Annotated in this window: 53 protein-coding genes and 1 riboswitch (2 of these 54 cut by a window edge); of the genes, 40 read left to right on the plus strand and 13 right to left on the minus strand. The window is 59.9% G+C overall.

The window, feature by feature from the left end:
• A protein-coding gene (locus tag AB4N85_RS03165) for a DUF808 domain-containing protein (protein ID WP_236169682.1) crosses the window boundary here: on the plus strand, positions 1 to 129 show its 3' portion. It extends 786 nt beyond the left edge of the window; 129 of the gene's 915 nt are visible here — the last part of the coding sequence; the start codon falls outside the window, past its left edge; it ends in the stop codon at positions 127 to 129.
• A 127-nt stretch (positions 130 to 256) separates the two neighbouring features.
• On the opposite strand, the gene AB4N85_RS03170 is transcribed toward AB4N85_RS03165, so the two are convergent.
• Both AB4N85_RS03170 and AB4N85_RS03175 read right to left on the minus strand, forming a co-directional pair.
• Positions 257 to 1,045 carry an MlaA family lipoprotein gene (locus tag AB4N85_RS03170; protein ID WP_041479602.1) on the minus strand — a complete coding sequence of 263 codons (789 nt, stop codon included), beginning with the start codon at positions 1,043 to 1,045 and terminating at the stop codon, positions 257 to 259.
• The gene (locus tag AB4N85_RS03175; RefSeq protein WP_024012145.1) at positions 1,038 to 2,336 is read right to left on the minus strand and encodes a serine protein kinase PrkA; all 1,299 of its coding nucleotides are present in this window, start codon (positions 2,334 to 2,336) and stop codon (positions 1,038 to 1,040) included. The genes AB4N85_RS03170 and AB4N85_RS03175 overlap by 8 nt, the downstream gene beginning before the upstream one ends.
• Before the next feature lie 224 nt (positions 2,337 to 2,560).
• Between AB4N85_RS03175 and AB4N85_RS03180 the strand changes: the two genes are divergently transcribed.
• Complete coding sequence (locus AB4N85_RS03180; RefSeq protein ID WP_236169683.1) at positions 2,561 to 2,929, plus strand: hypothetical protein; 369 nt, start codon at positions 2,561 to 2,563, stop codon at positions 2,927 to 2,929.
• Between the two features lie 120 nt (positions 2,930 to 3,049).
• Here the strand turns inward: AB4N85_RS03180 and AB4N85_RS03185 are convergent, their stop codons facing one another.
• On the minus strand, positions 3,050 to 4,645 hold the full coding sequence (locus AB4N85_RS03185) for a glycoside hydrolase family 17 protein (RefSeq protein WP_236169684.1): 1,596 nt from the start codon (positions 4,643 to 4,645) through the stop codon (positions 3,050 to 3,052).
• A 297-nt stretch (positions 4,646 to 4,942) separates the two neighbouring features.
• Between AB4N85_RS03185 and AB4N85_RS03190 the strand changes: the two genes are divergently transcribed.
• From AB4N85_RS03190 to AB4N85_RS03200, 3 genes are all read left to right on the plus strand, one after another.
• Entirely contained in the window at positions 4,943 to 5,794 is an 852-nt protein-coding gene (locus tag AB4N85_RS03190; RefSeq protein WP_056783890.1) for a glycine betaine ABC transporter substrate-binding protein, read from the plus strand.
• 240 nt (positions 5,795 to 6,034) lie between these two features.
• On the plus strand, positions 6,035 to 6,346 hold the full coding sequence (locus tag AB4N85_RS03195; RefSeq protein WP_016771016.1) for a DUF485 domain-containing protein: 312 nt from the start codon (positions 6,035 to 6,037) through the stop codon (positions 6,344 to 6,346).
• Positions 6,343 to 8,001 (plus strand): cation acetate symporter, encoded by a 1,659-nt coding sequence (locus AB4N85_RS03200; RefSeq protein WP_016771015.1) that lies wholly within the window; start codon positions 6,343 to 6,345, stop codon positions 7,999 to 8,001. Before AB4N85_RS03195 ends, AB4N85_RS03200 begins: the two co-directional genes overlap by 4 nt.
• 919 nt (positions 8,002 to 8,920) lie before the next feature.
• On the opposite strand, the gene gltA is transcribed toward AB4N85_RS03200, so the two are convergent.
• A complete protein-coding gene (gene gltA, locus AB4N85_RS03205; protein ID WP_003222994.1) occupies positions 8,921 to 10,210 on the minus strand; it encodes a citrate synthase in 1,290 nt (429 codons plus the stop codon).
• A gap of 363 nt (positions 10,211 to 10,573) precedes the next feature.
• On the opposite strand from gltA, the gene sdhC reads away from it, so the two are divergent.
• The 10 genes from sdhC to brnQ all read left to right on the plus strand — a co-directional run bounded on the left by sdhC (position 10,574) and on the right by brnQ (position 23,730).
• Positions 10,574 to 10,948 (plus strand): succinate dehydrogenase, cytochrome b556 subunit, encoded by a 375-nt coding sequence (gene sdhC / locus AB4N85_RS03210; RefSeq protein ID WP_016773673.1) that lies wholly within the window; start codon positions 10,574 to 10,576, stop codon positions 10,946 to 10,948.
• Positions 10,942 to 11,310 carry a succinate dehydrogenase, hydrophobic membrane anchor protein gene (sdhD, locus tag AB4N85_RS03215; protein ID WP_008049683.1) on the plus strand — a complete coding sequence of 123 codons (369 nt, stop codon included), beginning with the start codon at positions 10,942 to 10,944 and terminating at the stop codon, positions 11,308 to 11,310. The genes sdhC and sdhD overlap by 7 nt, the downstream gene beginning before the upstream one ends.
• 3 nt (positions 11,311 to 11,313) lie before the next feature.
• Positions 11,314 to 13,086 carry a succinate dehydrogenase flavoprotein subunit gene (sdhA, locus tag AB4N85_RS03220; RefSeq protein WP_024012149.1) on the plus strand — a complete coding sequence of 591 codons (1,773 nt, stop codon included), beginning with the start codon at positions 11,314 to 11,316 and terminating at the stop codon, positions 13,084 to 13,086.
• An 11-nt stretch (positions 13,087 to 13,097) separates the two neighbouring features.
• Complete coding sequence (locus AB4N85_RS03225; RefSeq protein WP_016773675.1) at positions 13,098 to 13,802, plus strand: succinate dehydrogenase iron-sulfur subunit; 705 nt, start codon at positions 13,098 to 13,100, stop codon at positions 13,800 to 13,802.
• A 251-nt stretch (positions 13,803 to 14,053) separates the two neighbouring features.
• Complete coding sequence (locus AB4N85_RS03230; RefSeq protein WP_041479560.1) at positions 14,054 to 16,885, plus strand: 2-oxoglutarate dehydrogenase E1 component; 2,832 nt, start codon at positions 14,054 to 14,056, stop codon at positions 16,883 to 16,885.
• Between the two features lie 44 nt (positions 16,886 to 16,929).
• The gene (odhB, locus tag AB4N85_RS03235) at positions 16,930 to 18,156 is read left to right on the plus strand and encodes a 2-oxoglutarate dehydrogenase complex dihydrolipoyllysine-residue succinyltransferase (RefSeq protein ID WP_024012151.1); all 1,227 of its coding nucleotides are present in this window, start codon (positions 16,930 to 16,932) and stop codon (positions 18,154 to 18,156) included.
• 108 nt (positions 18,157 to 18,264) lie between these two features.
• On the plus strand, positions 18,265 to 19,701 hold the full coding sequence (gene lpdA, locus AB4N85_RS03240) for a dihydrolipoyl dehydrogenase (protein WP_016773678.1): 1,437 nt from the start codon (positions 18,265 to 18,267) through the stop codon (positions 19,699 to 19,701).
• Positions 19,702 to 19,883: 182 nt separating this feature from the next.
• Positions 19,884 to 21,050: an ADP-forming succinate--CoA ligase subunit beta gene (sucC, locus tag AB4N85_RS03245; protein WP_016773679.1), complete on the plus strand. Its 1,167-nt coding sequence runs from the start codon at positions 19,884 to 19,886 to the stop codon at positions 21,048 to 21,050.
• The gene (gene sucD, locus AB4N85_RS03250; RefSeq protein ID WP_016773680.1) at positions 21,050 to 21,934 is read left to right on the plus strand and encodes a succinate--CoA ligase subunit alpha; all 885 of its coding nucleotides are present in this window, start codon (positions 21,050 to 21,052) and stop codon (positions 21,932 to 21,934) included. The genes sucC and sucD overlap by 1 nt, the downstream gene beginning before the upstream one ends.
• A gap of 482 nt (positions 21,935 to 22,416) precedes the next feature.
• Positions 22,417 to 23,730, plus strand: a complete 1,314-nt coding sequence (gene brnQ, locus AB4N85_RS03255) for a branched-chain amino acid transport system II carrier protein (protein WP_016773681.1) — start codon at positions 22,417 to 22,419, stop codon at positions 23,728 to 23,730.
• Positions 23,731 to 23,825: 95 nt separating this feature from the next.
• Here the strand turns inward: brnQ and AB4N85_RS03260 are convergent, their stop codons facing one another.
• Positions 23,826 to 25,055 carry an NHL repeat-containing protein gene (locus AB4N85_RS03260; protein ID WP_236169133.1) on the minus strand — a complete coding sequence of 410 codons (1,230 nt, stop codon included), beginning with the start codon at positions 25,053 to 25,055 and terminating at the stop codon, positions 23,826 to 23,828.
• A gap of 232 nt (positions 25,056 to 25,287) precedes the next feature.
• Here AB4N85_RS03260 and AB4N85_RS03265 point away from each other — a divergent pair, with 232 nt between their 5' ends.
• Together AB4N85_RS03265 and AB4N85_RS03270 are read left to right on the plus strand one after the other, a co-directional pair.
• The gene (locus tag AB4N85_RS03265) at positions 25,288 to 26,025 is read left to right on the plus strand and encodes a DUF599 domain-containing protein (protein WP_016773682.1); all 738 of its coding nucleotides are present in this window, start codon (positions 25,288 to 25,290) and stop codon (positions 26,023 to 26,025) included.
• Positions 26,025 to 26,426 carry an MAPEG family protein gene (locus AB4N85_RS03270; protein ID WP_252869026.1) on the plus strand — a complete coding sequence of 134 codons (402 nt, stop codon included), beginning with the start codon at positions 26,025 to 26,027 and terminating at the stop codon, positions 26,424 to 26,426. The genes AB4N85_RS03265 and AB4N85_RS03270 overlap by 1 nt, the downstream gene beginning before the upstream one ends.
• A gap of 62 nt (positions 26,427 to 26,488) precedes the next feature.
• Here AB4N85_RS03270 and AB4N85_RS03275 read toward each other — a convergent pair whose 3' ends face one another.
• The gene (locus AB4N85_RS03275; RefSeq protein ID WP_007959016.1) at positions 26,489 to 26,725 is read right to left on the minus strand and encodes a hypothetical protein; all 237 of its coding nucleotides are present in this window, start codon (positions 26,723 to 26,725) and stop codon (positions 26,489 to 26,491) included.
• Between the two features lie 158 nt (positions 26,726 to 26,883).
• On the opposite strand from AB4N85_RS03275, the gene AB4N85_RS03280 reads away from it, so the two are divergent.
• The 4 genes from AB4N85_RS03280 to AB4N85_RS03295 all read left to right on the plus strand — a co-directional run bounded on the left by AB4N85_RS03280 (position 26,884) and on the right by AB4N85_RS03295 (position 30,594).
• On the plus strand, positions 26,884 to 27,360 hold the full coding sequence (locus tag AB4N85_RS03280; RefSeq protein ID WP_024012154.1) for a PaaI family thioesterase: 477 nt from the start codon (positions 26,884 to 26,886) through the stop codon (positions 27,358 to 27,360).
• Complete coding sequence (locus AB4N85_RS03285) at positions 27,357 to 27,809, plus strand: PaaI family thioesterase (RefSeq protein ID WP_236169132.1); 453 nt, start codon at positions 27,357 to 27,359, stop codon at positions 27,807 to 27,809. Before AB4N85_RS03280 ends, AB4N85_RS03285 begins: the two co-directional genes overlap by 4 nt.
• A gap of 82 nt (positions 27,810 to 27,891) precedes the next feature.
• On the plus strand, positions 27,892 to 29,796 hold the full coding sequence (htpG, locus tag AB4N85_RS03290; RefSeq protein WP_460066985.1) for a molecular chaperone HtpG: 1,905 nt from the start codon (positions 27,892 to 27,894) through the stop codon (positions 29,794 to 29,796).
• Between the two features lie 69 nt (positions 29,797 to 29,865).
• Positions 29,866 to 30,594, plus strand: coding sequence for a dienelactone hydrolase family protein (locus tag AB4N85_RS03295; protein ID WP_095180749.1), 729 nt, complete (start codon positions 29,866 to 29,868; stop codon positions 30,592 to 30,594).
• A gap of 457 nt (positions 30,595 to 31,051) precedes the next feature.
• Here AB4N85_RS03295 and AB4N85_RS03300 read toward each other — a convergent pair whose 3' ends face one another.
• Entirely contained in the window at positions 31,052 to 31,918 is an 867-nt protein-coding gene (locus AB4N85_RS03300; protein ID WP_095180750.1) for a pirin family protein, read from the minus strand.
• Between the two features lie 61 nt (positions 31,919 to 31,979).
• On the minus strand, positions 31,980 to 32,396 hold the full coding sequence (locus AB4N85_RS03305) for an OsmC family protein (RefSeq protein ID WP_056783910.1): 417 nt from the start codon (positions 32,394 to 32,396) through the stop codon (positions 31,980 to 31,982).
• Between the two features lie 129 nt (positions 32,397 to 32,525).
• Here AB4N85_RS03305 and AB4N85_RS03310 point away from each other — a divergent pair, with 129 nt between their 5' ends.
• Together AB4N85_RS03310 and AB4N85_RS03315 are read left to right on the plus strand one after the other, a co-directional pair.
• Positions 32,526 to 33,572, plus strand: coding sequence for an amidohydrolase family protein (locus AB4N85_RS03310; RefSeq protein WP_375709715.1), 1,047 nt, complete (start codon positions 32,526 to 32,528; stop codon positions 33,570 to 33,572).
• 138 nt (positions 33,573 to 33,710) lie between these two features.
• Positions 33,711 to 35,336 (plus strand): methyl-accepting chemotaxis protein, encoded by a 1,626-nt coding sequence (locus AB4N85_RS03315; protein ID WP_460066989.1) that lies wholly within the window; start codon positions 33,711 to 33,713, stop codon positions 35,334 to 35,336.
• A 240-nt stretch (positions 35,337 to 35,576) separates the two neighbouring features.
• Here AB4N85_RS03315 and AB4N85_RS03320 read toward each other — a convergent pair whose 3' ends face one another.
• Genes AB4N85_RS03320 through purM form a run of 3 tightly spaced genes read right to left on the minus strand, consistent with a single transcriptional unit; the run spans position 35,577 to position 38,007 of the window.
• Complete coding sequence (locus AB4N85_RS03320; RefSeq protein WP_056783915.1) at positions 35,577 to 36,290, minus strand: DUF3108 domain-containing protein; 714 nt, start codon at positions 36,288 to 36,290, stop codon at positions 35,577 to 35,579.
• Positions 36,291 to 36,298: 8 nt separating this feature from the next.
• On the minus strand, positions 36,299 to 36,949 hold the full coding sequence (purN, locus tag AB4N85_RS03325) for a phosphoribosylglycinamide formyltransferase (RefSeq protein WP_041479550.1): 651 nt from the start codon (positions 36,947 to 36,949) through the stop codon (positions 36,299 to 36,301).
• Complete coding sequence (purM, locus tag AB4N85_RS03330) at positions 36,949 to 38,007, minus strand: phosphoribosylformylglycinamidine cyclo-ligase (RefSeq protein ID WP_236169128.1); 1,059 nt, start codon at positions 38,005 to 38,007, stop codon at positions 36,949 to 36,951. The genes purN and purM overlap by 1 nt, the downstream gene beginning before the upstream one ends.
• A gap of 373 nt (positions 38,008 to 38,380) precedes the next feature.
• Between purM and AB4N85_RS03335 the strand changes: the two genes are divergently transcribed.
• From AB4N85_RS03335 to AB4N85_RS03355, 5 genes are all read left to right on the plus strand, one after another.
• Complete coding sequence (locus tag AB4N85_RS03335) at positions 38,381 to 39,439, plus strand: DUF2066 domain-containing protein (RefSeq protein WP_236169127.1); 1,059 nt, start codon at positions 38,381 to 38,383, stop codon at positions 39,437 to 39,439.
• A gap of 34 nt (positions 39,440 to 39,473) precedes the next feature.
• Complete coding sequence (locus tag AB4N85_RS03340) at positions 39,474 to 40,547, plus strand: AI-2E family transporter (RefSeq protein ID WP_016773697.1); 1,074 nt, start codon at positions 39,474 to 39,476, stop codon at positions 40,545 to 40,547.
• 206 nt (positions 40,548 to 40,753) lie between these two features.
• Positions 40,754 to 41,458: a DnaA regulatory inactivator Hda gene (gene hda / locus AB4N85_RS03345; protein WP_007919828.1), complete on the plus strand. Its 705-nt coding sequence runs from the start codon at positions 40,754 to 40,756 to the stop codon at positions 41,456 to 41,458.
• 191 nt (positions 41,459 to 41,649) lie between these two features.
• Entirely contained in the window at positions 41,650 to 42,267 is a 618-nt protein-coding gene (locus tag AB4N85_RS03350; RefSeq protein ID WP_236169126.1) for a C40 family peptidase, read from the plus strand.
• Between the two features lie 215 nt (positions 42,268 to 42,482).
• The gene (locus tag AB4N85_RS03355; RefSeq protein ID WP_041479547.1) at positions 42,483 to 43,019 is read left to right on the plus strand and encodes a C40 family peptidase; all 537 of its coding nucleotides are present in this window, start codon (positions 42,483 to 42,485) and stop codon (positions 43,017 to 43,019) included.
• Positions 43,020 to 43,146: 127 nt separating this feature from the next.
• On the opposite strand, the gene AB4N85_RS03360 is transcribed toward AB4N85_RS03355, so the two are convergent.
• Positions 43,147 to 44,460, minus strand: a complete 1,314-nt coding sequence (locus AB4N85_RS03360) for a PQQ-dependent sugar dehydrogenase (protein WP_236169125.1) — start codon at positions 44,458 to 44,460, stop codon at positions 43,147 to 43,149.
• 66 nt (positions 44,461 to 44,526) lie between these two features.
• Positions 44,527 to 45,111 (minus strand): hypothetical protein, encoded by a 585-nt coding sequence (locus tag AB4N85_RS03365; protein ID WP_252869030.1) that lies wholly within the window; start codon positions 45,109 to 45,111, stop codon positions 44,527 to 44,529.
• A gap of 162 nt (positions 45,112 to 45,273) precedes the next feature.
• A riboswitch (cobalamin riboswitch) is annotated at positions 45,274 to 45,503 on the plus strand.
• A gap of 83 nt (positions 45,504 to 45,586) precedes the next feature.
• Here AB4N85_RS03365 and cobO point away from each other — a divergent pair.
• The 12 genes from cobO to AB4N85_RS03425 form a co-directional block, all read left to right on the plus strand.
• Complete coding sequence (gene cobO, locus AB4N85_RS03370) at positions 45,587 to 46,198, plus strand: cob(I)yrinic acid a,c-diamide adenosyltransferase (protein WP_150636720.1); 612 nt, start codon at positions 45,587 to 45,589, stop codon at positions 46,196 to 46,198.
• Entirely contained in the window at positions 46,195 to 47,595 is a 1,401-nt protein-coding gene (locus tag AB4N85_RS03375) for a cobyrinate a,c-diamide synthase (RefSeq protein WP_252869031.1), read from the plus strand. Before cobO ends, AB4N85_RS03375 begins: the two co-directional genes overlap by 4 nt.
• Complete coding sequence (gene bluB, locus AB4N85_RS03380) at positions 47,592 to 48,242, plus strand: 5,6-dimethylbenzimidazole synthase (protein WP_252869032.1); 651 nt, start codon at positions 47,592 to 47,594, stop codon at positions 48,240 to 48,242. The genes AB4N85_RS03375 and bluB overlap by 4 nt, the downstream gene beginning before the upstream one ends.
• Positions 48,239 to 49,147 (plus strand): adenosylcobinamide-phosphate synthase CbiB, encoded by a 909-nt coding sequence (gene cbiB, locus AB4N85_RS03385; RefSeq protein ID WP_252869033.1) that lies wholly within the window; start codon positions 48,239 to 48,241, stop codon positions 49,145 to 49,147. The genes bluB and cbiB overlap by 4 nt, the downstream gene beginning before the upstream one ends.
• Entirely contained in the window at positions 49,140 to 50,132 is a 993-nt protein-coding gene (gene cobD / locus AB4N85_RS03390) for a threonine-phosphate decarboxylase CobD (RefSeq protein ID WP_073472676.1), read from the plus strand. The genes cbiB and cobD overlap by 8 nt, the downstream gene beginning before the upstream one ends.
• Positions 50,129 to 51,580 carry a cobyric acid synthase gene (locus AB4N85_RS03395; RefSeq protein ID WP_252869034.1) on the plus strand — a complete coding sequence of 484 codons (1,452 nt, stop codon included), beginning with the start codon at positions 50,129 to 50,131 and terminating at the stop codon, positions 51,578 to 51,580. Before cobD ends, AB4N85_RS03395 begins: the two co-directional genes overlap by 4 nt.
• A gap of 120 nt (positions 51,581 to 51,700) precedes the next feature.
• Complete coding sequence (gene cobU / locus AB4N85_RS03400) at positions 51,701 to 52,222, plus strand: bifunctional adenosylcobinamide kinase/adenosylcobinamide-phosphate guanylyltransferase (RefSeq protein ID WP_039763697.1); 522 nt, start codon at positions 51,701 to 51,703, stop codon at positions 52,220 to 52,222.
• A complete protein-coding gene (cobT, locus tag AB4N85_RS03405; RefSeq protein WP_236169119.1) occupies positions 52,219 to 53,274 on the plus strand; it encodes a nicotinate-nucleotide--dimethylbenzimidazole phosphoribosyltransferase in 1,056 nt (351 codons plus the stop codon). The genes cobU and cobT overlap by 4 nt, the downstream gene beginning before the upstream one ends.
• Complete coding sequence (cobC, locus tag AB4N85_RS03410) at positions 53,271 to 53,846, plus strand: alpha-ribazole phosphatase family protein (RefSeq protein ID WP_252869035.1); 576 nt, start codon at positions 53,271 to 53,273, stop codon at positions 53,844 to 53,846. Before cobT ends, cobC begins: the two co-directional genes overlap by 4 nt.
• A 1-nt stretch (position 53,847) precedes the next feature.
• Complete coding sequence (locus tag AB4N85_RS03415) at positions 53,848 to 54,570, plus strand: adenosylcobinamide-GDP ribazoletransferase (RefSeq protein WP_252869036.1); 723 nt, start codon at positions 53,848 to 53,850, stop codon at positions 54,568 to 54,570.
• 174 nt (positions 54,571 to 54,744) lie between these two features.
• Complete coding sequence (locus tag AB4N85_RS03420; protein ID WP_016773714.1) at positions 54,745 to 55,149, plus strand: MarR family winged helix-turn-helix transcriptional regulator; 405 nt, start codon at positions 54,745 to 54,747, stop codon at positions 55,147 to 55,149.
• 52 nt (positions 55,150 to 55,201) lie between these two features.
• Positions 55,202 to 55,620 carry the 5' end (the start) of an MFS transporter gene (locus AB4N85_RS03425; protein ID WP_252869037.1) on the plus strand. The gene runs 790 nt beyond the window's last position, so only the first 419 of its 1,209 coding nucleotides appear in the window; it begins with the start codon at positions 55,202 to 55,204; its stop codon lies beyond the right edge, outside the window.

The raw sequence follows: 55,620 nt of genomic DNA on the forward strand, positions 1-55,620 counted from the left end.
GCAGCGGCGGGCAGTGCCGGGTTTGCCGTACCGATGCTGCTCAATGGTGTTGCGGGGATTGTTGCCGGTGCTGTGGTGTTGGCGGTGGTTTCGGTCGTAGGCAAGCTCTGGAAAGCGCTGAAGGGTTAGTCAGCAACACATAACAAATGTGGGAGCGAGCCTGCTTGCGAATGCGGTAGTTCAGTCAATTTCGATGTTGACTGAAACTCCGCGTTCGCGAGCAGGCTCGCTCCCACAGTGTTTTGCGCCAGCCGATTTACTCAGCGATCTGCAACTTGCGCGCTTCGGTGTACACGTACCGCACTTTTTCGTACTCGAACGGCGAGTTCATCTGACCGTAGCGGAAGCTGGTCTGGTAGCGCTTGTCGATCGCACGCAAAGCCCAGACTTCCGGGTGGTTGGAGCTGACTTCGGCGACGTTGAGGAAGTTGATCGCAGTGTCGGCGGTGTAATCCACGGCCAAACCTGCGGTGTCGCGGATGTTCGACGGGCCGAAGATCGGCAGTACGAAGTAGGCGCCGCCCGGTACGCCATAGAAGCCCAGAGTCTGCCCGAAGTCCTCGTTCTGGCGCGGCAGGCCCATGGCGGTTGCCGGATCCCACAGACCGGCGATGCCGATCGTGGTGTTGAGCAGCAGGCGCGCAGTGGTTTCCATCGAGCGCTGGCCCTTGAACTGCAGCAGGCTGTTGACCAGGTTCGGCACGTCGCCAATGTTGTTGAAGAAGTTGCTCACCCCGGTACGCACGAAGCTTGGCGTGATGTAGCGATAGCCATCGACCACTGGCAGGAACACCCACTGGTCGAAGCGGTAGTTGAAGTGGTAAACCCGGCGGTTCCACGATTCCAGCGGGTCATAGACGTTCAGCGCATTGAGCGTGGAGCGTTCGAATTCGCGCTGATCCAGGCCCGGGTTGAACTTGAGTTTGGTCAGCGGCTGCTTGAAGCCATCGCTGTCGACCACCACCGGTGCATCGGCTTTACTGTTGTCGGCCTGGGCCACGCCTGCACAGAGGAACGCTGCAATCAGCAGGAGATATTTAGCCACGGAAGAACTCCAGCATGGCGTCGCTGTTGACGCGGTAGTTAAGGTTGCCGCAGTGGCCGCCCAGTGGATAAACGGTCAGGCGATCACCGAAGGTTTTACGCAGGAAGCCCAAGTCGCCAGGGCCGAGGATGACGTCGTCGGCGTTGTGCATGACGGCGATTTTCGGGCTGTCGTGCAGGTAGTCCTTGAGCGCATACAGGCTGACCTGATCGATCAGTTGCAGCAGGCTGCCGCCGTCGGTGCGTGCGCGCCACATCGGAATAACCTGTTCGGTGATGTAGCAGTCGAAATCGCATTGCAGCGCACGCTTGAGGAACGGCGTGAGGCTGGTGCCTTCGGTGATCGGGAATTTCGGCGGGGTGATCAGGCCGCGACGGTTGACCAGGTCCGAGGTGTAGGCAATGTCGGCTGCCGAAAAGCGGAACGACGTGCCGATGAGCATGGCCATCTGTTCGTTGGTCAGGTGCTGTTTGGACTGCTGGAAGTCGTACAGCAGCGCATCGTTGAGGTCGATGTAGCCTTTCTGCTGGAAGTAGCGGGTCAGCTTGGTCAGTACCAGTTCGTAGAACGTGGTGCTGTTGTTGATGCCCTTGACCTCGGTTTGTACCAGCTTGTCGAGGTTGGTCACCGAGGTGTAGAGGTTGACCGGCGGGTTCAGCAGCAGGACTTTTTTGAAGTTGAAGCTACGGCGCGTTTCGTCCAGATGCGCGACGAACGCGGCATCAAGGGCGCCGAGGCTGTAGCCGGTCAGGTAATACTCGGTGACCGGCAGCTTCGGGTTCTGCGCCCGCACGGCCTGCATCACCCGATACATGTCTTCGGCATCTTCCTTGGTCACGCCCGGCGTGGCGAAACGCGAGGCGGCGCTGATGAAGTCGAAGCTCGTCGGCGAGGACAACTGCACGACGTGGTAGCCGGCCTTGTAATACAGCTTTTTCAGGTATTCGTTGAGCGTGCTGTCAAAGCGCGCGCCGGTGCCGGCAATCAGGAAGATAAGCGGCGCCGGTTTGTCCTGCGTGGCGATGCGGTAAGTGAGTTTCTTCACTGCCCAGAAATTGTCCGGCAGTTGGAATTCACGCTCCGGGCGCAGGGTGAGGCTGCGGTCCGTTTGATTGATGTCGTCGTCCAGCGGCAGCTCCGGACGCAGGTCCGGTGGTGTCGTGGCGATCGTCGCCTCGAACGGGTTGGTCAGCGGGTAGCCATAGCTGGCGGCGTCGATATCCACCGCCAGCGCGGACGCACTCAAGATAAGGCCGCTGAACAGCGCGGCGAAGCGCAAGGAACGGAGCATGACTAGATCCCTTAGAGGAAGGTGCCGATTGAAGTTCGCAGGCTATGACCACCGGCCGTGCGCCAAAGTGCCATGCTGCGGCACCAAACAGGCGGAATTCGGGGTAATAGTAGCTGGACGATACACGTTGCAAGGGCTCGCTGAACAGTTAACAGTTGTTAGTGCTTGCGAATGCCGGTCGGCAGATTAAGCTGGCCGCCGATTTCCGCAGATTGGAGTGCTCCATGTCCCGCCGCTTGCCCGTGATTGTGCTGCTTGTTTTGTTGCCGCTGTGGCTGGCCGGCAGTTATGCCGCGCGCTATGGCTTCATGGAAGACGGGCAGTGGGTGGGCATCTGTGTCGACGAGGCCGGCCGTTGGGAATGCGTGGTGCGGTCGAACCTCGGGCTGATGATTCATTTCAAGGTGCTGGGCTGGGCGGCGGTGGGCGCGGCGGTATTGGCGTTTGTATTGCCTGGACGGGCAGGGTGGTGGCTGGCGGTGCTGGCGCTGGTGTTCGGCCTGCCGGCGCTGGCGTTGTACAACACCACGTTAGCGGTATTTGCGGTGGTGATTGCCGGGTTGCGCCTGGTCCGCGAGTCCCGCAGCGCGTGACAGTCAGTCATCGCGGGCAAGCCCGCTCCCACAGGGATTGAGGTGAACACAACATTTGTGTGCAGCAGAAATCCTGTGGGAGCTGGCTTGCCAGCGATGGCGATTTCGAAAGCGCTGAAATCAGGCCTTGCGAACCCGCAGGCATCGCCACAACGCCACCACCATCAATCCACTCACCAGCGCCCAGCCCCACGCCTGCTGATTCAGCATCCCTTCCTGATACAACTGCGGTGCAATCCCCGCGCCGACGATAAAGGTCAGCAGAGCAACCTCCCGACGCGGCACGCTCACCGGGCGGCACAGGTAGACCAGCGCCGGCAGCACGAACGCCATGCTGGCGAAACTGCGATAGCGCGGGTCGAAGACCATTTCCAGCATCATCACCGCCGCGGCAAAACCGGCCACCGCGACCAGCCAGCCGGCGCGACGCTCGAGCAAATCGAATGCTCGCGCGCGCCAACCGCTGCGTGCGCTCAACGTCAGCGCGGCATGCGCGAGCACCAACAGATTCAACCCGGTCAGCAAGCCGACCCACAGCCATTCACCGGCAAACCGTGTGGTCAATCGAGCCAGATCGCCCCAGGCGCCAATCGAGCACGCTGCGACTGCGCCCAGCAGCGGTAGCAGCAACGCCGAACGAGTGGTGCGCACGCGTCCACCAAGGATCTGCGTGCCGAGGAAAATCAAAGCACCGACTGCCAGCCATTCTTTCCAGTACGGCACATTGCTCACCGGTCCGGCGAGCACGCCTTTGTCCTGCCGATCCGCATCGAACAGCCCCCAGTAGCCGCCGACCGCGCCTTCACTGCCGCGCTTCCACGGTTGATCAAAGGCTTCGATCAGGTTGTAACGCCAGCCTTCCTGCTCGGCCATCGCCACGAATCCACGAATGAATTTCGCCTCGTTGACCCGGCTCGGCACGGCGGTTTCGCGCTGGCGGCCTTCGCTGGGCCAACCGGTTTCGCCGATCATCACGTCCTTGGGCGCGAACTTGTTGCCGAACACCTGACGCACATCCGCCACATGCCGCAGCGCCACGTCGATATTCGACGGATCGTCTTCCCAGTACGGCAGCAAGTGGATGGTCAGAAAATCCACGGCCGGGGCGACTTCCGGGTGCTTGAGCCAGAATTCCCAAACATCGGCGTAAGTCACCGGTTGCTTGACCTGGCTTTTTACCTTGTTGATCAGCCGGGCCAGTTGCGCGCCAGTGACCTCTTTGCGCAGCAGCGCTTCGTTGCCGACGATTACGGCGGTGACCACGTCGGGGTTGGCATTGGCCGATTTGATCAGCAGCTCGACTTCCTGCTCGGTGTCGACCGGGTTGCTGTTGACCCAGGCGCCGATCATCAACTTCAGACCGTGCTTGCGCGCCAGATCGGGCAGGGCGTCGAGGCCGGTCATCGAGTAGGTGCGGATGCATTCAAAGCGCGTCGCCAGCAGCGCGAGGTCGGCATCCATGCGCTCGGGGCGCAATTTGAACGGCACGTCGAACGGCGATTGGTCTTTGTCGAACGGTGTGTAGGAGGCGCATTGCAACTTGTGCGTCGGCGTCGCGGCGTCCGGCAGGATCACCGGTTGGCCGAGGCCATACCAGAAACCGCTAAGGGCCAACAGCCCGAGCAGGCAGGCGAACAGATAAGGCAGAAAAGGAAATCGGTACGTTGCGGACATGGTCAGGCCGAGTGGCTGCAAAGCGACGCATGTTACCTGCATTTATAGAAGGGCTGGTGGCTCGCAGGCGTTGTACATGCAAAGTTCGGGCGGATTGTCTGGCGTCAATTAATCTCGCTTGATTAATGGCTTTCTGATGTCGTTTCTCGCTGCCTTGAGGTCGCTGACAGAGCAGGTCGCCGGCCGCTTGAGGTTGATGATCAAACCATCAGTACCCTTTTTGAAAAATCGGCTGATGTTCGGTGTGTGAGGTCCGGCGTGATGGGGGCGCTGTGCACCATAACAATACGTTGACGATGCCCGGCATCCGTCGGGCGCAGCATTTCGGGGAAGTAAACGATGAAGATGCGACGACTTTTAGGCGCAGGTGCCGCTTTGGTGCTTGCGATGAGTTCCACTTTCGCCAACGCTGAAAAACAGACCCTGAACATCGGTTACGTTGACGGCTGGTCCGACAGCGTCGCGACCACCCACGTGGCGGCCGAAGTGATCAAACAGAAGCTCGGTTATGACGTGAAGCTGCAAGCCGTCGCCACCGGGATCATGTGGCAGGGCGTGGCCACCGGCAAACTCGATGCGATGCTCTCGGCCTGGCTACCCGTGACCCACGGTGACTATTGGACGAAAAACAAGGATCAGGTCGTCGATTACGGCCCGAACTTCAAGGACGCGAAGATCGGCCTGATCGTGCCGGAGTACGTCAAAGCCAAATCGATCGAAGACCTGAAAACCGACGATACCTTCAAAAACCGCATTGTTGGCATCGACGCCGGTTCAGGCGTAATGCTCAAGACCGATCAGGCGATCAAGGATTACGGCCTGGACAAATACAGCCTCAAGGCCAGTTCCGGCGCCGGCATGATTGCCGAGCTGACCCGCGCCGAGAAGAAGAACGAATCCATCGCCGTCACCGGTTGGGTGCCGCACTGGATGTTCGCCAAGTGGAAACTGCGCTTCCTCGACGACCCGAAAGGCGTGTATGGCCAGGCTGAAACCGTGAACAGCATCGGCAGCAAAGGCCTGGACGCCAAGGCGCCGGAAGTGGCCAAGTTCCTGAAAAACTTCCAGTGGGCCTCGAAAGACGAAATCGGCGAGGTCATGCTGGCGATTCAGGACGGTGCCAAGCCTGATGCAGCGGCCAAGGACTGGGTGGCCAAACACCCGGATCGTGTAGCTGACTGGACCAAATAATTTAAACACCGCCACACCCCTGTGGGAGCGAGCCTGCTCGCGAATGCAATCTGTCAGTTGATGCAATATCGACTGATACGACGCCTTCGCGAGCAGGCTCGCTCCCACAGTTTTTTTCTGTGTACCGGAAAATGGCTAAAACATCATGGCCATCTACTACTAAGGTCGTCTGGAACCTCTCTCGCAGCCGCATACATTAGCTACGTTCCAACAATAATTTGTGCTGCGAGGATAAAAACAATGAACGACAGCATTTACCTCTCGATTCAAAACAGTCCCCGATTCAAGGAGCTGGTTCAGAAACGGGAACGATTCGCCTGGATTCTCTCGGCAATCATGCTTGGGCTCTACTCCGCATTCATCCTGCTGATCGCATACGGGCCGCACGTGCTCGGGGCGAAACTCAGTCCTGAATCCTCGATCACCTGGGGCATCCCGATCGGTGTCGGTCTGATCATTTCAGCCTTCGTCCTGACCGGCATCTACGTGCGCCGCGCCAATGGCGAGTTCGACGACCTGAACAATGCGATTCTCAAGGAGGCTCAGCAATGATCCGGCGTCTACTGGCTTTATTGAGTGTTGCGGCTTTCGCGCCGAGTGTCTGGGCGGCTGACGCATTGACGGGGGAGGTGGCCAAACAGCCGCTGAACATCCCGGCGATCCTGATGTTCGTGGCCTTCGTCGGCGCGACTTTATACATCACCTACTGGGCTTCAAAGAAAAACAACTCGGCCGCCGACTACTATGCGGCGGGCGGCAAGATCACCGGTTTCCAGAACGGCCTGGCGATTGCCGGCGACTACATGTCGGCGGCGTCTTTCCTGGGGATTTCCGCGCTGGTGTTCACCTCCGGTTATGACGGCCTGATCTACTCGATCGGCTTCCTGGTGGGCTGGCCGATCATTCTGTTCCTGATCGCCGAACGCCTGCGCAACCTGGGTAAATACACCTTTGCCGACGTGGCGTCCTACCGCCTCGGGCAAACCCAGATCCGCACCCTGTCCGCCTGCGGCTCGCTGGTGGTGGTGGCGTTCTACCTGATCGCGCAAATGGTCGGTGCCGGCAAGCTGATCCAGCTGCTGTTCGGCCTCGATTACCACGTTGCGGTGATCCTGGTCGGCGTGCTGATGTGCATGTACGTGCTGTTCGGCGGCATGCTTGCGACCACTTGGGTGCAGATCATCAAGGCAGTGTTGTTGCTGTCCGGTGCCTCGTTCATGGCGCTGATGGTGATGAAGCATGTGGGCTTCGACTTCAACACACTGTTCTCCGAAGCGATCAAGGTTCACGCCAAGGGCGAAGCGATCATGAGCCCCGGCGGTCTGGTGAAGGATCCGATCTCGGCATTCTCGCTGGGTCTGGCGCTGATGTTCGGCACCGCTGGCCTGCCGCACATTCTGATGCGCTTCTTCACCGTGAGTGACGCAAAAGAGGCGCGCAAGAGCGTGCTGTACGCTACCGGTTTCATTGGCTACTTCTACATCCTGACCTTCATCATCGGCTTCGGAGCGATCCTGCTGGTCAGCACCAACCCGGCCTTCAAAGATGCAGCGGGCGCCTTGCTCGGCGGCAACAACATGGCGGCGGTGCACCTGGCCAACGCGGTGGGCGGCAGCATCTTCCTAGGCTTCATCTCGGCAGTGGCGTTTGCAACCATTCTGGCTGTGGTAGCCGGTCTGACGCTGGCGGGTGCTTCGGCGGTTTCTCACGACCTGTACGCCAGTGTGATCAAGAAGGGCAAGGCCAACGAGAAAGATGAGATTCGCGTGTCGAAGATCACCACCATCGCCCTGGCGGTGCTGGCGATTGGTCTGGGCATTCTGTTCGAAAGCCAGAATATTGCGTTCATGGTCGGCCTGGCGTTCTCCATCGCGGCGAGCTGCAACTTCCCTGTGCTGCTGCTTTCGATGTACTGGAAGAAGCTGACCACTCGCGGCGCGATGATTGGTGGCTGGCTGGGTCTGGTCAGTGCTGTTGGTCTGATGATCCTCGGCCCAACCATCTGGGTGCAGATTCTGCATCACGAGAAGGCGATCTTCCCTTACGAATATCCGGCGCTGTTCTCGATGATGATTGCGTTCATTGGGATCTGGTTCTTCTCGATTACCGACAAGTCGGCGGCTGCGGATAACGAGCGGGCGCTGTTCTTCCCGCAGTTTGTGCGTTCGCAGACCGGGTTGGGGGCGAGTGGGGCGGTTTCGCACTAAGAGATCAGTTGTAAGCTGCAAGAAAACGCCCTGATTGAGAGATTGGGGCGTTTTTTTGTGGGCGGTTATTGGTTGGTTTGGTGTGTATATCCGTTTTTTGCAGTGCTGCGGCTGGCGGTTTCGCCCTTACGGCGACTTACTTTTTTACAAGCGCCTAAAAAAGTAAGCAAAAAACGCTAGCTCCTACGTTCGGCCCGCTCGCTGGGGCTCGGGGTTCCTTCGCTCCGGGACTGATCCTGGCGCAGCGGCTCCGGTTTGCTTCGCTGCACCTCCTTCCGCTGTGTCTGGCTGCGCCAGACGGTCGCTGCGCTCCCACGCCCGGATCAATCCCTCCACTCAGCCTTCCGACGTCGCCCGTGGATCAAGATCAAAAGCACTCGAGCTTGCGCTCATTGTTGAGTGGTTAGAAGCGTCGCATGGCTTGAGATTTTCGGTGGATTCGCCCCTCACCCCAGCCCTCTCCCGAGGGAGAGGGAGCCGATTTGTGTGGTGTTCAAAACCTGCATTCGACTCGGTATCGCAAGTCGGCGTGTTTCGCCTGAACACCTCGGTCAGTCCCCTCTCCCTCTGGGAGAGGGCTAGGGTGAGGGGCTCTTGATCTGGCTTTGGCCTTTGCTTTTGATCTTTTGCCCTTTCGGCAGGCTTCGTTACCGGATCGGTCCCGTAACGAAGGTACCCCGAGCCCCAGCGAGCGGGCCGTACGCCGGGGCAAAGCCTTTTGGGTTACCTTTTTGGCGTTTGGAAAAGGTGACTCGCTGTAAGAGCGAAACCGCCAGCGGCAGCACCCGCAGCAACGGATATGCCCCCAAAATCCAAGAACCAGTCGGCCCGAAGGCCGCTGAAACCACAAACAAAAACGGCCTCTATATAAGAGGCCGTTCCTGACACACCACTAAACCATCACAAAAAAGAAAAACCCTTATTTGCGATCTTCCAGCTTGGTAATGTCACGCGACTCGTAACCGGTGTACAGCTGGCGCGGACGGCCAATCTTGTACGGGCTCGAAAGCATTTCTTTCCAGTGCGAAATCCAGCCCACAGTACGCGCCAGGGCGAAAATCACCGTGAACATGCTGGTTGGAATGCCGATCGCCTTGAGGATGATCCCCGAGTAGAAGTCGACGTTCGGGTACAGCGAGCGCTCGATGAAGTACGGGTCGGTCAACGCGATCTCTTCCAGGCGCATGGCCAGTTCGAGTTGCGGATCGTTGTTGATGCCCAGTTCCTTCAGCACTTCGTCGCAGGTCTGCTTCATGACAGTCGCGCGAGGGTCGCGGTTCTTGTAGACGCGGTGACCGAAGCCCATCAACTTGAACGGATCGTTCTTGTCCTTGGCCTTGGCGATGAACTTGTCGATGTTCGACACATCGCCAATCTCGTCGAGCATGGTCAGCACGGCTTCGTTCGCACCGCCGTGGGCAGGACCCCACAGTGCGGCGATACCGGCAGCGATGCAGGCGAACGGGTTGGCACCCGAAGAGCCGGCCAGACGCACGGTGGAGGTCGAAGCGTTCTGCTCGTGGTCGGCGTGGAGGATGAAGATCCGGTCCATGGCCTTGGCGAGTACCGGGCTGATCGGTTTGATCTCGCACGGGGTGTTGAACATCATGTGCAGGAAGTTTTCCGCGTAAGTCAGATCGTTGCGCGGGTACATCATGGGTTGGCCCATGGAGTACTTGTAAACCATCGCTGCCAGGGTCGGCATCTTCGCAACCAGACGGATCGCGGAAATTTCGCGATGCTGCGGGTTATTGATGTCCAGGGAGTCGTGGTAGAAGGCCGAGAGGGCGCCGACTACACCGCACATGACGGCCATCGGGTGGGCGTCGCGACGGAAACCGTTGAAGAAGGTTTTCAGCTGCTCGTGAACCATGGTGTGGTTCTTCACGGTGCTGACGAACTGGGCCTTCTGTTCTGCGGTCGGCAATTCGCCGTTGAGCAGCAGGTAGCAGGTTTCCAGGTAGTCCGACTTTTCAGCCAGCTGTTCGATCGGGTAGCCGCGGTGCAACAAAATGCCGTTGTCGCCGTCGATATAGGTAATTTTCGATTCGCACGAAGCGGTCGACATGAAACCCGGGTCGAAAGTGAAGCGGCCCGTGGCCGTCAGGCCCCGAACATCTATTACATCGGGACCAACGGTGCCGGTTAAAATGGGCAGCTCGACGGGGGCTGCGCCCTCGATGATCAACTGCGCTTTTTTGTCAGCCATGTGGCCTCCTATTTATGCTTGAACCATCAGACAGACCCCCCACGCAGGGCCCGCACCACTATAGTGAGATAAATTCGAATGTCAATTTGCCTAAAGTCTTGCTCCAGAAGGCTTTAAGCCGACTTTTTCCTCGAAATTGCCTGCCATTTACGCCTTTTATGCAACTTGTGCAATCCGCTATTGGGGGTAGGTGAACGCGTTGTCATTAGTAGCCTAACTGTCTATACTCGGCCACCGACCGCCAAGGGCTTTTGGGCTTGCTTTCATTGGGGGTCGCATCCCTGGGTGGTGGTTACCTGACCAGTGCACTCCCCAACAACTTTGCCCTGATTGTTAGGGGCTCTTCAGTGTGAAAAAAAAGCCGTGAAAAGCCAACGACCTGTAAACCTAGACCTAAGGACCATCAAACTCCCAGTCACTGCTTACACGTCCATTCTTCACCGTATCTCCGGTGTCATCCTCTTCGTGTGCCTTGCCATCATGCTTTACGCATTGGACAAGTCGCTGAGCTCCGAGGAAGGCTTCGGTCAGGTGAAAGCGTGTCTGACCAGTCCGCTAGCCAAGCTAGTGATTTGGGGCATCCTGTCCGCTCTGCTGTATCACCTGGTAGCCGGTGTGCGCCACTTGATCATGGACATGGGCATCGGTGAGACGCTGGAAGGCGGCAAACTGGGCTCGAAAATCGTTATCGCCGTTTCCGTGGTGGTAATCGTTCTGGCAGGAGTCTGGATATGGTAACTAACGTCACTAACCTGTCGCGTTCGGGCCTCTATGACTGGATGGCACAGCGTGTGTCTGCGGTCGTTCTCGCGGCTTACTTCATCTTTCTGATCGGATACATCGTCGCCAACCCTGGCCTCGAGTATGCCCAGTGGCATGAACTGTTCGCTCACAACGGAATGCGTATTTTCAGCCTGCTGGCCCTTGTTGCTCTGGGCGCTCACGCCTGGGTCGGCATGTGGACCATCGCGACCGACTACCTGACGCCAATGGCGTTCGGCAAGTCCGCAACGGCGATACGTTTCCTTTTCCAGGCAGTATGCGGCGTTGCGATGTTCGCTTACTTCGTCTGGGGTGTGCAGATTCTCTGGGGTATCTGATTCATGGCTAACATTCCAACGATTTCTTTCGACGCCATCATTATTGGTGGTGGCGGTGCCGGCATGCGCGCTGCGCTGCAGCTGGCACAGGGCGGCCACAAGACTGCGGTGATCACCAAGGTTTTCCCGACCCGTTCGCACACTGTGTCCGCACAGGGCGGCATCACTTGCGCCATCGCTTCCGCCGACCCGAACGATGACTGGCGCTGGCACATGTACGATACCGTCAAGGGTTCCGACTACATCGGTGACCAGGACGCTATCGAATACATGTGTCAGGAAGGCCCGGCTGCCGTGTTCGAGCTGGACCACATGGGTCTGCCGTTCTCGCGTACCGAGCAAGGCCGCATCTACCAGCGTCCGTTCGGTGGCCAGTCCAAGGATTACGGCAAGGGCGGTCAGGCTGCACGTACCTGCGCTGCATCCGACCGTACCGGTCACGCGCTGCTGCACACCCTTTATCAGGGCAACCTGAAAGCCGGTACCACGTTCCTCAACGAGTACTACGCTGTTGATCTGGTGAAAAACCAGGAAGGCGAATTCGTGGGTGTGATCGCGATCTGCATCGAAACCGGCGAAACCTCCTACATTCGTGCCAAGGCCACGGTTCTGGCCACTGGCGGTGCAGGCCGCATCTACGCGTCCACCACCAACGCCCTGATCAACACCGGTGACGGCGTCGGCATGGCTCTGCGTGCTGGCGTGCCGGTACAAGACATCGAAATGTGGCAGTTCCACCCGACCGGCATCGCCGGCGCCGGTGTACTGGTTACCGAAGGTTGCCGTGGTGAAGGTGGTTACCTGATCAACAAGCACGGCGAGCGTTTCATGGAGCGTTATGCTCCGAACGCGAAAGACCTTGCAGGTCGTGACGTGGTTGCCCGTTCGATGGTCAAGGAAATCATCGCCGGCAACGGTTGCGGTCCGAATGGCGACCACGTAATGCTCAAACTCGACCACCTGGGCGAGGAAGTGCTGCACAGCCGTCTGCCAGGCATCTGCGAACTGTCGAAGACCTTCGCCCACGTTGACCCGGTCGTTGCTCCGGTTCCGGTTGTGCCGACCTGCCACTACATGATGGGCGGCGTTGCCACCAACATTCATGGCCAGGCGATCACCCAGAACGCCGAAGGTCAGGACCAGATCATCCCTGGCCTGTTCGCGGTAGGCGAAGTGGCTTGCGTATCGGTACACGGTGCGAACCGTCTGGGCGGCAACTCGCTGCTCGACCTGGTGGTCTTCGGTCGCGCTGCCGGCCTGCACCTGGAAAAGGCGTTGACCGATGGCATCGAATACGACGACGCTACCGAGTCCGACATCGAAGCTGCACTGTCGCGTCTGAACGCGCTGAACAACCGTACCGACGGTGAAGACGTTGCCACCCTGCGTCGCGAGCTGCAAAGCTGCATGCAGAACTACTTCGGTGTATTCCGTACCGGCGAATACATGCAGAAGGGCATCGCTCAGTTGGCCGATCTGCGCAAGCGTATCGCCAACGTGAAGATCAACGACAAGTCGCAAGCGTTCAACACTGCACGTATCGAAGCGCTGGAACTGCAGAACCTGCTGGAAGTGGCTGAAGCTACCGCCATCGCGGCCGAAGTACGTAAAGAGTCCCGCGGCGCTCACGCCCGTGAAGACTTCGAAGACCGTGATGACGAAAACTGGCTGTGCCACACCCTGTACTTCCCGGGTGACAAGCGCGTCACCAAGCGTGCCGTGAACTTCTCGCCGAAGACTGTTCCGACTTTCGAACCTAAAGTCCGGACTTATTAAGGGTGACCGCCATGTTGCAAGTCAGTGTTTATCGCTACAACCCTGATCAGGACGCCGCGCCGTTCATGCAGGATTTCCAGGTCGATACCGGTGGTAAAGACCTGATGGTGCTGGACGTGCTGGCCCTGATCAAAGAGCAGGACGAAGGTTTCTCCTATCGTCGCTCCTGCCGTGAAGGCGTCTGCGGCTCCGACGGCATGAACATCAACGGCAAGAACGGTCTGGCCTGCATCACGCCGCTGTCTGCCGTTGTAAAAGGCAACAAGCTGATCGTTCGTCCGCTGCCAGGTTTGCCGGTTATCCGTGACCTGGTCGTCGATATGAGCATCTTCTACAAGCAATACGAGAAGGTGAAGCCTTACCTGCAGAACGACACGCCGGCTCCGGCCATCGAGCGTCTGCAGTCGCCAGAAGAGCGCGAAAAGCTCGACGGTCTGTACGAGTGCATCCTGTGCGCCTGCTGCTCGACCTCTTGCCCGTCCTTCTGGTGGAACCCGGACAAGTTCCTGGGTCCTGCTGCGCTGCTGCAAGCCTACCGCTTCCTGGCAGACAGTCGCGACACCAAGACCAGCGAGCGTCTGGCTTCACTTGACGACCCGTTCAGCGTTTTCCGCTGCCGGGGCATCATGAACTGCGTCAACGTATGTCCGAAAGGCCTGAACCCGACTAAGGCCATCGGTCACATCCGTAACATGCTGCTTTCGAGCGGCGTGTGATTCAGCTGCTGTAACCGTTGCACCGTAGAGGCTGTGGCGCGGGCTTCAACCCGCGTCATGGCTATAACCAGAGCAGTAGCCATAAGCTGCAGCTCTTCTTTTGAAGAAATGAGACAAGCAGGGGCATCCGGGCTGGTACCCGGACTATCAGTGTGATCCTAGGTGGCTTGTTTTAGTCGCTGCATTCGGACTTCTGCAAGTTTGCTCGGTGTCGACACCGATGGTGTTCCCCTAACCGAGGGTGACCAAGCATGCAAGAAAGCGTGATGCAGCGCATGTGGAACAGCGCCTACCTTTCAGGTGGAAACGCTGCCTATGTGGAAGAGCTTTATGAGCTCTACCTGCACGACCCTAACGCTGTGCCAGAAGAGTGGCGCACCTACTTTCAGAAGTTGCCAGCCGACGGCAACTCTGCCACTGATGTTTCGCACTCGACGATTCGCGATCATTTCGTGCTGCTGGCAAAGAACCAGCGCCGCGCCCAACCGGTTTCCGCCGGCAGCGTGAGCAGTGAGCACGAGAAGAAGCAAGTTGAAGTGCTGCGATTGATCCAGGCCTACCGTATGCGTGGCCACCAGGCAGCCCAGCTTGACCCGCTGGGGCTGTGGCAGCGTCCTGCACCTGCAGACCTGTCGATCAATCATTACGGCTTGACCAATGCCGATCTTGATACGACCTTCCGTGCCGGCGACCTGTTCATCGGCAAAGAGGAAGCGAGCCTACGCGAAATTCACGAAGCGTTGCAGCAGACATATTGCCGCACCATCGGCGCTGAATTTACGCACATCACCGATTCCGAGCAGCGCCAGTGGTTCCAGCAACGTCTGGAAAGCGTGCGTGGCCGTCCGACGTACTCCGCCGACATCAAGAGCCACCTGCTTGAGCGCGTGACTGCCGGTGAAGGCCTGGAAAAATACCTGGGCACCAAATACCCGGGCACCAAGCGTTTCGGTCTGGAAGGCGGCGAAAGCCTGATTCCGATGCTCGACGAACTGATCCAGCGTTCCGGCTCGTACGGCACCAAGGAAGTCGTCATCGGCATGGCCCACCGTGGCCGTCTGAACGTGCTGGTCAACACCTTCGGCAAGAACCCGCGCGAGCTGTTCGACGAGTTCGAAGGCAAGAAGAAGGTCGAGCTGGGTTCCGGTGACGTTAAATACCACCAGGGCTTCTCGTCCAACGTGATGACCACCGGCGGTGAAGTTCACCTCGCCATGGCGTTCAACCCGTCCCACCTGGAAATCGTTTCCCCGGTGGTCGAAGGTTCGGTGCGCGCCCGTCAGGACCGTCGCAACGACCTGACCGGTGAGAAGGTACTGCCGATCTCCATCCACGGTGACGCGGCATTTGCCGGTCAGGGCGTGGTCATGGAAACCTTCCAGATGTCGCAGACCCGCGGTTTCAAGACCGGCGGTACCGTGCACATCGTGATCAACAACCAGGTCGGTTTCACCATCAGCAACCCGCTGGACTCGCGCTCCACCGAGTACGCCACCGACGTTGCCAAGATGATCCAGGCGCCGATCCTCCATGTGAATGGCGATGATCCGGAAGCCGTGCTGTTCGTGACCCAATTGGCCATCGACTACCGCATGCAGTTCAAGCGTGACGTGGTGATCGATCTGGTCTGCTACCGTCGTCGCGGCCACAACGAGGCCGACGAGCCAAGCGGCACCCAGCCACTGATGTATCAGCAGATCACCAAGCAGCGCACCACCCGTGAGCTGTACGCTGATCGCCTGACTCAGGCCGGTGTGCTTGACGCTGAACGCGTTCAGGCCAAGGTCGACGAATACCGCAACGCGCTGGACAACGGTCTGCACGTAGTGAAATCGCTGGTCAAAGAGCCGAACAAAGAGCTGTTCGTCGACTGGCGTCCGTACCTGGGCCACGCCTGGACTGCGCGTCACGACACGCGTTTCGATCTCAAGACCCTGCAAGAGCTGTCCGCCAAGCTGCTGGAAATTCCGGAAGGCTTCGTTGTTCAGCGCCAGGTCGCGAAGATCTACGAAGACCGTCAGAAGATGCAAGCCGGCGGCCTGCCGATCAACTGGGGTTACGCTGAAACCATGGCGTACGCGACCCTCGCGTTCGAAGGTCACCCGATCCGCATGACCGGTCAGGACATCGGCCGCGGTACGTTCTCGCACCGTCACGCTGTGTTGCACAACCAGAAAGACGCGGGCACCTACATTCCGCTGCAGAACCTGTACGACGGTCAGCCACGTTTCGACCTGTACGACTCGTTCCTCTCGGAAGAAGCGGTACTGGCATTCGAATACGGTTACTCGACCACCACGCCAAACGCGCTGGTGATCTGGGAAGCCCAGTTCGGCGACTTCGCCAACGGTGCTCAGGTCGTGATCGACCAGTTCATCACCAGCGGCGAGCACAAGTGGGGCCGTCTCTGCGGTCTGACCATGCTGCTGCCACACGGTTACGAAGGCCAAGGCCCTGAGCACAGCTCGGCTCGTCTTGAGCGTTACCTGCAGCTGTGCGCCGAGCACAACATTCAGGTGTGCATGCCGACCACGCCAGCGCAGATCTACCACTTGCTGCGTCGTCAGGTGATCCGTCCGCTGCGCAAGCCGCTGGTCGTGCTGACGCCGAAGTCGCTGCTGCGCCACAAGCTGGCCATCTCGACGCTGGAAGATCTGGCCGAAGGTTCGTTCCAGACCGTGATCCCGGAAATCGATGCACTGGACCCGAAAAAGGTCGAGCGCGTGGTTCTGTGCAGCGGCAAGGTCTACTACGACCTGCTGGAAAAACGCCGTGCCGAAGGCCGCGAAGATATCGCCATCGTGCGTATCGAGCAGCTGTATCCGTTCCCTGAGGACGACTTGAAAGAAGTCCTGGCTCCGTACACCAACGTCAAACACGCCGTTTGGTGTCAGGAAGAGCCGATGAACCAGGGTGCCTGGTACTGCAGCCAGCATCACTTGCGTCGCAGCATCGCCAACCTCGACAAGACTCTCGTACTTGAGTACGCGGGCCGTGAGGCTTCGGCTGCGCCAGCTTGTGGTTACGCATCGATGCACGCCGAGCAGCAGGAAAAACTGCTGCAAGATGCTTTCACTGTTTAACGCCTTCGCGCTGACTGAAACCGAATTTTAAGGACCCACAGATAATGGCTATCGAAATCAAAGCCCCGTCATTCCCGGAATCGGTTGCCGATGGCACCGTTGCCACCTGGCACAAGAAACCAGGTGAGGCCGTCAAGCGTGACGACCTGATCGTCGACATCGAAACCGACAAAGTCGTGCTCGAAGTGTTGGCTGAAGCAGACGGCGTGCTGGGCGCAATCGTTGCCGAAGAGGGCGCTACCGTTCTGTCGAACCAGGTCCTGGGCTCGATCGAAGAGGGCGGCGCTGCTGCTGCCGCTCCTGCCGCCGCTGCTGCTCCGGCCGCTACTGCCGCTGCCGCACCAGCTGCTGCCGATGGCGAAGATGACCCGATCGCCGCTCCTGCCGCGCGCAAGCTGGCTGAAGAAAACGGCATCAACATCGCTTCCGTTGCCGGCACCGGCAAGGGCGGTCGTGTGACCAAGGAAGACGTGGTAGCAGCGGTTGCTGCCAAGAAAGCCGCTCCGGCTGCCGCACCTGCCAAGGCTGCTGCTCCTTCGGCTGCTGCGCCTGTGTTCGCTGCCGGCGACCGCATCGAGAAGCGCGTACCGATGACTCGCGTACGTGCCACCGTGGCCAAGCGTCTGGTTGAAGCCCAGTCGAACATGGCGATGCTGACCACGTTCAACGAAGTCGACATGACCGAAGTCATGGCGCTGCGTTCGAAGTACAAGGACCTGTTCGAGAAGTCCCACAACGGCGTACGCCTGGGCTTCATGTCGTTCTTCGTGAAAGCGGCCACTGAAGCGCTGAAACGCTTCCCGGCTGTCAACGCGTCGATCGACGGCGGCGACATCGTTTACCACGGCTACGCAGACATCGGCGTTGCCGTTTCCAGCGACCGTGGCCTGGTGGTACCGGTTCTGCGTAACGCCGAGCTGATGAGCCTGGCTGAAATCGAAGGCGGCATCGCAACATTTGGCAAGAAAGCCCGTGACGGCAAACTGTCGATGGACGAGATGACCGGTGGTACCTTCACCATCACCAACGGTGGTACCTTCGGTTCGATGATGTCGACGCCGATCGTCAACCCGCCGCAGGCAGCGATTCTGGGCATGCACAACATCATCCAGCGTCCGATGGCCATCAACGGTCAGGTCGTGATCCGTCCGATGATGTACCTGGCTCTGTCCTACGATCACCGTCTGATCGATGGCAAAGAAGCTGTGACCTTCCTGGTGACCATCAAGAACCTGCTGGAAGATCCGGCTCGTCTGTTGCTGGATATCTAAAAAGCAGCTGCAAGCTTTCAGCTACAAGCCTCAAGCTCAGGGCGAGCGGGTGGGCTTGCAGCTTGGAGCTTGCGGCTTGTAGCTTTATTGCTAAAGAGGATTTTTTGAATGTCGCAGAAATTTGACGTAGTAGTGATCGGTGCCGGCCCTGGTGGCTATGTAGCGGCCATCAAGGCTGCTCAGTTGGGCCTGACCACTGCCTGCATCGAGAAGTACACCGACGCAGAGGGCAAGCAAGCCCTGGGCGGTACCTGCCTGAACGTAGGTTGCATTCCTTCCAAGGCGCTGCTCGACAGCTCGTGGAAATACAAGGAAGCCAAAGAGAGCTTCAACGTTCACGGTATCTCGACCGGCGAAGTCAAAATGGACGTCGCTGCGATGGTTGGCCGCAAGGCTGGCATCGTCAAGAACCTGACCGGCGGCGTTGCCACCCTGTTCAAGGCCAACGGCGTTACTTCGATCCAGGGCCACGGCAAGCTGCTGGCCGGCAAGAAAGTCGAAGTCACCAAGCCGGACGGTTCGGTTGAAGTCATCGAAGCGGAAAACGTCATTCTCGCGCCAGGTTCGCGTCCGATCGACATTCCACCGGCTCCGGTTGACCAGAAAGTCATCGTCGATTCGACTGGCGCTCTGGAATTCCAGTCCGTACCTAAACGTCTGGGCGTGATCGGCGCTGGCGTGATCGGTCTGGAACTGGGTTCGGTATGGTCGCGTCTGGGGGCAGAAGTGACTGTGCTCGAAGCACTGGACACTTTCCTGATGGCAGCGGACACCGCTGTTTCCAAGGAAGCGCTGAAAACCCTGACCAAACAGGGTCTGGACATCAAGCTGGGCGCTCGCGTTACCGGTTCGAAAGTCAACGGCGAAGAAGTCGTCGTCAACTACACCGATGCCAACGGCGAACAGACCATCACTTTCGACAAGCTGATCGTAGCCGTTGGTCGCCGTCCGGTGACCACTGATCTGCTGTCTGCCGACTGCGGCGTGGAAATCGACGAGCGCGGTTTCATCGCGGTCGATGACCATTGCGTCACAGCTGTACCGGGCGTCTTCGCCATCGGTGACGTGGTTCGCGGCATGATGCTGGCCCACAAGGCTTCGGAAGAAGGCATCATGGTTGTCGAGCGCATCAAGGGCCACAAGGCTCAGATGAACTATGATTTGATCCCTTCGGTTATTTATACTCACCCGGAAATCGCGTGGGTTGGCAAAACCGAGCAGGCGCTGAAGGCCGAAGGCGTTGAAGTCAACGTCGGCACCTTCCCGTTCGCCGCTTCCGGCCGTGCCATGGCTGCCAACGATACCGGTGGTTTCGTCAAGGTCATCGCCGATGCCAAGACCGACCGCGTATTGGGCGTGCACGTGATTGGCCCGAGCGCTGCAGAACTGGTTCAGCAGGGCGCGATCGGTATGGAATTCGGCACCAGCGCTGAAGACCTGGGCATGATGGTTTTCTCCCATCCGACCCTGTCCGAAGCCTTGCACGAAGCTGCTCTGGCAGTGAATGGCGGCGCCATTCACATTGCCAACCGCAAGAAGCGTTAAGACATAATAAGAAACCACGGCGGCAACGGCCCGTCGTGAGCCTTGCGAGCAAGACTCACCGCGGAATGTCCGCCGGACGCAGTCTTGCGTAGCCCAGCTACGCAAGCAGCAGTCACAGGTGGCGCGGCACTCAAACGAGCGCAGCGCCGAATGCGCAGTACCTAACGAAGACGGTAAAAAGCATGAATCTTCACGAGTATCAGGGTAAGCAGCTGTTCGCTGAATACGGCCTGCCAGTTTCCACTGGTTACGCAGTAGACACCCCGGAAGCAGCAGCAGAAGCTTGCGACAAAATCGGCGGCAACGAGTGGGTCGTCAAAGCCCAGGTTCACGCCGGTGGTCGCGGTAAAGCGGGCGGCGTAAAGCTGGTTCGCAGCAAAGAAGACGCCAAAGCCTTCGCACAGCAGTGGCTGGGCAAGCGTCTGGTGACTTACCAGACTGACGCCAATGGCCAGCCAGTCACCAAGATCCTGGTTGAATCGTGCACTGATATCGCTAAAGAGCTGTACCTGGGCGCTGTCGTTGACCGTTCGAGCCGTCGCATCGTGTTCATGGCTTCCACCGAAGGTGGCGTGGACATCGAGAAAATCGCTCACGACACTCCAGAAAAAATTCTCAAGGCCACTATCGATCCACTGGTTGGCGCTCAGCCATCCCAGGGTCGCGAGCTGGCATTCCAGCTGGGTCTGGAAGGCAAGCAGGTCACTCAGTTCGCCAAGATCTTCGTAGGTCTGGCCAAGCTGTTCAAAGACCACGACCTGGCTCTGCTGGAAGTAAACCCGCTGGTGATCAAGGCTGACGGCGATCTGCACTGCCTCGACGCGAAGATCAACATCGACGCCAACGCCATGTACCGTCAGCCTAAGCTGAAGGCTTTCCACGATCCGTCGCAGGACGATCCGCGCGAAGCGCACGCTGCCAAGTTCGAACTGAACTACGTAGCGCTGGAAGGCAACATCGGTTGCATGGTCAACGGTGCCGGTCTGGCCATGGGCACCATGGACATCGTCAACCTGCATGGCGGCAAGCCAGCCAACTTCCTCGACGTAGGTGGTGGCGCTACCAAGGAACGCGTTACTGAAGCGTTCAAGATCATCCTGTCCGACCAGAACGTCGCGGCAGTACTGGTCAACATCTTCGGCGGCATCGTTCGCTGCGACATGATTGCCGAAGGCATCATCGGCGCCGTGAAAGAAGTCGGCGTGAAAATCCCGGTTGTTGTTCGCCTTGAAGGCAACAACGCTGAGCTGGGCGCTAAAGTACTGGCAGAAAGCGGTTTGAACATCATCGCTGCTACCAGCCTGACCGACGCTGCTCAACAAGTTGTCAAAGCTGCGGAGGGCAAATAATGAGCGTCCTGATCAATAAAGACACCAAAGTTATCTGCCAGGGTATTACCGGTTCGCAAGGTAGTTTCCACACCCAGCAAGCCATCGAATACGGCACCAAGATGGTTGGTGGCGTAACTCCGGGCAAGGGCGGCACCGAGCACCTGGGTCTGCCAGTGTTCAACACCGTTAAAGACGCAGTAGCTGCCACTGGCGCTACCGCCAGCGTGATCTACGTTCCGGCTCCGTTCTGCAAGGACTCGATCCTGGAAGCGGCATTCGGCGGCATCAAGCTGATCGTCTGCATCACCGAAGGCATTCCTACCCTGGACATGCTGGACGCCAAGGTTAAGTGCGACGAGCTGGGCGTAGTCCTGATCGGCCCTAACTGCCCAGGCGTGATCACCCCAGGCGAATGCAAGATCGGCATCATGCCAGGTCACATTCACTTGCCAGGCAAGGTCGGTATCGTTTCGCGTTCCGGCACCCTGACCTACGAAGCTGTGAAGCAGACCACTGACGCCGGTTTCGGTCAGTCGACTTGCGTCGGCATCGGTGGTGACCCGATCCCGGGCTCGAACTTCATCGACATCCTGAAGCTGTTCCAGGAAGACCCGAAGACCGAGGCGATCGTGATGATCGGCGAGATCGGCGGTTCGGCTGAAGAAGAAGCGGCTGCCTACATCAAGGCTAACGTGACCAAGCCGGTTGTTTCCTACATCGCTGGTGTGACTGCTCCTCCGGGCAAGCGCATGGGCCATGCTGGCGCAATCATCTCTGGCGGCAAAGGCACTGCAGACGAGAAATTCGCTGCGCTGCAAGACGCAGGCGTTAAAACCGTGCGTTCGCTGGCAGACATCGGCAAGGCCCTGGCCGAGCTGACTGGCTGGGAAGTGAAGAAGTAAGCTTCGGCTGACTTTTTAGCTCCAGCAACAGAGGCCACCTTCGGGTGGCCTTTGTCGTTCCTGGCGTATGAGAATTTTGAGAGCTGTTGTGGCGAGGGGATTTATCCCCGCTGGGCTGCGAAGCGGCCCCCATGCTAGCGACCATGATCAGTCAGGCAGTTCCAGCTCGGATTCTTTGGGACTGCTGCGCAGTCCAACGGGGATAAATCCCCTCGCCACAGGTTCGTTGTGATGAATACAGGTTCTCTGTATGAAAAATAGATATGTAAACGCGACACGGAAACGTCGCGTATCGGATAGTTCGCCCTCCAACAGTGCGTTTGTCAGCCAAATTCGTTAGGCTGGCCGCCATTTTTGCGTCCGCCGCCCACAAGGCAGCTACGCGCTTTAAGGGTCAGTCCCATACGGATCGACAGCATTTCCCTAATCCAACAGGGCAATCCCCCTCTAAATTCCGATTTCAGTAGTGTGGTATTACCTTAATGAAAGTTTTGAAAGGTCAGGACATCCTGGCACTTGGTTTTATGACGTTTGCCCTGTTTGTCGGGGCCGGTAACATCATTTTCCCGCCGATCGTCGGCTTGCAGGCCGGGCCTCATGTCTGGATGGCTGCGCTGGGCTTCCTGATTACCGCCGTTGGTTTGCCGGTGGTCACCGTGGTGGCGCTGGCCAAGGTCGGCGGTGCGATGGATGCGTTGAGCAGCCCTATCGGCAAGATCGCTGGCGGTATCCTCGCGGCGGCATGCTACCTGGCCGTGGGTCCGCTGTTCGCCACCCCGCGTACCGCGACCGTATCCTTCGAGGTAGGTCTGGCGCCATTGACCGGCGAAAGCCCGCTGGCGCTGTTCCTCTACAGCTCGGTGTACTTCCTGCTGGTGTTCTTCATTTCGCTCTATCCTGGGCGGTTGCTGGATACCGTTGGCCGCTTCCTCGCACCGCTGAAAATCATTGCGCTGGCAGTACTGGGCATCGCCGCGTTCGCCTTGCCGGCGGGTGACATCGGTCACGGCACACCGGAATATGTGGCGGCACCGTTCTCTCAGGGCTTCATCAATGGTTACCTGACCATGGATACCCTCGGCGCACTGGTATTCGGCATCGTTATCGTCAACGCGATCCGCTCCCGTGGCGTCGAGTCGCCGGCGCTGATCACCCGTTACGCGATCATTGCCGGGCTGATTGCCGGCGTGGGTCTGGCACTGGTCTACGTCAGCCTGTTCCGCCTCGGATCCGGCAGCCATGAAGTCGCGGTCGGCGCCACCAACGGCGCGGCGGTGTTGCATGCCTACGTGCAACACACCTTCGGTTCGCTGGGTAGCGGTTTCCTTGCGGTGCTGATCTCGCTGGCGTGTCTGGTCACGGCGGTCGGTCTGACCTGTGCCTGTGCTGAATACTTCAGCCGTGTGCTGCCACTGTCCTACAAGACGCTGGTGATTATCCTCGCGGCGTTCTCGCTGCTGGTCTCCAACCTCGGTCTGACCAAGCTCATTGCTTTCTCGATTCCGGTACTCACCGCGATCTACCCGCCGTGCATCGTTCTGGTCGCACTGAGCTTCTGCAAGGATTTCTGGCATGAGCACGGGCGCATTCTTGGCCCGGTGATGCTGGTTTCCTTCGTTTTCGGCACCATCGACGCCCTGAAAGGCGCTGGTCTGGCCGACTGGATGCCAACTCAGCTGACCCATCTGCCGCTGAGCGAGCAAGGGCTGGCATGGCTGGTGCCATGCGTGATGACCCTGGTGGTCGCCGTGGTCTGTGATCGCCTGCTGGGCAAGCGCAGCGAAGTCACTGCCTGACGTGATGTGACCCGCCACAAGCGGGTCAGGCACGGTTAAACAGAAATGCCCCGTATCAATCGATACGGGGCATTTTTTATCAGAGCTGATAATCCTCAACCCAGATAACGTACGACCAGAGCTCCCACATTGACGTTGTCGCTGTCACGGCTCAGGAGTATTCGCTTGTCGGGCTGCACTGCCACCGAGATCCATTGCATACCTGGCCCCATAGAGTGAGTAACGTATCCCTTGCCGTCCCCAAAGGTTGTGTCCAGTTCACCCGTTGCCAGATAGCGGCAGGCAAGCATTTGCTCCCTGGTTATTTGCCCTGTACTCCCCACCACAACCAAACCATCCTCAGGTTCCCCACTTAGATCGAACAAAGTGCAACCGTCGGTTAATCCAAGATCAGTGACAACAGGCTTACCCTGATTGAATGCGAGATTTGGTCTACCGTTCGGGTTGTACGCGGCCATCATTGCTTTGCGTCCTTTCCCCCAAACGTCGTTGGGGGATGTGTCGACCTGGCCAGCAACAAAGAAGCTGCCGTCAGCACGTAACATCAGGCTTCGTACGCTGACCGGGTAATCCGATGGAATGTAGACGGTCCCGGTGCCATCATCGCCGAAGTCTTTATGGGGCGTTCCATCGACGTTCAGGCGCACAATCTTCCCTTCTCCAGCCCTCGAACCTGCAACTGTGATTACTCCATCCTCTGCTACTGAAATCGAAGCAATGCCCATTGCAAGATCCAGCCAGCCTTTGTTGTTGAAAGCGGTATCGAAATCTCCATTCTGATCAAGTCTGAACAGTCGGTCGCTTTGACCGACGAGTATTTTTTCATCAGCAGTCAGTACTAACCTGGTTCTGGATTGCGACGTGATGGAAGCTTCCGGTTTTGGCAATTGCGATTCGGACTGTGGCAGGAAAGGGACGTAAACCGTCCCATCGGGACCGAAATCGCGATCTCTTTCACCATCAGCGAAGAATCTGGCAAGCGCAAATCGAGTTCCTTGGTCCTCATCATATTGATACCCAAAAAGCAGCGCCTTGCCGTCTTTATAAAGACAGGCGCCAGTTCCGCTGGCTTGTCCCGAACCTGTAAACGTACCTACGATCAAACCGTTTTCGTTGAAGCCAGTATCGTTAGTACCGTCCGCGAGTAATTGCGCCAAATGAAAACTGACTTTGCCCTCTACAACAGTTTGTCCCACGAGAAGGATCTTTCCATCCGGGCGCAAGCCTGCGATTTTCAAAGCCTGGCTTCCCGTAGCAAATGACTCGGCGTACCCCCGGTTGCCAAACGTTGTGTCAATGGGCAGCGCAGCGTTCAAAGGTCTCATGCTCAAATCCTTGTCTGATAGGGGAGCGGTCAGTGTTCCCGTTTGAGAAAACGACCTTATGCCTCGCCATACCCTCGGCGCTACTGTCAGAGTTGACAGGTATAAGCCTCTGAAAACTGATAGCTGCGGTCTATTTTGAATAAATTTGACTCTTCAATGAGCGTGTCTTTTTACGAGCCAACACGTCGAAACGAAGGGTTCCCTCCATCATTCCTCTTGCTCAGGACAACGAATGTCGTTCATCCAAGCCAATCTGATCCACTTGCTCGCCGCCGTCTGGTTTGTCGTCTGCTGGGGCGGTTACACCCGTTATGCCACCTGGAAGGCCCGTGATACGGCGTGTCTGGCCAGCGTGTTGCACCTGTACCGCGAAGACTGGATGCGCCGCATGCTGCTGCGTGACAACCGCATCGCCGATGCCAGCGTGATCGGCAATCTGGAACGCAACGCGTCGTTCTTCGCCTCCAGCACGCTGATCATCCTCGCCGGTATCCTCACCGTGCTCGGTGCGTCCGACCGAGCCGTGTCGTTGTTGGCGGATATTCCGATGGTGCAGCAGGCGTCGCAGGGCATGTCGGAGATCAAGTTGCTGTGTCTGGCACTGGTGTTCGTCTATGCGTTCTTTACTTTCAGTTGGTGCATGCGCCAATACAACTTCGCGGCGATTCTGGTCGGGTCGGCGCCGATGATCGGTGAGCGCCAAGTGACCGAGCAGGAACGCAAGGCCTTCGCTTCGCGGGCGGCGCGGGTGATTTCGATGGCGGCCAACCAGTTCAACTTCGGCCTGCGTTCTTATTACTTCGGCATGAGCATGCTGGCGTGGTTCGTCAGCCCGTGGCTGTTCATGATCATGAGCGCGGGAGTCGTGGTGGTTTTGTATCGCCGCGAGTTTCATTCCGACGTTCTCGATGTCATGGTCTATACCCCTACAGAGGCGCCCGTCCCTGAGGCGAACAAAGAGGCTGTTTGATGAGTATTCCGTTCTGGTGTGTGTTTATCAGTGCTTTATTGATCTATGTGGCGCGTATGCCGGTGGCCAAGGCCATGAAAGAGCAGGGCGGGTATGACAATCACTTGCCGCGGCAGCAGCAGGCGCAGTTGACTGGCTTCGGTGCGAGGGCGCTGGCGGCCCATCAGAACAGCATCGAAGCCTTCATCCTCTTCGCCGTCGGCGTGCTGATGGCGCATACCACGCAAACCGCGGGTTGGCTGATCGATGCGCTGGCGATCATCTTCGTGATCTCGCGGATTTTCTATCTGTGGTTCTATCTGGCCGATCTGGCGAAGTTGCGCAGCCTGATGTGGCTAGTTGGCTTCATCTGTTCGTTGTTACTGATGATTAGTCCGACTTTTAGAGCAGTGTTGCTCTAACCGGTAAATCGCAGGCAAAAGAAAACCCGCACTTGGCGGGTTTTCCTTTCACACCACAAAGCTTATTGCTTTTTGGCGGCTTCTTCTTGAGCAGCGGCGTTCGATTCAGCCTGAGCTTTGGCAGCTTCGGCGTTTTCTTTTGCTGCGTCGTTCACTTTATCCTGAGCTTTGTTCATGTCTTGCTGAGCTTGCTCAGCATGTTGGTTTGCATCTTGAGCTTTGTCCTCGGATTTTTTATCGCAGGCAGCGAGACCGAGGGAAGCGGTCAACATCAAGGCAATAGCTAAAGTCTTACGCATGGGGTGTATCTCCTTATGGAAAATAACTACTGGCCTTAAGAACTCGGCGCTACGGGTTAAGTTCCTCAATTGTTTCAGATATATAAGTTTGTTTTATCACGGAACTTTTGCCGCTTTTCTCAATACTGGCACAAGGCCCAAACGCGAGTAATTATCACATGGCCGAAAACCCCGTTTTTGAGCGCGCGACGCGCTTTTTATCGGCATTGCGGCACTGTCAGGTCCTCGGTCTGCAGGTGCACAGTGCCTCCAGCGAAGGGCTGACGGTGATCCTGCCGTACAGCGAAAAAATCGTCGGCAATCCCGAAACCGGAGTCATCCACGGCGGTGCCATCACTTCACTGATGGACACTGCATGCGGCATGTCGACCCTGTGCGTGCTGCCGGAGTTCGAAGTCTGTCCGACCCTCGATCTGCGCATCGACTACATGCACGCCGCTGAACCGAACAAAGCGGTGTACGGCTTTGCCCAGTGCTACCGCGTCACCACCGACGTGATCTTTGCCCGTGGTTTTGCCTACCAGGACGATCCCGAGCAACCGATTGCCCACGTCGTCGGCACATTCATGCGCATGGGCATTGGTCTGAAGGGCAGCAAAGGCTTCGCGGGCGCGATCAAGGGAGCGAGCCAATGAGCAACGATCTCAGGGAGCAGCTGCAGCAGGCCCACGCGCACGGCGATTACACGCCGCTGCTGGCACTGATTCCTTATGCCGGGCTGATCGGTATCGAGTGCTCGCGAGTCGGCGATGAGTTGCTGTTCAAGCTGCCGGCGAACAAGGACAACATTGGTAACCCTTTATTGCCGGCGATCCATGGCGGGGTGATTGCCGGCTTCATGGAGCTGGCCGCGGCCCTGCATCTGCTGATTTTTACCGGCACGCCCGGCGTGCCGAAGATCATCGATTTTTCCCTCGATTACCTGCGCGCCGGGCAGTTTCGCGACACGTGGGCCAGGTGTCAGGTCTGCCGTCAGGGGCGTCGCGTGGCCAACGTTGCGGTCACGGCGTGGCAGAGTACCGAGGGCGAACCGATCGCCACCGCCCGCGCGCACTTCAAAATTGATGAGCCCTTGAAATCCTGAACAGCGCCCCCAACTCAGATGACAACCCGCCGCAGACCATTTCGGGTCGCGGCCACTGCCATCTGATTGGAGTTTGATGACCATGAGTGTGGAAACTCAAAAGGAAACCCTGGGCTTCCAGACCGAGGTAAAGCAGCTGCTGCACCTCATGATCCATTCGCTGTATTCGAATAAGGAAATTTTCCTTCGCGAATTGATCTCGAACGCCTCTGACGCTGTCGACAAGCTGCGCTTCGAAGCCCTGGCCAAGCCTGAGTTGCTCGAAGGTGGCGCTGACCTGAAAATCCGTGTGAGCTTCGACAAGGACGCCAAGACCGTCACCCTCGAAGACAACGGTATCGGTATGAACCGTGACGATGTGATCACCCACCTGGGTACCATCGCCAAATCCGGCACCGCCGATTTCATGAAAAACCTGTCCGGCGATCAGAAGAAAGATTCGCACCTGATCGGCCAGTTCGGTGTCGGCTTCTATTCGGCCTTTATCGTCGCCGACAAGGTTGATGTATACAGCCGTCGCGCCGGCACTGCCGCCAGCGAAGGCGTGCACTGGTCGTCGAAAGGCGAGGGCGAGTTCGAAGTCGCCACCATCGACAAGCCAGAGCGCGGTACCCGCATCGTCCTGCACCTGAAATCCGGTGAAGACGAATTCGCGGATGGCTGGCGTCTGCGCAACATCATCAAGAAGTACTCCGACCACATTGCTTTGCCGATCGAACTGCCGAAGGAAGTCACTCCGGCCGAAGGCGAAGAGGCTCCAGCCGTTGAATGGGAAACCGTCAACCGTGCCAGCGCCTTGTGGACCCGTCCGCGCACTGAAGTCAAAGACGAGGAATACCAGGAGTTCTACAAACACATCGCTCACGACTTTGAGAATCCGCTGTCGTGGAGCCACAACAAGGTCGAAGGCAAGCTTGAGTACAGCTCGCTGCTGTACGTGCCGGCCCGCGCGTCGTTCGACCTGTACCAGCGTGAAGCGCCGAAAGGCCTGAAGCTGTACGTGCAGCGTGTGTTTGTGATGGATCAGGCCGAGTCGTTCCTGCCGCTGTACCTGCGCTTCATCAAAGGCGTGGTCGATTCCAACGACCTGTCGCTGAACGTGTCGCGGGAAATCCTGCAGAAAGACCCGATCATCGATTCGATGAAAACCGCGCTGACCAAGCGTGTGCTCGACATGCTGGAAAAACTGGCGAAGAACGAGCCTGAGCAATACAAGGGCTTCTGGAAAAACTTCGGTCAGGTCATGAAAGAAGGCCCGGCAGAAGACTTCGCCAACAAAGAGAAAATTGCCGGTCTGCTGCGTTTTGCATCGACCCAGGGCGACGACGGCGAGCAGGTTGTCGGTCTGGCTGACTACCTGGCCCGCGCCAAGGAAGGTCAGGACAAGATCTACTACCTCACCGGCGAAACCTACGCGCAGGTCAAGAACAGCCCGCACCTGGAAGTCTTCCGCAAGAAAGGCATCGAAGTGCTGCTGCTGACCGATCGCATCGACGAGTGGCTGATGAGCTACCTCAGCGAATTCGACGGCAAGACTTTTGTCGACGTGGCGCGCGGTGACCTCGATCTGGGCAATCTGGACTCGGAAGAGGACAAGAAAGCCGCTGAAGAAGTCGCCAAGTCCAAAGAGGGTTTGGTCGAGCGCCTGAAAACTGCGCTGGGTGATTCCGTGGCTGAAGTTCGCGTGTCCCATCGTCTGACCGACTCGCCGGCCATTCTGGCCATCGGCGAACAGGATCTGGGTCTGCAAATGCGCCAGATTCTCGAAGCCAGCGGGCAGAAAGTCCCGGATTCGAAGCCGATCTTCGAGTTCAACCCGAGCCACCCGCTGATCGAGAAACTCGATGGCGAGCAGAGCGAAGAGCGTTTTGGCGATCTGTCGCACATCCTCTTCGATCAGGCCGCCCTGGCGGCGGGTGACAGCTTGAAGGATCCGGCCGCTTATGTGCGCCGGCTGAACAAGCTGCTGGTTGAACTGTCGGTTTGATCACGTTGTAGGAAAAACCCGCTTCGGCGGGTTTTTTCATTCTGGTGTTTACACAATCAGGAGTCAGAAATGAGCCAAGTCACTGTACGTTCCGTGGTCTATCAGATTGACGGCCAGACCTACGAAGGTCGCCTGGCGTTCGACGCCGAGCACAAGGGCGCGCGCCCGGGTTTGCTGATGGCGCCGAACTGGATGGGCGTCAGCGCCGGTGCTGAAGACATTGCCAAAACGGTGGCGGCCGAGGGCTACGTGGTGCTGATCGCGGATGTCTACGGCCAGAGCGTGCGTCCGCAGAACGCTGATGAGGCGCTGGCAGCGATGATGCCGCTCAAGGACGACCGCGCGCTGTTGCGCAAACGTCTGCAAGTGGCATTTGAGCAATTGCAGAGCCAGGGCGAAGCGGCAGTGGATACCTCGAAACTGGCGGTGTTCGGTTTCTGCTTCGGTGGTTGCTGTGCGCTGGATCTGGCCCGCACCGGCGCGCCGGTAAAAGCGGCGGTGTCGTTCCACGGCACGCTGGATTCGCCGAACCCGGCGGATGCGCAGAACATCAAGGGCTCGGTGCTGGTGCTGCATGGCGCGTCCGATCCATTGGTGCCGAAAGAGCAACTGCCAGCGTTCGAAGATGAAATGAACGCGGCGAAAGTCGACTGGCAACTGCTGAGCTACGGCGGCGCGGTGCACTCGTTTACCGATCCGCACGCCAATGTGCCGGGCAAGATGATGTACGACGAAAAGACCGCCAAGCGCGCGTTCAAGTCGATGCATGATTTGCTGGATGAAGTGTTCAACGGCTAAAAGCGAAAAGCCCCTCACCCTAGCCCTCTCCCGGAGGGAGAGGGGACTGATTGGGGGTTGCTGGGGAGTGGCGTCGACCTGAACGTGAATAGGCGAATCCATAATCGCCGAGACTTTTCAGGTCGATGTATAACGCAAGACGCCTCGGTCGGCTCCCTATCCCTCTGGGATAGGCGACTGATTGAGGGTTGCTCGGGAGTGACGTCGACCTGAACTTGAATAGGCGAATCCATAATCGCCGGGATTTTTCAGGTCGATGTATAAAGCAAGGCGCCTCGGTCGGCTCCCTATCCCTCTGGGAGAGGGGACTGATTGGGGGTTGCTCGGGAGTGGCGTCGACCTGAACGTGAATAGGCGAATCCATAATCGCCGAGACTTTTCAGGTCGATGTATAACGCAAGACGCCTCGGTCGGCTCCCTCTCCCTCTGGGAGAGGGCTGGGGTGAGGGTAAGCGGCCTAGCGCGGTAGTTCGATCCGCTCGACTTCCCCCGGCACCGTCGGCCAATCCCCGGCCGCCCACTTGCGCCGTGCCTCATCAATCGCCGCCGGATCGCTTGCAACAAAATTCCAGTTGATCCGTCTCGGCCCATCCAGCGCCGCGCCGCCGAACACCACGGCGTGTACATCGGTTTCGGCAAACAGGCTCATCTCTTCGCCAACCGGCAACACCACCAGCGCATGCGGCTCGATCGCCTCGCCATTCAACTGCGCATCCCCGCTCAACACATACACCGCGCGTTCTTCATGCTCGGCCGGAATCAGCAATGTGGTCGCGGTCTGCATCTTCACTTCCGCATACAACGTAGGAGAAAGCACCGGGACCGGCGATTCCAGGCAAAAGCCTGACCCGGCAATCATGCGAATCTGCACGCCGAGGTTATCGCTGACCGGCAACGTCGCTGCCGGGTGATGACTGTAATGCCCCGGGCCTTCTTCGTGTGCCTTGGGCGAGGCCAGCCAGACTTGCAGGCCGTGCAGGGTGAAGGTCTCGGCAAGCAGTGGCGCAGGCGTACGCTCGACGTGGGCGATGGCGCTGCCAGCGGTCATCCAGCTGACATCGCCGGCGCCGACCACTTGATCGGAGCCCAGACTGTCCTTGTGCTGCAATTGCCCTTCGAACAGATAGGTAAGTGTCGACAGGCCAATGTGCGGATGCTGTCGGATATCCATGCCTTTACCCGTCGGATAAATCGTCTCGAGCATGTGGTCGAAAAACACGAAAGGTCCGACATTGCGGCATTTGGCTGACGGCAGCGGGCGCAGGATCGGCTGGCCTTCGACGTCTTCGGCGCGCGGGCGGATGATCAGGAGTGGCGTGTCCATGGTGCATTCCAGGCTGAGCGGGTGATGCCAGAAGCATAACCCGCCGCTGGCATCAGGAGGATTATTGGCTGTCGAAGCCTTGTGGTGCGTGGGTTTCGATGCTGACTTCGCTGGTGGTCATCAATTTGTGAATCGGGCAGCGATCGGCCACACGCAGCAGTTCCTCGCGCTGGGCGTCAGTCAGCACGCCTTTGAGCGTCAGGGTGACATGCAGGGCGTATTTGCCTTTCTGCTCTTGGCTGTTGTCGCGCTTCACTTCGACTCCCACGCCGGTCAGCGGGATGTCTTTTTTCTTCGCGTACATCTTCAGGGTCAGCGCTTTACAGGCGCCAAGCGCGGCGTCGAAGTAGTCGTGTGGCTCTGGCGCGGTGCCTTCACCCCCAGCGTTTTTCGGTACATCGGCAAACAATTCGTGGTCGTCGATCTGGACGGTGTGACGAAAACCTTCGGCAGAGACGGTATTGACGGTAACAGTCATGGAAACCTCACAGGCGGCAGGAAAAATCGTTCGATCAAAACAGACCTTGCAGTTATAGAGCATTCCCGGCAGTGGGCGTTCCGCTTTTCGGCAGGGATGAACCCTTGTCGTTCGGGCGCGGTCTAGGCTATGCCCATCTGCCGGAGATTACTTGTGTCCTTGTCTCGTCTGAGTCTTGCCTATCTGCTGCTGTTCGCTGGCAGCGCCAGTGCCCGCGAATACACCTACAGCGATGCGCACCTGCATTACGTGGATTTTTTCCAGGAAAGCGCCGGCATGCAGAAATTGCTCACGGCCATGAAGGACAATTCCATCGAGCACGTCATGATTTCCGGCATTCCCGTGGCGAAGAAATGGCACGAAGACGAACCCAAGCGTCCGCGCTACTACGCCGGCGATGACGCCGATGCCTATTGGTACAGCGCCACTGACGTGATCGTTGCCGACGCGGTGGAAAAGCTCGCGCCGGAGCAGCGCCAGTACTTTCATCCGTTCCTGTCCGGCTTCAATCCCAATGACAAGAATTCCGCCGCGCACATCCAGCGCATGCTCGACCTGTATCCGGGGTTGTGGCAGGGCATCGGCGAGGTGTTCACCCGGCACGATGACCTGACGGCGCTGACCTCCGGCGACACGCCCCGAGCCAACAACGAGGCAATGACCAAGATCTATCACCTCGCTGCGGAAAACGATCTGCCGGTGATGCTGCATTCCAACATCACTTCCAAGCGTGAGAAAAATCCGCTGTACCTGAAGGAAGTCGAAGAGCCGCTGCGCAATCATCCGCACACGCGATTCATCTGGGCGCATGCCGGCACCAGCGCCGAGATCCATCGGCATCAGACCCAGTTGCCGTTTCTCCTGCCAACCCTGACGCGCATGCTTGAGGCTTATCCGAATCTGTTTATCGACCTGTCGTGGAGCATGCTCACGCCGTATCTGCTCGACGAGCAGGGCAAGCCGCGCGCCGAATGGCTGGCGCTGGTGGAGAAGTATCCCGAGCGCTTCATGCTTGGCTCTGACGTGGTAGGACGGTTCAACAAACTCGGTCAGGAAATGCACAGCTACAAGCCGTTTCTCGATGCGCTTCCGGAGACGGTGGCGAACAAAGTCGCACGGGATAACTTCCTGGCGATATTGCCGCGCAACACAGAAAAACCCGCTGCTCCGCGCTGAAACGTCAAAGCCATGAGTTCGGACTAGCCGCTCGTCTGCCTATCGCTTTTTCGTCTTACGCAATTTCACGGCAATGCCGATACCTTCTAAAGCAACCCGCTGCAGGCTGATGCAGCGCTTTTGGAAGGAGCCAGAGTGATGAATATCCGTAGTCTCAATATTGCCCCGCGCGCCGGTCTCGGTTTCGGCCTGCTGGCCCTGATGGTGTTTGCCCTCGGCGCGTTCGCCTTGCTGCAAATGTCGAACATGCGAGCGCAGTCCGATGAAGTCGACAACAACTGGCTGCCAAGCGTGATGGCGGTGGGGGAGATGAGTCAGGACATGCTGCGCCTGCGTGCCTTGACCATGCGCCTGTTGCTTAACCGTGACCCCAAGGCACTGGAGCAGAATGTCGCCAAGCTCGACGAGCTGCGCAGTGGCTTGAGCGAAGCGCAGCAGCGTTATGACGGTCTGATCGTGCTGCCTGAAGAGCGCGTGTTGTTCGAACGCTTCAAGGGCGCCGAGCACAAATACCTTGAGCTTCAGGCACAAGTCCTACAGCTGTCAGCGCAGAATCGGGTCGCTGAGGCTGCGACGATTCTCAATGATCAGATGAGCCCGCTGGCCGATGAAATCGCCGCCACTTTGCGTGAGCTGGTCGAGTTGAATAAACAGAATGCCGGTCTGGCCACTGAGGCCGCGCGGCTGGTGTTCAAGCAATCGCGGCTATGGGTCGCAGTAATGATCGCCATGGCTGCGCTGATTACCGTCGGCCTGGCGTTGCTGCTGACGCGCAGCATTGTCGTGCCATTGTCGCAATCGCTCAGCGTGGCCGAGGTGGTGGCCGGTGGGGATTTGACCGGAGACATTCACATCACTGGCAAAGACGAGCCGGCGCGTCTGCTGCAAGCGTTGAAAAGCATGCAGCACAATCTGCGCGACACGATCCGGCGCATCTCCGAGTCGTCAACGCAGTTGGCCTCGGCAGCCGAAGAACTCAGCAGTGTCACCGAAGACGCCACTCGCGGCCTGCATCAGCAGAGCCAGGAAATCGAACAGGCCGCCACTGCGGTCAACCAGATGACAGCAGCGGTGGAAGAGGTGGCGAACAACGCCGTGGCCACGTCCGAAGCCTCCCGCGAGTCCGACCGCATCGCCCGACAAGGGCGCGAGCAAGTGCAGCAGACGGTGACGTCGATCGAGTTTCTCGCTGGCGATGTCACCAATAATGCCGCGCAGGTCGAGGCGCTGGCGCAAAAGGTTCATGGCATCAGCAAAGTGCTGGACGTGATTCGCTCGATCGCTGAACAAACCAATCTGCTCGCCCTCAACGCCGCGATCGAAGCCGCGCGCGCCGGTGATGCCGGGCGTGGCTTTGCAGTAGTGGCAGATGAAGTGCGGGCGCTGGCGCATCGCACCCAGCAGTCGACCCAGGAAATCGAGCAAATGATCGGCGGGATCCAGCAGGGCACCGATTCAGCGGTCAGTTCGATGCAGCAAAGCAACTCAAGGGCGCGCTCGACCCTCGAGCTGGCGAAGAGCGCAGGCTCGGCCCTGGAGGAAATTGCCTCGGCGTTTACCTTGATCAACGAGCGCAATCTGGTCATCGCCAGCGCCTCGGAAGAGCAGGCAGCGGTGGCGCGGGAGGTGGATCGCAACCTGATGAATATTCGTGATCTGGCGATGCAGACATCGGCGGGGGCCAATCAGACCAGTGCGGCGAGTCAGGAGTTGTCGAAGTTGGCGGTGGATCTGAACGGGATGGTGGCGCGGTTTTCGGTGTGAGTTTGACCTTCAAAAGCCCCTCAACCTAACCCTCTCCCGGAGGGAGAGGGGACTAATCGTGCGATGCTTTGGAATCCATATTCGACTCGGTTTCTCAGGTCGATGGTTAGCGGCAGACACCTCGGTCGGCTCCCTCTCCCTCGGGAGAGGGCTGGGGTGAGGGGTAGGGCCGCCGCGCAGTATCATCGAACAGATAAACAAAAGCCCCGCATTCGCGGGGCTCTCTGTTCTTGCGACGGATCAGCTGCCTTTGACAGTCTTACCGTTGACCGTGCCGTCCTGGAGCATGATGTTGTACTCCTTGCCGTCAGTCTCGACCTGTTGCAGGCGCACCAGCAGGTAATCCCAATCCTTGGCGAACCACAGCACGGTGATGCGCTTGCTTTGTGTCGGGTCGCGCACGCGCTCGACCTTGATCGCATCGATCTGGCCGGCCTTGGTGTCGACCTTTTCCGAACCCAGCACGCGGAAGTCGTAGGTATCGACTTCGCCATCATCAACCACCTGATAGCTCATGCTTTTCTTGCCGGCGGCAACGTCGTGCTGCAGCGCCAGTTGATAGGTCGACTTGTCGACCATGCCGCGGTTCAGCGGGATCTTCACCGCGTCGCCACGGTCGGTGCCGGTCACCAGTTTATTGGCCCAGTCGAAGTCCAGATCAGCTTTCTTCGCTTTGCCCAGACCACCGCGTTCAAAGTGGTAGGACTGTGGCAGCAGGGTGTCCTTGTCCAGCTTCAGGGTGCTTTCTTCAGTCAGGCTGGCGATCATCATCGAGGCCTTGAAGCTGAGCTTCCAGACGCCGTCGGCTTCCTTGGTCAGGCTGCGTTCGGCGGTGCCGCTCATGGGCAGCTGCTTCCAGTCGGCGGTGTAGCTGGCGGAGAACGGTTGAAGGTCCGCTGCCTGCGCGAAGGGCAGGGCGAGCAGAGCGCAAGCGAAGAGCAGGGCGCGACGCATAATATCTCCTAGTGTCGAATCAAGTGGCCGCTGGCGGCGAGTGGCTGACCGTCGAGTAAAGCACCCTGGTCACCGAGTGTCAGCCTGCCTTCGGCAAACCAGCGTACTGCCATCGGATAGATCAGGTGTTCCTGGGCGTGGACTCGTTGCGCCAGACTCTGCGGCGTGTCGTGCAACTCTACCGGTAATACTGCTTGTACGACCAGTGGTCCGCCATCGAGTTCCTCGGTGACGAAGTGCACGGAGCAGCCATGTTCCGTATCGCCGGCCTCCAGCGCGCGCTGATGAGTGTGTAACCCTTTGTATTTGGGCAGCAGCGACGGATGGATGTTGAGCAGGCGACCCTGGTAGTGACGCACGAAATCAGCGCTGAGAATGCGCATGAAGCCGGCCAGCACCACGAGTTCGGGGTTGAATTGGTCGATCAGTTCGATCAGCGCGGCATCGAAGGCCTCGCGGCCCTCGAATGCCTTGTGATCCAGCGAGCGGGTGGCGATACCCGCGTCGCGGGCGCGTTGCAGGCCGTAGGCGTCGGCGCGGTTGGAAATCACCGCAGCGATGCGGACCGGGCTGTCGCCGGTCCGCGTGCTGTCGATCAGAGCCTGCAAGTTACTGCCGGTGCCGGACAACAGCACCACGACATCACAGGACTTTGGCATCAGTGAGCCTTGAGGTTCTTCAGCTCGACCTGCGCAGCGCCTTCGGCGGCCACGGCGATCTGACCGATGACCCAAGGCTGCTCGCCGGCGTCACGCAGAGTGTTCAGGGCCACTTCGACGTGCTCCTGAGCCACGCAGATGACCATGCCGACGCCGCAGTTCAATACGCGGTGCATCTCGGTTTCATCAACGTTGCCTTTCTCCTGCAGCCAGTCGAATACGGCCGGGCGAGTCCAGCTGGCCACGTCAACCACTGCTTGCGCGCCTTTTGGCAGTACGCGCGGAATGTTGTCGAGCAGGCCGCCACCGGTGATGTGGGCCATGGCCTTCACAGCGCCAGTGTCCTTGATCAGCTTGAGCAGTGGCTTGACGTAGATGCGGGTCGGGGCCATCAGCAGGCCGGTCAGCGGTTTGCCGTCGAGCTGGGTGTTTTCGATGTCGGCGCCGGAGACTTCGATGATCTTGCGGATCAGCGAGTAGCCGTTGGAGTGCGGGCCGGACGATGGCAGGGCGATCAGGGCGTCACCGGTGGCGACTTTCGAGCCGTCGATGATTTCCGCTTTTTCCACGACGCCGACGCAGAAGCCGGCCAGGTCGTAGTCTTCGCCTTCGTACATGCCTGGCATTTCAGCGGTTTCGCCGCCGACCAGCGAGCAACCCGACAGTTCGCAACCAGCGCCGATGCCGGTGACAACCTGGGCAGCGGTGTCGACGTTCAGTTTGCCGGTGGCGTAGTAGTCGAGGAAGAACAGCGGCTCGGCGCCGCACACCACCAGATCGTTGACGCACATGGCGACCAGGTCGATGCCGATGCTGTCGTGCTTGTTCAGGTTCAGCGCCAGACGCAGCTTGGTGCCGACGCCGTCGGTGCCGGAGACCAGCACTGGCTGCTTGTAGCCGGCCGGGATTTCGCAGAGGGCGCCGAAACCGCCCAGACCGCCCATGACTTCCGGGCGCGCAGTGCGCTTGGCGACGCTCTTGATGCGTTCGACCAATGCTTCACCGGCGTCGATGTCTACACCGGCGTCCTTGTAGCTCAGGGAGGGTTGCTTGCTCATGATCCAGGCCTTTAGGGGAGGGGATTCAGGGGGTAACGACCGAGTTCAGCGGGAACATCGAACTCGATGGGCGATCGCCTCACGCGAGTTTCGAGGGGCCCGGCTGTTGCCGGTCTGCGAAGGCGCGCGATTTTATCAGGCTTGAGGGGCAGCGGCCATCCTCGCACCGACGGGCAGGGCCATATCGGCGGAAATTTTTTGCAATCGCAGGGTATGACTGCCTGTATAAGGTGTGGCGATTAACCGTCTATCGTTAGGACTGTGCAAAAACTTACCGCCACCGTGTGAATGTTTTGCAAGAGGTGGGGGTCACAGCCTTGCTCAAACGGTTCACGCGGCGTGTTCCAGCCGCTCCTGTCGACGGGAATTTTCCATGCGTTTTTGTAAATTGTTATTTGTAGGCTGCCTGACGCTGGTCAGCCTGGCGAGCCATGCCGAAAACCTCAAAGGCCTGTATCAGGTGCGTCAGCCGGTCAACGGCCAGGCGCCGGAAGAGCGCGATCGCGCCACGCAGGCAGCGCTCGATACCCTGGTGCTGCGCCTGACCGGCGACCCGAAAGCCGCGCAGAACCCGGGGCTGGCGCCGATCCGCAAGGACCCGCAGCAGATCATCAGCCAGTTCGGTTTCGATGCCGGGCCACCGGAAGTGCTGAAAGTCGATTTCGATCCGGCAACCACCGAGCAGGCCTTGCGCCGGGCCGGGTTGCCGGTGTGGGGCACCAGTCGGCCGTCGATCCTCGGCTGGTGGCTGAACGATTCAACTGAAGGTGCGAGCCTGGTCGGTGACGGTCAAACCGCAGCCTCAGCATTGCGCACGGCCGCACAACATCGCGGTTTGCCACTGCGCTTGCCGCTGGCTGATCTCAGCGAGCAATTGGTTGCCACCGCACCCGCGCTGGAAAGCGCTGACCCCGCGCCCTTGCGCAGTGCTTCGGAGCGCTACAACGCCGACGCCTTGCTGGCGGTGCACGCGCGCGAAGAGGCCGGGCAGTGGCAGGCAAAATGGCGCTTGTGGCTCGGTGATCAGAAAGAGGCCGGCAGCGTGCAGGGCGCCGATCGGGTTGCGGTTGCCGATGCGGTGATGCTGGCGGTGGCCGAGCGTCTGGCGCCGCGATTTGTCGCCAAACCCGGCGCATCGGGTCAGCAGACCCTGGAAGTGCAGGGCATGAATCTGGAGCATTATGCGGCGCTGCTGCGGTTACTCGAACCCTTCGGCGTGCGTCTGCAAAGCGTGCAGGGCGATCGGATCGTCTATCGGGTCAATGGCAGCGCCGATCAGTTGCGCGCGCAATTGTCGCTGGCGAAGTTGCAGGAGCTGCCGGCCGAAGCGCCGGCCCCGGTGGCGTCTGCCCAGCCAGCGGCGGATGGTACGCCTGCGGTTGCAGCGCCAGCCCCGGCAGCGGCGGCACCGTCGTTGCGGTTTCGCTGGTAAGTCTTTCCTTATATAGAAGCATCAGGAGTGGTAAATGGCCGATACGCGGCGTTGGTTCTGGCTCGGTGGGGTAGTCCTGCTTTGCGCGTTTGTATGGTTGCTGCATCCGATCCTCACGCCGTTTCTGGTCGCATTGTTGCTGGCTTATCTGTTCGATCCGCTGGTGGATCGTCTGGAACGGCTCGGGCTGTCGCGAACTTGGGGCGTGATTGCCGTGTTTGCCTTGTTCACGCTGATCGTCACCGCGTTGCTGCTGGTGCTGGTGCCGATGCTCGCCAAGCAGTTGCTGCGTCTGTACGAGCTGGCGCCGCAGATGCTCGACTGGTTGCAGCACACCGCTGTGCCGTGGGCGCAAGCGAAACTGGGGCTGTCGGACGGCTTCTGGAAGTTCGATAAAGTCAAAGCTGCGATCAGCGAGCACATGGGCCAGACCACCGACATCGTCGGCGTGGTGCTGAGTCAGGCGACGGCCTCGAGCCTGGCGCTGATCGGCTGGTTGGCGAATCTGGTGCTGATTCCGGTGGTGAGCTTCTATCTGCTGCGCGACTGGGACGTGATGATGGGCAAGATCCGCAGCCTGTTGCCCCGTGATCGCGAAGAGCGCGTGGTTGCGCTGGCGGGGGAGTGCCACGAAGTGCTCGGCGCGTTTGTGCGCGGGCAGTTGCTGGTGATGGTTGCGCTGGGCGTAATCTACGCCGCCGGCCTGATGATCGTCGGTCTGGAGCTGGGGCTGTTGATCGGCTTGATTGCCGGGCTCGCGGCGATTGTGCCGTACATGGGTTTTGTCATCGGCATCGGTGCGGCATTGATCGCCGGATTGTTCCAGTTCGGGGGCGATCTGTACCCGATGGTCGGGATCGTTGCAGTGTTCATGGTCGGTCAGGCACTGGAAGGCATGGTGCTGACGCCGCTGCTGGTCGGGGACCGCATCGGCTTGCACCCGGTGGCGGTGATCTTCGCGATCCTCGCTGGCGGCGAGCTGTTCGGTTTCACCGGCGTGCTGCTGGCGTTGCCGGTGGCGGCGGTGATCATGGTGCTGGTGCGTCATGTCCACGACTTGTATAAGGATTCCGGGATCTACAGCGGCGTTGACGAACCTGAGTTGTGATGGCGCGGGCCGCCCGGCGCTTGGCCGGGCTGGTCCGTTTCGTTCGAGCGAGGGCGCCAGAGAATCTGTCATCAAACCGCTGCGTCAACGCAAACCTTTGATTTTGCTTGGGGTCTGTCGCATTGTGCGCTCAGCCTCACGGGTATAAACTTCGCCAACTTTACACAGAGGCCACTAACGGTTCCTTTGAGAACTGTTCAGTCAGCATGAAACCGATTCAGCTGCCCCTAGGTGTGCGTCTGCGTGACGACGCCACCTTCATCAACTACTACCCAGGCGCCAATGCCGCTGCACTCGGCTATGTCGAGCGTCTCTGCGAAGCCGACGCCGGGTGGACGGAGAGCCTGATCTACCTGTGGGGCAAGCACGGCGTCGGGCGCACGCATCTGTTGCAGGCCGCGTGCCTGCGCTTCGAGCAGATGGGCGAACCGGCGGTGTATCTGCCGCTGGCCGAGTTGATGGACCGCGGCGTGGAAATCCTCGACAACCTTGAGCAGTACGAACTGGTCTGTCTGGATGACTTGCAGGTGATTGCCGGCAAGGCCGACTGGGAAGAGGCGATGTTTCATCTGTTCAATCGTCTGCGTGACAGCGGCCGACGCCTGCTGATCGCCGCGTCCACTTCGCCGCGCGAATTGCCAGTGAAGCTGGCCGACCTGAAATCGCGCCTGACCCTGGCGCTGATCTTCCAGATGCGCCCGCTCTCCGATGAAGACAAATTGCGTGCGTTGCAATTGCGCGCATCCCGTCGCGGTCTGCACCTGACCGATGAAGTCGGGCACTTCATTCTCACTCGCGGCACGCGGAGCATGAGCGCGCTGTTCGATCTCCTCGAGCAGCTTGATCAGGCGTCCCTGCAAGCGCAACGCAAGCTGACCATTCCCTTCCTCAAGGAAACTCTTGGCTGGTAGTAGTGGGCTTTTGCCAGCTTTCAGGCGCCAGAAAACCTCCGTGCCTGCGGCGATTGAGCGGCCTGGCGGATTAAGCGCTTAGATGTAAACGCGAAACCGGGAAGTCACATAAAGTTCGATTGAATTTGCAAATGAGGACGATAGCGGGCATAGTCTCGGCTTCTTTACAACTATCAGCCACGGTCGTGCCCATGCTAAAGCGCTTCGCACCCCTCGTGCCTTTCGCACTCGTTACCCTGTTATTCGGTTGTGCTGCTCATTCTCCGGTTCAAGAGCCGCCGCAACAGGTCAAGAATTCTGCTACCGCCCAGTCTTCCGTTATTTACCAGGAAGAGCTGGACACCGAAAAAGAACTCAACCAGTTCAACGGCAGCAAGCCTTATCAGCTTCCTGTACTGGCTGACAGCATCCTCGAACGCGGCATGTCCCTGATCGGTACTCGTTACCGTTTCGGCGGTACCTCTGAAGCCGGTTTCGATTGCAGCGGTTTCATCGGTTACCTGTTCCGTGAAGAGGCGGGCATGAACCTGCCGCGCTCCACTCGCGAAATGATCAACGTTGATGCGCCGCTGGTTTCGCGCAGCAACCTTGAGCCGGGTGATCTGCTGTTCTTCGCCACCAATGGTCGTCGCGGTCGTGTCAGTCACGCCGGGATCTACCTGGGTGACAACCAGTTCATTCACTCCAGCAGTCGTCGCAGCGGCGGTGTTCGCATCGACAGCCTGGGTGACAGCTACTGGAGCAAGACTTTCATCGAAGCCAAGCGTGCACTCGCCATGGCGCCGACCGTGGTCACCGCTCGCAAGTAACCTGCATGTCGCTGCGTTCGCGGCGACAAAACGGCACGGCAACGGAGTAGACCTAAACTTTACAAGGTGAAGTTAAAGTCTTACTTGAAGTTTGCCGCGTAGCCGCTAGAATCCTGAATCTATATTGATGGCAAACCGCCTGCGTGATGACGCAGGCGGTTTTGTTTCTGTCCATTCGGCAGAGAAAGCCGCAGCCAGATCAGGATGTTCTGCTTATGACGATGTCGGCCCGCCTCACCTTGATCCTTTGCGCCGCGCTGCTCAGCGCCTGCGCCAGCCGTACACCGCCGCCAGCCCCCGTGGTTCGCGCGCCGATCGTGTTCGCTCCCTCCCAGGCTTTTTCCCCCGTTGCTGAAGACGTGCTGTTCCGCGCCCTCGGCCTGGTTGGCACGCCGTATCGCTGGGGCGGCAACACGCCAGATTCGGGCTTTGATTGCAGTGGTCTGATCGGGTTTGTCTACCGCGACGCGGCGGGAATTTCGCTGCCACGCTCGACCCGCGAAATGATCGTCATGCAGGCGCCGAATGTCGGCAAGGAAGGCTTGCAAACCGGCGACCTGATTTTCTTCGCCACCAATGGCGGCTCGCAGGTCAGTCATGCGGGGATTTACGTCGGCGAGGGTCGCTTCGTGCATGCACCGGCCACTGGCGGCACGGTCAAGCTCGACAGTCTGTCGAAAGCGTATTGGCAGAAGGCGTATCTGAGCGCCAAGCGGGTGTTGCAGCCGGGGCAGCTGGCGCATAACCCCTAGTGCGTATGCATAACTAAATGTGGGAGCGAGCCTGCTCGCGAAGGCGGAGTGTCAGTTGACAATGATTTAACTGATAAACCGCTTTCGCGAGCAGGCTCGCTCCCACATTTTTTGCTTCGCGCTTAACTTACTTGCTGGCAGAAACGCGCCACACCTTGTTGCCCACATCATCCGCCACCAGCAAGCCACCTTGCTGATCGATGACCACGCCAACTGGGCGGCCCAGCGCATTGTCGTCCTTGTCGAGGAAACCGGTCAGCACATCCACCGGCTGCCCGGTCGGTTTGCCGCCAGTGAACGGTACGAAAATCACCTTGTAGCCACTGTGCGGTTTGCGGTTCCACGAGCCGTGTTGGCCAATGAATGCGCCTTCCTTGAATTGCGCCGGCAAGCGGTTGCCCTCGGCGAAGGTCAGGCCCAGCGAAGCGGTGTGCGGACCGACCGCGTAATCCGGAGCGATGGCCTTGGCCACCAGATCAGGATTCTGCGGTTTGACCCGCACATCGACGTGCTGGCCGTAGTAGCTGAACGGCCAGCCATAGAAGCCGCCGTCCTTGACCGAGGTGATGTAGTCCGGCACCAGATCGCTGCCGATTTCGTCACGCTCGTTGACTGCTGTCCACAATGCGCCGCTGGTAGGTTCCCAGGCGAGGCCGTTGGGGTTGCGGATACCCGAGGCGAAGATCCGGTGATTGCCGGTCGCACGATCCACTTCCCAGATCGCCGCGCGGCCTTCTTCCTGATCCAGACCGTTTTCGCCGACGTTACTGTTCGAGCCGACGGTGACGTAGAGCTTGTTGCCGTCCTTGCTGGCGATGACGTTTTTGGTCCAGTGGTGATTCAGCGTGCCGCCGGGCAAGTCGACGACTTTGATCGGTTGGGTCTTGATCTCGGTGGCGCCCGGCTCGTAGTTGAAGCGCAGCAGGCGGTCGGTGTCGGCAACGTACAAATCGTTGCCGACCAGCGTCATGCCAAACGGCGAATTGAGGTTCTGCAGGAACACCGTGCGGGTTTCTGCGACGCCGTCGTGGTCGGCATCACGCAGCAGGGTGATGCGGTTCGGGCTGGGCACGCCGGCGCCGGCCTTGCCCATGACTTTCTTCATCACCCAGCCACGAATGCCTTTGCTGTCATCGGGCTTGGGCGGCGCATTGGTCTCCGCCACCAGCACATCGCCGTTGGGCAGCACGTAGAGCCAGCGCGGGTGATCAAGGCCTTCGGCAAACGCGGCGACCTGGGTGCCGGCCGCTGCGGTCGGTTTCGCGCCGTCCGGCCAGCCCACCGCCGGGGCGATGTTGACTGTCGGGATCAGCGTCTTGTTCGGTTCGGGCAGTTTCGGTGACGGGCCGGTGCCGTCGGAGACTTGCAGGCTGGAGGTTTCACCGCAGGCGGCGAGCCCGCCAGCGACGGCGATGATAAGAGCGAGTTGGGCCTTGCGCATTGCTGATCTTCCCTATGAATGCATTCCTAAACATAGAGGAGGGCGCAGGCCCGATGGTTCAACTGCTCAACCGCGGGCTTCCTTGAACAGCATGGCGATGCCCGGATGATAGTTGCCCGCGTCGCTGTGCAATTTGCGATAGGCGTAGGGGAAATACCAGGCCACGGCGCAGGTGTGTTCCTTTTGCAGGTCGTCGACCATGTCCTGCAATTCTTCGGGGCTGGCGCTGTGCTGAGGTTTTTGCGGAGCAACAAAGAGGCAGCCGAGCTTGAGATCGCTGGCGTAGCTGATGCGCTTGGCATCAGCGGTGACGTCGAGCAGTGCCTGGGTCAGGTTGAGGTTGTTGACCCGTGGCCAGCGTTGCGTGGCCTGAATGAACGCGCGGTCTTCGGCGCCGGCAATCAGCAGGTCGGCGCGAGCATTGCGTTCGCCTTCTTCGTTCTGTTTGCGCGTGGCCGTGTCGTTCAGCGTGACCATTTCATCCATCCACGCCGCTGCCGCGAGCAGGCCGAGATTGGCTTTCTCGTCGTGCCAATATGGCGTGTCGTTGTCGCCGCGAACGGTGTTGTAGCGATCGATACAGTCAAACCAGCGTTCCAGCACCGGGCGCAGGAATTCCAGGCGCGGGTTGCTGATGATCATGCCTTGCATCGTCGTCATCCTTATTGTTGTAGTGGGCTTTTCGGGAAAAGCATGGCTCTTTGATATCACTTGTCGCAGTCTGGCACAAGATTGCCGCTGCACAATGGATCAGCGGCAGTTATTCGCGCGCAAAGCGCCTCTTCAATTGACGCTCCACCCCCAACCCTCTAACCTTCGCCGCTTGTTTCAGGTGCTCTGTGGCCCCGCGTCGACAGAGTGAAACAGGGAAGCCGGTGAGGGTGGTCTTCAAGCGAAGCCACGACGATCCCGGCGCTGCCCCCGCAACGGTAAATGAGTGAAAACTGCGCCTTGAGCCACTGCCTCGAAAGAAGCGGGAAGGCGCGCAGTCCGGCGAAACGCCGCTCATGAGCCCGGAGACCGGCCTGATCCATCTCAGCGGCATCACGGTGGGCGATGCCAGGCTTTTTGCCGTCTATTCTTGTGCCTGCCCGCCGTTATCCAGCCTCAACGGAGAGCTCCCCCCATGACTGATTCCCCCGAGCGTGACGAACGCCATCTGGCGCGCATGCAGCGCAAGAAAGCCGTGATCGACGAACGCATCGCCAGCTCGCCCGACGAATGTGGCCTGGTGTTGGTGCTGACCGGCAATGGCAAAGGCAAGAGCAGCTCGGCGTTCGGCATGCTCGCCCGCGCGATGGGCCACGGCATGCAGTGCGGCGTTGTGCAGTTCATCAAAGGCCGCAACAGCACAGGCGAAGAATTGTTTTTCCGCCGCTTCCCCGAGCAGGTGCGTTTCCACGTCATGGGCGAAGGCTTCACCTGGGAAACCCAGGATCGTCAGCGCGACATCGCCGCTGCGACCGCCGCTTGGGAAGTCTCGCGCGAATTGTTGCGCGACCCTTCGATCGGTCTGGTAGTGCTCGATGAGTTGAACATCGCCCTCAAGCACGGCTACCTCGATCTCGATCAGGTGCTCAGCGATTTGCAAGCGCGCCCGCCGATGCAGCACGTGGTGGTCACCGGTCGCGGCGCCAAGCCGGAAATGATCGAGATGGGCGACACGGTTACCGAGATGGGCATGCTCAAGCACGCCTTTCAGGCCGGGATCAAAGCGCAGAAAGGCGTCGAACTTTGAAGCAACCACGTCACTGCCCGGCGGTGTTGATCGCCGCGCCGGCCTCCGGTCAGGGCAAGACCACCGTCACCGCCGCACTCGCCCGTTTGCATCGCAACCAAGGGCGCAAGGTGCGCGTGTTCAAATGCGGTCCGGACTTTCTCGACCCGATGATCCTCGAGCGCGCGAGCGGTGCGCCGGTGTATCAACTGGACATGTGGATGGTCGGCGAGCAGGAAAGTCGCCGGCTGTTGTGGGAAGCCGCCGCCGAGGCTGACCTGATTCTGATCGAGGGCGTGATGGGCCTTTTCGACGGCACGCCATCCAGCGCTGATCTGGCGCGCCACTTCGGTGTGCCGGTGCTCGGCGTGATCGATGGCACCGCCATGGCGCAGACCTTTGGCGCCTTGGCGCTGGGCCTGGCCAAGTATCAGCCGGACTTGCCGTTCGCTGGCGTGCTGGCCAACCGCGTCGGCACCTTGCGCCATGCGCAATTACTCGAAGGCAGCCTCACCGAAGGTCTGCGCTGGTACGGTGCGCTGTCCCGCGAAACCGGTATCGAATTGCCGAGCCGCCACCTCGGCCTGGTTCAGGCCAGCGAATTGAATGATCTGGATCTGCGCCTCGACGCGGCCGCCGATGCGCTGGCCAGCAGTTGCGAGGTCGCGCTGCCACCGGCCGTTGAATTCGCCGGGCCTGACGTCATCGCCGCCGAGCCTCTATTAAAAGGTGTGCGCATCGCCGTTGCCCGCGATGAAGCCTTTGCCTTCACCTATGGCGCCAGTCTCGATCTGCTGCGGGCGATGGGCGCCGAATTGCGCTTCTTCTCGCCGATTCGCGACACCCGATTGCCCGAGGCGGACAGCCTGTATCTGCCGGGCGGCTATCCAGAGCTGCATCACGTCGCGCTGGCGCAAAACGCCTCAATGCTGGCGGCGATCCGCGCGCACCATGCGGCGGGCAAGCCGTTGCTCGCCGAGTGTGGCGGCATGCTTTATCTGCTTGATTCGCTGACCGACGTGGAAGGCACCCGTGCTGAGCTGGTCGGTTTGCTCAAGGGCGAGGCGGTGATGCAGAAGCGTCTGGCGGCGCTGGCGTTGCAGGCGGTTGAGCTGCCGGAAGGTTCCTTGCGTGGGCATACCTATCATCATTCCCTGACCACCACAGAGCTGACGCCGATTGCCCGGGGGGTGAGTCCTAATGGCGGGCGTGGGGCCGAGGCGGTTTATCGCGAGGGGCGGATGACGGCTTCTTATGTGCATTTTTATTTCCCGTCGAATCCGACTGCGATTGCCGCATTGTTTGCGCCAGATCGTGAGGCCGCCTTCGCGAGCAAGCTCGCTCCCACAGTGAATGGTGAGCTTCCTGAAGAAATGCGATCTCCTGTGGGAGCTGGCTTGCCAGCGATGGGGCCATGACCGACAACACCTTCTCCGAAGCCGAGCGCGCAGCGGTCTACAAGGCAATCGCCGAGCGCCGCGACATGCGCCACTTCACCGGCGGCAGCGTCGAGCCGCAACTGCTGCGTCGTCTGCTCGAAGCCGCTCATCAAGCGCCAAGCGTCGGCCTGATGCAGCCGTGGCGCTTCATTCGTATCAGCGATCGTGCTTTGCGCGGGCAGATCCGCGATCTCGTCGAAGACGAACGTATCCGCACCGCCGAAGCCCTTGGCGAGCGCAGCGATGAGTTCATGCAGCTCAAGGTCGAAGGCATCAACGATTGCGCCGAAGTGTTGGTGGCGGCGCTGATGGACGATCGCGAGAAACACATTTTCGGTCGGCGCACGTTGCCGGAAATGGACATGGCTTCGCTGTCCTGCGCGATCCAGAATCTGTGGCTGGCCTCCCGCGCTGAAGGTCTGGGCATGGGCTGGGTCTCGCTGTTCGAGCCGCAGGCCCTGGCGGATTTGCTCAAATTGCCGGCCGGTGCCAAGCCGCTGGCGGTGTTGTGTCTCGGCCCGGTCAAGGAATTCTATCCGGCGCCGATGCTGGTACTTGAAGGCTGGGCGCAGGCGCGACCGCTGAACGAGTTGCTGTACGACAATTATTGGGGAGTGAGTCAATGAGTGTGGCGTTGCTGAGTGTCGCCGCAGTAGCGCTGGATGCGCTGCTCGGTGAACCGAAACGCTGGCATCCGCTGGTGGCGTTCGGCAATTTTGCCGGGCGCATCGAGCAACGCTTCAACGCTGGCGGTCGTGGCTGGCGCAGCCATGGCGTGACCGCGTGGGTTATCGCGGTACTGCCGCTGACCTTGCTCGCCACGGCATTTTCCTGGGCGCCCTATGTCGGCTGGATTGTCGAGATTCTCGCGCTGTATTGCGCACTCGGCATGCGCAGCCTCGACGAACATGTCGCACCGGTCGCGGCTGCGTTGCGCGCCGATGATCTGGACGAGGCGCGCAAGCGCGTCGGCTATCTGGTCAGCCGCCAGACCAATGAACTGGACAGCAACGCCGTGGCCCGCGCCGCGACTGAGTCGGTGCTGGAGAACGGCAGCGATGCAGTGTTCGCTGCGCTGTTCTGGTTTGTCGTCGCCGGCGCGCCGGGCGTGGTCCTGTATCGCTTGAGCAATACCCTCGATGCGATGTGGGGTTATCGCAACGAACGCTTCGAGCGTTTCGGCTGGGCGGCGGCGAAAATCGACGACGTGTTGAACTACATTCCTGCGCGTCTGGTGGCGTTGACCTACGCGCTGCTCGGCAAAACCCGACTCGCGCTCAAATGCTGGCGCACCCAGGCGCCGCAGTGGGACAGCCCCAACGCCGGCCCGGTGATGGCGGCCGGTGCCGGTGCGCTGGGCGTCGAGTTGGGTGGCCCGGCGATCTATCACGGCGAACTGCATGAGCGCCCGCAACTGGGCGAAGGTGCGCCGGCAGATGCCGATTCCATTGACCGTGGCTGGCAATTGGTCCAGCGCGGCGTATGGTTATGGCTGCTGATGCTTTGCCTGGGGGCGGAATTATATGCTTGAGCACGGTGGCCGGTTGCGCAAGGCTGCACTCGATTACGGGATTGCCGAAGCCGACTGGCTCGACCTGTCCAGCGGCCTCGCGCCATGGCCGTTCCCGATCCCGGAGATCCCGCTGCGCGCTTGGGCGCGCTTGCCGGAAACCGATGACGGACTGGAACAGGCCGCCTGCGATTATTACGGCGCCGCGCAGGTGCTACCGGTCGCCGGCTCGCAAATGGCTATCCAGTTGCTACCGCGTCTGCGCCGGGCCGGCAAGGTCGGCGTGTTGTCGCCGTGCTATGCCGAGCATGCCGAAGCCTGGCGGCGCAGCGGTTACATCGTCCGTGAAGTGCTCGAGCAGGAAGTCGAGTTCTTTCTCGACAGTCTCGATGTGCTGGTGGTGGTCAATCCGAACAATCCGACCGGCCTCAGCCTGACCCCGGCACGCCTGCTCGACTGGCATGCGCGGCTGGCGCAACGTGGCGGCTGGCTGGTAGTCGACGAAGCGTTTATGGACAACACGCCGCAACTGAGCCTGGCGCCCTATGCGCATCAGGTCGGGCTGGTGGTGTTGCGTTCGTTCGGCAAGTTTTTCGGTCTGGCCGGGGTGCGCCTCGGTTTCGTTCTGGCCGAGCGCAAGTTGCTCAAACTGCTCGCCGAACAGGTCGGGCCGTGGGCGGTGAGCGGGCCGACGCGGGTGCTCGGTACGGCGTGCCTGCAAGACACCGAGGGTCACACTCGTCAGCGGATTCGCAGCGATGAAGCGAGCGAACGGCTGGCGGCGCTGCTGACCCGTTGCGGTTTTGCACCGCAGGGTGGCTGCGCACTGTTTCAGTGGCTGATCACCGAGCACGCCGAAGCGCTGCACGAATTCCTCGCCCGGCGCGGCATCCTCCTGCGCCTGTTCAGCCACAACAGCAGCGTGCGTTTCGGCCTGCCAGCGGATGCCGCGCAAGCGCTGCGTCTCGAACAGGCTTTGCAAGCTTTCACCAAGGACCATCCATGACCACTCTGATGGTGCAAGGCACCACGTCCGATGCCGGCAAAAGCACTTTGGTGACGGCGTTGTGCCGCTGGGCCACCCGCCAGGGCGTGGCGGTGGTGCCGTTCAAACCGCAGAACATGGCGCTCAACAGCGCAGTCACCGCTGACGGCGGCGAGATCGGCCGCGCGCAGGCAGTGCAGGCGCAAGCGGCCTTTCTCGAACCCCACACCGACATGAACCCGGTATTGCTCAAACCCAACAGCGACACCGGCGCGCAAGTGATCATTCATGGCCGCGCGGTGACGACGATGAACGCCGTCGCCTATCACGATTACAAGGCTATCGCGATGCAAGCGGTGCTCGCCTCGCACGAGCGACTCAGCGCTGCGTATCCGCTGGTAATGGTCGAAGGCGCCGGTTCGCCGGCGGAGATCAATCTGCGCGCCGGCGACATTGCCAACATGGGCTTTGCCGAAGCGGTGGATTGCCCGGTTTTGCTGATCGCCGACATCAATCGCGGCGGCGTGTTTGCGCATTTGGTCGGTACCCTGGAATTGCTTTCACCGAGCGAACAGGCGCGAGTCAAAGGCTTCATCATCAACCGCTTTCGCGGCGATATCGCCTTGTTGCAACCGGGCCTCGACTGGCTGGAGCAGCGCACTGGCAAACCGGTGGTCGGCGTCTTGCCCTACGTGATGGACCTGCACCTTGAGGCCGAGGACGGCATCGACCAACGCCAGACCGACAAGGCCGAGCAGGTGTTGAAAGTGGTGGTGCCGGTGCTGCCGCGCATCAGCAATCACACCGACTTCGACCCGCTGCGTCTGCATCCGCAGGTGGATCTGCAGTTCGTCGGCCCGGGCCAGGCGATTCCCGCCGCCGACCTGATCATCCTGCCGGGCTCGAAAAGCGTGCGCAGTGATCTGGCTTATCTGCGCGCCAACGGTTGGGATGCGGCGATCAATCGGCATCTGCGCTACGGCGGCAAGGTGCTGGGGATTTGCGGCGGTCTGCAGATGCTCGGTGAGCAGGTGCACGATCCGCTTGGGCTGGAAGGCGCTGCCGGCTCCAGCGCCGGTCTGGGGCTGCTGGCGTTCGAAACCCAACTCGAAGCCGAGAAGCAATTGCGCAACGTGCGCGGGCGGCTGGCGTTGGAAAGCGCCGCAGTCAGCGGTTACGAAATACATGCTGGCGTAACCAGCGGGCCGGCGCTGGAGAATCCGGCGGTGCATTTGGACGACGGTCGTTGCGATGGTGCGCAAAGTGCTGATGGTCAGGTGTTCGGCACCTATCTGCATGGCTTGTTCGAATCCCCCGAGGCGAGCGCGGCGTTGCTGCGCTGGGCCGGGCTGAGTGATGTACAAGAGGTCGATTACCACGGCTTGCGCGAACGCGATATCGAACGGCTGGCAGATCTGGTGGAGAAGCATCTGGATACCGGGCTGTTGCGTCAGCTCTGCGGGATTTGAGTTGTCTGGACTGGCCTCTTCGCGAGCAGGCTCGCTCCCACAGGGAACTGCGATCAACCGTGGGAGCGAGCCTGCTCGCGAAGGGGGCGGCTGCCTTACCACACATTTTTGGATGAACCCATGCTCCAACTGATCCTCGGCGGCGCCCGTTCCGGCAAGAGTCGTCTGGCGGAAAAACTCGCCAGCGACAGCCATCTGGCGGTCACCTACATCGCCACCAGCCAACCGCTGGACGGCGAAATGAATCAACGCGTCGCCCATCACCGCGCACGCCGCCCGGCTGAATGGGCGTTGATCGAAGAGCCGCTGGAACTGGCCCGCGTGCTGCGCGAATCCGCCGGCGCCGAGCGCTGCCTGCTGGTCGATTGCCTGACCCTGTGGCTGACCAATCTGCTCATGCTCGACGACGCCGAACGTCTCGCCGCCGAGCGTGAAGCCTTGCTCGACTGCCTGGCGTCGTTGCCGGGTGAAATCATCTTTGTCAGCAACGAGACCGGAATGGGTGTCGTGCCGCTGGGCGAATTGACTCGCCGCTATGTCGATGAAGCCGGTTGGCTGCATCAAGCTCTGGCCGAGCGTTGTCAGCGAGTTGTCCTGACTGTTGCCGGCCTGCCCCTGACTTTGAAAGGACCTGCGTTATGAGCCCAACCTGGTGGCTGAACCCGTGCAAAACCGTGAACTCGGACATCATCGCGCAAGCGACCGAGCGCCAGCAGCAACTGACCAAACCGGCCGGTTCGTTGGGGCGCCTTGAATCGGTGGCCGTGCAACTGGCCGGTCTGCAAGGTCAGCTCAAGCCAACGCTCGATCAAGTCTGGATCGCGATTTTCGCTGGCGACCATGGCGTGGTAGCCGAAGGTGTATCGGCTTATCCGCAGGAAGTCACCGGGCAGATGCTGCTCAACTTTGTCAGCGGCGGCGCGGCGATCAGCGTGCTGGCACGTCAGCTCGGCGCGCAACTGGAAGTGGTCGATCTGGGCACAGTGAATCCGACGCTGAATCTGCCCGGCGTGCGCCATCTGAACATTGGCGCGGGAACGGCGAACTTCGCTCAGAGCGCAGCGATGACTCAGGCGCAGGGCGAATTGGCCTTGCAGGCCGGTCGCGACAGTGTCGTGCGCGCGAAAGCCGCCGGCACCCAGTTGTTCATCGGCGGCGAGATGGGCATCGGCAATACCACGGCGGCCAGTGCGCTGGCCTGTGCCTTGCTCGATTGCCCGGTAGCGCACCTGACCGGCCCCGGTACCGGGCTGAATGCCGCTGGCGTCAGCCACAAGGCGCAAGTCATCGAACGCGCGCTGGCGCTGCATGCCGCACAGCGTGGCGATGCCTTGCAGACGTTGTTCAATCTTGGCGGTTTCGAGATTGCCGCGTTGGTCGGCGCCTATCTGGCCTGCGCGCAGGAAGGCATTGCGGTGCTGGTTGACGGCTTTATCTGCACGGTCGCCGCGCTGGTCGCGGTGCGCTTGAATCCGGCCTGTCGCGAGTGGCTGTTGTTCGGCCATCGCGGTGCCGAGCCGGGCCATCGTCATGTGCTGGAAACCTTGAGCGCCGAACCGTTGCTGGAACTCGACCTGCGCTTGGGCGAGGGCAGTGGCGCAGCGTTGGCGGTGCCGTTGTTGCGCCTGGCCTGTGACCTGCACGGGCAAATGGCGACGTTCGCCGAAGCGGCTGTCGCGGATCGCCCGGCATGAGTCTGCGTCTGGATCTGCTGCGCCACGGCGAAACGGAACTCGGCGGCGGCTTGCGCGGCAGCCTCGACGATGCGCTGACCGCAAACGGCTGGACACAGATGCGTGCAGCGGTGGTCGAAGGCGGGCCGTGGGATCGAATTGTCAGTTCGCCATTGCAGCGCTGCGCGCGCTTCGCCGCCGAACTCGGTGAGCAATTGAACCTGTCCGTGCATCTGGACAAGGATCTGCAGGAACTGCATTTCGGCGCATGGGAAGGGCAGAGCGCGGCGGCGTTGATGGAAACGGACGCCGAAGCGCTGGGGCTGTTCTGGGCTGATCCCTATGGCTTCACGCCACCGCAGGGGGAGCCGGTCAGCGCGTTTTCCGCGCGGGTGTTGGCGGCGGTCGCGCGGTTGCAGGCGGCTTACGCCGGCGAACGAATTCTGCTGGTCAGCCACGGCGGCGTGATGCGTTTGTTGCTGGCGCAGGCCCGAGGTTTGCCCCGCGAGCAACTGCTCAATGTCGAAGTCGGCCACGGCGCGCTGTTTGCGCTGACGGTCGAGCCTGACGGCGCGCTCAAGGAAGGTCACTGAGATGTTACCGCTGTGGATCGCCTTGCAGTTTCTCAGCAGCCTGCCGATTCGCCTGCCGGGCATGCCCGAGCCGCAACAGCTTGGCCGTTCGCTGCTGTTTTATCCGCTGGTGGGATTGCTGTTCGGGCTGATCCTCTATGCGTTGAATCTGTTGTTGGCCAGCGCGCCGATGTTGCTCCATGCGGCGCTGTTGCTGACCGTGTGGGTATTGCTCAGCGGCGCGCTGCATCTCGATGGCTTGGCGGACAGCGCCGATGCCTGGCTCGGCGGTTTTGGTGATCGTGAACGTACGCTGACGATCATGAAAGATCCGCGCAGCGGGCCGATCGCGGTGGTCACGCTGGTGCTGGTGTTGTTGCTGAAATTCGCCGCGCTGCTGGCGCTGATCGAGCAAGCGCATACCCTGGCGCTGATCATCGTCCCGGTGCTCGGGCGGGCGGCGCTGTTGGGGTTGTTTCTGACTACGCCGTATGTGCGTGCGGGTGGCTTGGGTCAGGCGCTGGCCGATCATCTGCCGCGCAAGGCCGGGTGGTGGGTGCTGGGGTTGAGTGCGCTGGGCTGCGTGTTGATCGCGGGTATCGGCGCGGTGCTGATTTCGCTGGTTGGGTTTGTCTGGCTGCGGCGATTGATGATGCGGCGGTTGGGTGGGACTACCGGGGATACGGCAGGGGCGTTGCTGGAATTGCTGGAGATGGGGGTGATGGTGGGGCTCGCTTTGGTCTGAAGGATTTGCGTAGATGATGCCGGCCCCTTCGCGAGCAGGCTCGCTCCCACTTTCGAAATGCAATCCCCTGTGGGAGCGAGCCTGCTCGCGAAGGGGCCTCACCGGCAACAATGATGTTCAGAGTAAACTCATCTGTAACTTGATTTAACACACTCGCGGGTATATACACGCATCATGCTTCCTTCTCAGTGTTTGTGCACCAACCTGCGTCGCGCCGCGCGTGGCGTCAGCAGGCATTACGACGGCGCTCTCGATGGCTTCGGGATCAACGTTGCCCAGTATTCTCTGCTGTGCAATCTGCAGCGGCTGGAGCAACCGAGCATTTCCGAACTGGCTGAGGCCATGGGCCTGGATCGCAGCACGCTCGGACGCAATCTACGTGTGCTGGAGGGCGAAGGTCTGGTGGCGCTGGCCGAAGGCGAGGACATGCGCAACCGCATCGTGCGCCTCACTGAAACCGGCGTGCAGCGCCTGGCAGCGGCATTGCCGGCGTGGGAAGCGGCGCAACAGCGGCTGATCGACCGTCTCGGTGCCGAGAAGCGCGAAACCTTGCTCAAACTGCTCGACGAACTGGCCTGACGGCGGTTTTTTCGCGCTCAAGCGGGTATATACCCGCGACTGGAGAATAACAATGACATCGATGTGGCGTACGTGCGGTTGGGTGTTGCTGGGGAGTGCGCTGATCCTGGCGTTGTCATTGGGCGTGCGTCACGGGTTCGGCTTGTTCCTGTCGCCAATGAGCGCGCAGTTCGGCTGGGGTCGCGAAGTGTTTGCCTTCGCCATCGCCCTGCAAAACCTGATCTGGGGCCTGGCGCAGCCGTTCACCGGCGCGCTGGCTGACCGCTTCGGCGCGGCGAAAGTGGTACTGGTCGGTGGGATCCTCTACGCGGCGGGCCTGGTGTGCATGGGCCTGTCTGATTCGGCGGTGACTCTGTCACTCAGTGCCGGTCTGCTGATCGGTATCGGTCTTTCGGGCACTTCGTTTTCGGTCATTCTTGGTGTTGTGGGTCGCGCTGTGCCGCCAGAGAAACGCAGCATGGGCATGGGTAT

The organism is Pseudomonas sp. H1_G08, from assembly GCF_054681355.1.

What these genes read in the sequence shown, in the direction of transcription:
- AB4N85_RS03315 (WP_460066989.1), top strand. Translation starts at nt 33,711, where the DNA reads ATGAATATCCGTAGTCTCAATATTGCCCCGCGCGCCGGTCTCGGTTTC.
- AB4N85_RS03260 (WP_236169133.1), bottom strand. Translation starts at nt 25,055, where the DNA reads ATGAGACCTTTGAACGCTGCGCTGCCCATTGACACAACGTTTGGCAAC.
- AB4N85_RS03420 (WP_016773714.1), top strand. Translation starts at nt 54,745, where the DNA reads ATGCTTCCTTCTCAGTGTTTGTGCACCAACCTGCGTCGCGCCGCGCGT.
- sdhD (WP_008049683.1), top strand. Translation starts at nt 10,942, where the DNA reads ATGGTAACTAACGTCACTAACCTGTCGCGTTCGGGCCTCTATGACTGG.
- cobC (WP_252869035.1), top strand. Translation starts at nt 53,271, where the DNA reads ATGAGTCTGCGTCTGGATCTGCTGCGCCACGGCGAAACGGAACTCGGC.
- AB4N85_RS03365 (WP_252869030.1), bottom strand. Translation starts at nt 45,111, where the DNA reads ATGCAAGGCATGATCATCAGCAACCCGCGCCTGGAATTCCTGCGCCCG.
- AB4N85_RS03280 (WP_024012154.1), top strand. Translation starts at nt 26,884, where the DNA reads ATGGCCGAAAACCCCGTTTTTGAGCGCGCGACGCGCTTTTTATCGGCA.
- AB4N85_RS03295 (WP_095180749.1), top strand. Translation starts at nt 29,866, where the DNA reads ATGAGCCAAGTCACTGTACGTTCCGTGGTCTATCAGATTGACGGCCAG.
- cobD (WP_073472676.1), top strand. Translation starts at nt 49,140, where the DNA reads ATGCTTGAGCACGGTGGCCGGTTGCGCAAGGCTGCACTCGATTACGGG.
- AB4N85_RS03355 (WP_041479547.1), top strand. Translation starts at nt 42,483, where the DNA reads ATGACGATGTCGGCCCGCCTCACCTTGATCCTTTGCGCCGCGCTGCTC.
- AB4N85_RS03230 (WP_041479560.1), top strand. Translation starts at nt 14,054, where the DNA reads ATGCAAGAAAGCGTGATGCAGCGCATGTGGAACAGCGCCTACCTTTCA.
- hda (WP_007919828.1), top strand. Translation starts at nt 40,754, where the DNA reads ATGAAACCGATTCAGCTGCCCCTAGGTGTGCGTCTGCGTGACGACGCC.
- sucC (WP_016773679.1), top strand. Translation starts at nt 19,884, where the DNA reads ATGAATCTTCACGAGTATCAGGGTAAGCAGCTGTTCGCTGAATACGGC.
- cobU (WP_039763697.1), top strand. Translation starts at nt 51,701, where the DNA reads ATGCTCCAACTGATCCTCGGCGGCGCCCGTTCCGGCAAGAGTCGTCTG.
- AB4N85_RS03340 (WP_016773697.1), top strand. Translation starts at nt 39,474, where the DNA reads ATGGCCGATACGCGGCGTTGGTTCTGGCTCGGTGGGGTAGTCCTGCTT.
- AB4N85_RS03190 (WP_056783890.1), top strand. Translation starts at nt 4,943, where the DNA reads ATGAAGATGCGACGACTTTTAGGCGCAGGTGCCGCTTTGGTGCTTGCG.
- AB4N85_RS03335 (WP_236169127.1), top strand. Translation starts at nt 38,381, where the DNA reads ATGCGTTTTTGTAAATTGTTATTTGTAGGCTGCCTGACGCTGGTCAGC.
- AB4N85_RS03305 (WP_056783910.1), bottom strand. Translation starts at nt 32,396, where the DNA reads ATGACTGTTACCGTCAATACCGTCTCTGCCGAAGGTTTTCGTCACACC.
- bluB (WP_252869032.1), top strand. Translation starts at nt 47,592, where the DNA reads ATGACCGACAACACCTTCTCCGAAGCCGAGCGCGCAGCGGTCTACAAG.
- cobO (WP_150636720.1), top strand. Translation starts at nt 45,587, where the DNA reads ATGACTGATTCCCCCGAGCGTGACGAACGCCATCTGGCGCGCATGCAG.
- AB4N85_RS03310 (WP_375709715.1), top strand. Translation starts at nt 32,526, where the DNA reads ATGCCCATCTGCCGGAGATTACTTGTGTCCTTGTCTCGTCTGAGTCTT.
- gltA (WP_003222994.1), bottom strand. Translation starts at nt 10,210, where the DNA reads ATGGCTGACAAAAAAGCGCAGTTGATCATCGAGGGCGCAGCCCCCGTC.
- brnQ (WP_016773681.1), top strand. Translation starts at nt 22,417, where the DNA reads ATGAAAGTTTTGAAAGGTCAGGACATCCTGGCACTTGGTTTTATGACG.
- AB4N85_RS03185 (WP_236169684.1), bottom strand. Translation starts at nt 4,645, where the DNA reads ATGCAGGTAACATGCGTCGCTTTGCAGCCACTCGGCCTGACCATGTCC.
- AB4N85_RS03415 (WP_252869036.1), top strand. Translation starts at nt 53,848, where the DNA reads ATGTTACCGCTGTGGATCGCCTTGCAGTTTCTCAGCAGCCTGCCGATT.
- cobT (WP_236169119.1), top strand. Translation starts at nt 52,219, where the DNA reads ATGAGCCCAACCTGGTGGCTGAACCCGTGCAAAACCGTGAACTCGGAC.
- sucD (WP_016773680.1), top strand. Translation starts at nt 21,050, where the DNA reads ATGAGCGTCCTGATCAATAAAGACACCAAAGTTATCTGCCAGGGTATT.
- AB4N85_RS03180 (WP_236169683.1), top strand. Translation starts at nt 2,561, where the DNA reads ATGTCCCGCCGCTTGCCCGTGATTGTGCTGCTTGTTTTGTTGCCGCTG.
- AB4N85_RS03275 (WP_007959016.1), bottom strand. Translation starts at nt 26,725, where the DNA reads ATGCGTAAGACTTTAGCTATTGCCTTGATGTTGACCGCTTCCCTCGGT.
- AB4N85_RS03395 (WP_252869034.1), top strand. Translation starts at nt 50,129, where the DNA reads ATGACCACTCTGATGGTGCAAGGCACCACGTCCGATGCCGGCAAAAGC.
- htpG (WP_460066985.1), top strand. Translation starts at nt 27,892, where the DNA reads ATGAGTGTGGAAACTCAAAAGGAAACCCTGGGCTTCCAGACCGAGGTA.
- cbiB (WP_252869033.1), top strand. Translation starts at nt 48,239, where the DNA reads ATGAGTGTGGCGTTGCTGAGTGTCGCCGCAGTAGCGCTGGATGCGCTG.
- AB4N85_RS03270 (WP_252869026.1), top strand. Translation starts at nt 26,025, where the DNA reads ATGAGTATTCCGTTCTGGTGTGTGTTTATCAGTGCTTTATTGATCTAT.
- sdhA (WP_024012149.1), top strand. Translation starts at nt 11,314, where the DNA reads ATGGCTAACATTCCAACGATTTCTTTCGACGCCATCATTATTGGTGGT.
- AB4N85_RS03320 (WP_056783915.1), bottom strand. Translation starts at nt 36,290, where the DNA reads ATGCGTCGCGCCCTGCTCTTCGCTTGCGCTCTGCTCGCCCTGCCCTTC.
- purN (WP_041479550.1), bottom strand. Translation starts at nt 36,949, where the DNA reads ATGCCAAAGTCCTGTGATGTCGTGGTGCTGTTGTCCGGCACCGGCAGT.
- odhB (WP_024012151.1), top strand. Translation starts at nt 16,930, where the DNA reads ATGGCTATCGAAATCAAAGCCCCGTCATTCCCGGAATCGGTTGCCGAT.
- AB4N85_RS03175 (WP_024012145.1), bottom strand. Translation starts at nt 2,336, where the DNA reads ATGCTCCGTTCCTTGCGCTTCGCCGCGCTGTTCAGCGGCCTTATCTTG.
- AB4N85_RS03225 (WP_016773675.1), top strand. Translation starts at nt 13,098, where the DNA reads ATGTTGCAAGTCAGTGTTTATCGCTACAACCCTGATCAGGACGCCGCG.
- lpdA (WP_016773678.1), top strand. Translation starts at nt 18,265, where the DNA reads ATGTCGCAGAAATTTGACGTAGTAGTGATCGGTGCCGGCCCTGGTGGC.
- AB4N85_RS03300 (WP_095180750.1), bottom strand. Translation starts at nt 31,918, where the DNA reads ATGGACACGCCACTCCTGATCATCCGCCCGCGCGCCGAAGACGTCGAA.
- AB4N85_RS03265 (WP_016773682.1), top strand. Translation starts at nt 25,288, where the DNA reads ATGTCGTTCATCCAAGCCAATCTGATCCACTTGCTCGCCGCCGTCTGG.
- purM (WP_236169128.1), bottom strand. Translation starts at nt 38,007, where the DNA reads ATGAGCAAGCAACCCTCCCTGAGCTACAAGGACGCCGGTGTAGACATC.
- AB4N85_RS03350 (WP_236169126.1), top strand. Translation starts at nt 41,650, where the DNA reads ATGCTAAAGCGCTTCGCACCCCTCGTGCCTTTCGCACTCGTTACCCTG.
- AB4N85_RS03195 (WP_016771016.1), top strand. Translation starts at nt 6,035, where the DNA reads ATGAACGACAGCATTTACCTCTCGATTCAAAACAGTCCCCGATTCAAG.
- AB4N85_RS03200 (WP_016771015.1), top strand. Translation starts at nt 6,343, where the DNA reads ATGATCCGGCGTCTACTGGCTTTATTGAGTGTTGCGGCTTTCGCGCCG.
- AB4N85_RS03285 (WP_236169132.1), top strand. Translation starts at nt 27,357, where the DNA reads ATGAGCAACGATCTCAGGGAGCAGCTGCAGCAGGCCCACGCGCACGGC.
- AB4N85_RS03360 (WP_236169125.1), bottom strand. Translation starts at nt 44,460, where the DNA reads ATGCGCAAGGCCCAACTCGCTCTTATCATCGCCGTCGCTGGCGGGCTC.